At 74.6% G+C, this 44,622-nt stretch carries 41 protein-coding genes (1 of these 41 running past the window's edge); 24 read left to right on the forward strand and 17 right to left on the reverse strand.

All coding sequences use genetic code 11. From position 1 onward, the window contains the following. Nucleotides 1-193, reverse strand: the start of a protein-coding gene (locus A6V29_RS11110) for a MarR family winged helix-turn-helix transcriptional regulator (protein ID WP_137160338.1). 269 nt of this gene lie to the left of the window's left edge; 193 of the gene's 462 nt are visible here — the first part of the coding sequence; its start codon is at nucleotides 191-193; its stop codon lies beyond the left edge, outside the window. A gap of 78 nt (nucleotides 194-271) precedes the next feature. Here A6V29_RS11110 and A6V29_RS11115 point away from each other — a divergent pair, with 78 nt between their 5' ends. Continuing rightward, nucleotides 272-2,401 (forward strand): MMPL family transporter, encoded by a 2,130-nt coding sequence (locus tag A6V29_RS11115; RefSeq protein WP_137160339.1) that lies wholly within the window; start codon nucleotides 272-274, stop codon nucleotides 2,399-2,401. A 121-nt stretch (nucleotides 2,402-2,522) separates the two neighbouring features. Here the strand turns inward: A6V29_RS11115 and A6V29_RS11120 are convergent, their stop codons facing one another. From A6V29_RS11120 to A6V29_RS21615, 3 genes are all read right to left on the reverse strand, one after another. After that, nucleotides 2,523-2,879, reverse strand: a complete 357-nt coding sequence (locus A6V29_RS11120) for a hypothetical protein (protein ID WP_137160340.1) — start codon at nucleotides 2,877-2,879, stop codon at nucleotides 2,523-2,525. Between the two features lie 20 nt (nucleotides 2,880-2,899). Further along, nucleotides 2,900-3,847 carry a prephenate dehydratase gene (pheA, locus tag A6V29_RS11125; protein ID WP_137160341.1) on the reverse strand — a complete coding sequence of 316 codons (948 nt, stop codon included), beginning with the start codon at nucleotides 3,845-3,847 and terminating at the stop codon, nucleotides 2,900-2,902. 126 nt (nucleotides 3,848-3,973) lie between these two features. Continuing rightward, a complete protein-coding gene (locus A6V29_RS21615) occupies nucleotides 3,974-4,576 on the reverse strand; it encodes a hypothetical protein (RefSeq protein ID WP_249933169.1) in 603 nt (200 codons plus the stop codon). Nucleotides 4,577-4,692: 116 nt separating this feature from the next. Here A6V29_RS21615 and A6V29_RS21620 point away from each other — a divergent pair, with 116 nt between their 5' ends. The 3 genes from A6V29_RS21620 to yczE are packed head-to-tail and all read left to right on the forward strand — an operon-like array spanning nucleotide 4,693 to nucleotide 9,019. Continuing rightward, nucleotides 4,693-5,667, forward strand: coding sequence for a GGDEF domain-containing protein (locus A6V29_RS21620; protein ID WP_249933170.1), 975 nt, complete (start codon nucleotides 4,693-4,695; stop codon nucleotides 5,665-5,667). Next, nucleotides 5,664-8,363: a diguanylate cyclase domain-containing protein gene (locus A6V29_RS11135; protein ID WP_137160342.1), complete on the forward strand. Its 2,700-nt coding sequence runs from the start codon at nucleotides 5,664-5,666 to the stop codon at nucleotides 8,361-8,363. The genes A6V29_RS21620 and A6V29_RS11135 overlap by 4 nt, the downstream gene beginning before the upstream one ends. Nucleotides 8,364-8,380: 17 nt before the next feature. Further along, entirely contained in the window at nucleotides 8,381-9,019 is a 639-nt protein-coding gene (yczE, locus tag A6V29_RS11140; protein ID WP_137160343.1) for a membrane protein YczE, read from the forward strand. Here yczE and A6V29_RS11145 read toward each other — a convergent pair. Continuing rightward, the gene (locus A6V29_RS11145; RefSeq protein WP_137160344.1) at nucleotides 8,964-9,437 is read right to left on the reverse strand and encodes a VOC family protein; all 474 of its coding nucleotides are present in this window, start codon (nucleotides 9,435-9,437) and stop codon (nucleotides 8,964-8,966) included. The two genes, yczE and A6V29_RS11145, sit on opposite strands and share 56 nt — an antisense overlap. A 26-nt stretch (nucleotides 9,438-9,463) precedes the next feature. On the opposite strand from A6V29_RS11145, the gene A6V29_RS11150 reads away from it, so the two are divergent. Beyond that, nucleotides 9,464-10,342, forward strand: a complete 879-nt coding sequence (locus tag A6V29_RS11150) for a helix-turn-helix domain-containing protein (protein WP_137160345.1) — start codon at nucleotides 9,464-9,466, stop codon at nucleotides 10,340-10,342. On the opposite strand, the gene A6V29_RS11155 is transcribed toward A6V29_RS11150, so the two are convergent. Next, on the reverse strand, nucleotides 10,281-11,423 hold the full coding sequence (locus tag A6V29_RS11155; RefSeq protein ID WP_137160346.1) for an MFS transporter: 1,143 nt from the start codon (nucleotides 11,421-11,423) through the stop codon (nucleotides 10,281-10,283). The genes A6V29_RS11150 and A6V29_RS11155 overlap by 62 nt on opposite strands. Nucleotides 11,424-11,738: 315 nt before the next feature. Between A6V29_RS11155 and A6V29_RS11160 the strand changes: the two genes are divergently transcribed. From A6V29_RS11160 to A6V29_RS11170, 3 genes are all read left to right on the forward strand, one after another. After that, nucleotides 11,739-12,335, forward strand: a complete 597-nt coding sequence (locus A6V29_RS11160) for a TMEM165/GDT1 family protein (RefSeq protein WP_137160347.1) — start codon at nucleotides 11,739-11,741, stop codon at nucleotides 12,333-12,335. A gap of 77 nt (nucleotides 12,336-12,412) precedes the next feature. After that, nucleotides 12,413-13,162, forward strand: a complete 750-nt coding sequence (locus tag A6V29_RS11165; RefSeq protein ID WP_137160348.1) for a MerR family transcriptional regulator — start codon at nucleotides 12,413-12,415, stop codon at nucleotides 13,160-13,162. 60 nt (nucleotides 13,163-13,222) lie between these two features. Then, nucleotides 13,223-14,314: an FUSC family protein gene (locus A6V29_RS11170; RefSeq protein WP_137160349.1), complete on the forward strand. Its 1,092-nt coding sequence runs from the start codon at nucleotides 13,223-13,225 to the stop codon at nucleotides 14,312-14,314. 5 nt (nucleotides 14,315-14,319) lie between these two features. On the opposite strand, the gene A6V29_RS11175 is transcribed toward A6V29_RS11170, so the two are convergent. Next, on the reverse strand, nucleotides 14,320-15,822 hold the full coding sequence (locus tag A6V29_RS11175; protein ID WP_137160350.1) for a glycerol-3-phosphate dehydrogenase/oxidase: 1,503 nt from the start codon (nucleotides 15,820-15,822) through the stop codon (nucleotides 14,320-14,322). A gap of 38 nt (nucleotides 15,823-15,860) precedes the next feature. Here A6V29_RS11175 and A6V29_RS11180 point away from each other — a divergent pair, with 38 nt between their 5' ends. Beyond that, the gene (locus tag A6V29_RS11180; protein WP_137160351.1) at nucleotides 15,861-17,534 is read left to right on the forward strand and encodes an FAD-binding oxidoreductase; all 1,674 of its coding nucleotides are present in this window, start codon (nucleotides 15,861-15,863) and stop codon (nucleotides 17,532-17,534) included. A gap of 115 nt (nucleotides 17,535-17,649) precedes the next feature. Here A6V29_RS11180 and A6V29_RS11185 read toward each other — a convergent pair whose 3' ends face one another. After that, nucleotides 17,650-18,414: an SDR family oxidoreductase gene (locus A6V29_RS11185; protein ID WP_137160352.1), complete on the reverse strand. Its 765-nt coding sequence runs from the start codon at nucleotides 18,412-18,414 to the stop codon at nucleotides 17,650-17,652. Between the two features lie 116 nt (nucleotides 18,415-18,530). On the opposite strand from A6V29_RS11185, the gene A6V29_RS11190 reads away from it, so the two are divergent. Beyond that, nucleotides 18,531-19,754 (forward strand): arginine deiminase, encoded by a 1,224-nt coding sequence (locus A6V29_RS11190; protein WP_249933171.1) that lies wholly within the window; start codon nucleotides 18,531-18,533, stop codon nucleotides 19,752-19,754. Between the two features lie 14 nt (nucleotides 19,755-19,768). Continuing rightward, nucleotides 19,769-21,211: a M20/M25/M40 family metallo-hydrolase gene (locus A6V29_RS11195; RefSeq protein WP_137160353.1), complete on the forward strand. Its 1,443-nt coding sequence runs from the start codon at nucleotides 19,769-19,771 to the stop codon at nucleotides 21,209-21,211. A gap of 136 nt (nucleotides 21,212-21,347) precedes the next feature. On the opposite strand, the gene A6V29_RS11200 is transcribed toward A6V29_RS11195, so the two are convergent. Continuing rightward, the gene (locus A6V29_RS11200) at nucleotides 21,348-22,280 is read right to left on the reverse strand and encodes a DUF5926 family protein (protein WP_137160354.1); all 933 of its coding nucleotides are present in this window, start codon (nucleotides 22,278-22,280) and stop codon (nucleotides 21,348-21,350) included. 69 nt (nucleotides 22,281-22,349) lie between these two features. Between A6V29_RS11200 and A6V29_RS11205 the strand changes: the two genes are divergently transcribed. The 4 genes from A6V29_RS11205 to A6V29_RS11220 all read left to right on the forward strand — a co-directional run bounded on the left by A6V29_RS11205 (nucleotide 22,350) and on the right by A6V29_RS11220 (nucleotide 25,703). Further along, nucleotides 22,350-23,966, forward strand: a complete 1,617-nt coding sequence (locus A6V29_RS11205; protein WP_137160355.1) for a long-chain fatty acid--CoA ligase — start codon at nucleotides 22,350-22,352, stop codon at nucleotides 23,964-23,966. Between the two features lie 119 nt (nucleotides 23,967-24,085). Further along, complete coding sequence (locus A6V29_RS11210) at nucleotides 24,086-24,592, forward strand: SigE family RNA polymerase sigma factor (protein ID WP_137160356.1); 507 nt, start codon at nucleotides 24,086-24,088, stop codon at nucleotides 24,590-24,592. Then, nucleotides 24,589-25,308 (forward strand): hypothetical protein, encoded by a 720-nt coding sequence (locus A6V29_RS11215; RefSeq protein ID WP_137160357.1) that lies wholly within the window; start codon nucleotides 24,589-24,591, stop codon nucleotides 25,306-25,308. Before A6V29_RS11210 ends, A6V29_RS11215 begins: the two co-directional genes overlap by 4 nt. Nucleotides 25,309-25,364: 56 nt before the next feature. Then, nucleotides 25,365-25,703, forward strand: a complete 339-nt coding sequence (locus A6V29_RS11220) for a TFIIB-type zinc ribbon-containing protein (RefSeq protein ID WP_137160358.1) — start codon at nucleotides 25,365-25,367, stop codon at nucleotides 25,701-25,703. Between the two features lie 71 nt (nucleotides 25,704-25,774). On the opposite strand, the gene A6V29_RS11225 is transcribed toward A6V29_RS11220, so the two are convergent. Next, entirely contained in the window at nucleotides 25,775-26,104 is a 330-nt protein-coding gene (locus A6V29_RS11225) for a rhodanese-like domain-containing protein (RefSeq protein WP_137160359.1), read from the reverse strand. Between the two features lie 57 nt (nucleotides 26,105-26,161). On the opposite strand from A6V29_RS11225, the gene A6V29_RS11230 reads away from it, so the two are divergent. After that, complete coding sequence (locus tag A6V29_RS11230) at nucleotides 26,162-26,674, forward strand: PH domain-containing protein (RefSeq protein WP_137160360.1); 513 nt, start codon at nucleotides 26,162-26,164, stop codon at nucleotides 26,672-26,674. Further along, the gene (locus tag A6V29_RS11235) at nucleotides 26,671-28,143 is read left to right on the forward strand and encodes a PH domain-containing protein (protein ID WP_137160361.1); all 1,473 of its coding nucleotides are present in this window, start codon (nucleotides 26,671-26,673) and stop codon (nucleotides 28,141-28,143) included. Before A6V29_RS11230 ends, A6V29_RS11235 begins: the two co-directional genes overlap by 4 nt. A gap of 144 nt (nucleotides 28,144-28,287) precedes the next feature. Here A6V29_RS11235 and A6V29_RS11240 read toward each other — a convergent pair whose 3' ends face one another. The 7 genes from A6V29_RS11240 to A6V29_RS21930 all read right to left on the reverse strand — a co-directional run bounded on the left by A6V29_RS11240 (nucleotide 28,288) and on the right by A6V29_RS21930 (nucleotide 34,580). Further along, on the reverse strand, nucleotides 28,288-29,922 hold the full coding sequence (locus A6V29_RS11240) for a monocarboxylic acid transporter (RefSeq protein WP_137160362.1): 1,635 nt from the start codon (nucleotides 29,920-29,922) through the stop codon (nucleotides 28,288-28,290). After that, nucleotides 29,915-30,298, reverse strand: coding sequence for a DUF485 domain-containing protein (locus A6V29_RS11245; protein ID WP_137160363.1), 384 nt, complete (start codon nucleotides 30,296-30,298; stop codon nucleotides 29,915-29,917). Before A6V29_RS11245 ends, A6V29_RS11240 begins: the two co-directional genes overlap by 8 nt. A gap of 202 nt (nucleotides 30,299-30,500) precedes the next feature. After that, nucleotides 30,501-32,027, reverse strand: coding sequence for a sodium/solute symporter (locus tag A6V29_RS11250; RefSeq protein WP_137160364.1), 1,527 nt, complete (start codon nucleotides 32,025-32,027; stop codon nucleotides 30,501-30,503). Nucleotides 32,028-32,046: 19 nt separating this feature from the next. Next, nucleotides 32,047-32,427, reverse strand: a complete 381-nt coding sequence (locus A6V29_RS11255) for a hypothetical protein (protein ID WP_137160365.1) — start codon at nucleotides 32,425-32,427, stop codon at nucleotides 32,047-32,049. Then, nucleotides 32,424-33,188 (reverse strand): LytR/AlgR family response regulator transcription factor, encoded by a 765-nt coding sequence (locus A6V29_RS11260; RefSeq protein ID WP_137160366.1) that lies wholly within the window; start codon nucleotides 33,186-33,188, stop codon nucleotides 32,424-32,426. Before A6V29_RS11260 ends, A6V29_RS11255 begins: the two co-directional genes overlap by 4 nt. Next, complete coding sequence (locus A6V29_RS11265) at nucleotides 33,185-34,309, reverse strand: sensor histidine kinase (RefSeq protein WP_137160367.1); 1,125 nt, start codon at nucleotides 34,307-34,309, stop codon at nucleotides 33,185-33,187. The genes A6V29_RS11260 and A6V29_RS11265 overlap by 4 nt, the downstream gene beginning before the upstream one ends. Nucleotides 34,310-34,445: 136 nt before the next feature. Beyond that, nucleotides 34,446-34,580: a hypothetical protein gene (locus tag A6V29_RS21930; RefSeq protein WP_283956355.1), complete on the reverse strand. Its 135-nt coding sequence runs from the start codon at nucleotides 34,578-34,580 to the stop codon at nucleotides 34,446-34,448. A 93-nt stretch (nucleotides 34,581-34,673) separates the two neighbouring features. Between A6V29_RS21930 and A6V29_RS11270 the strand changes: the two genes are divergently transcribed. The 7 genes from A6V29_RS11270 (at nucleotide 34,674) to A6V29_RS11300 (ending at nucleotide 44,394) form a co-directional block, all read left to right on the forward strand. Continuing rightward, nucleotides 34,674-35,867, forward strand: a complete 1,194-nt coding sequence (locus A6V29_RS11270) for a sensor histidine kinase (protein WP_137160368.1) — start codon at nucleotides 34,674-34,676, stop codon at nucleotides 35,865-35,867. Beyond that, nucleotides 35,864-36,562 (forward strand): response regulator, encoded by a 699-nt coding sequence (locus A6V29_RS11275; protein ID WP_137160369.1) that lies wholly within the window; start codon nucleotides 35,864-35,866, stop codon nucleotides 36,560-36,562. Before A6V29_RS11270 ends, A6V29_RS11275 begins: the two co-directional genes overlap by 4 nt. A gap of 195 nt (nucleotides 36,563-36,757) precedes the next feature. Then, a complete protein-coding gene (locus A6V29_RS11280) occupies nucleotides 36,758-37,531 on the forward strand; it encodes an ABC transporter ATP-binding protein (RefSeq protein ID WP_212719256.1) in 774 nt (257 codons plus the stop codon). A gap of 3 nt (nucleotides 37,532-37,534) precedes the next feature. Then, on the forward strand, nucleotides 37,535-40,003 hold the full coding sequence (locus A6V29_RS11285) for an FtsX-like permease family protein (RefSeq protein ID WP_137160370.1): 2,469 nt from the start codon (nucleotides 37,535-37,537) through the stop codon (nucleotides 40,001-40,003). 311 nt (nucleotides 40,004-40,314) lie between these two features. Next, complete coding sequence (locus A6V29_RS11290) at nucleotides 40,315-41,364, forward strand: transposase (RefSeq protein ID WP_249933173.1); 1,050 nt, start codon at nucleotides 40,315-40,317, stop codon at nucleotides 41,362-41,364. Between the two features lie 97 nt (nucleotides 41,365-41,461). Beyond that, nucleotides 41,462-42,670, forward strand: a complete 1,209-nt coding sequence (locus A6V29_RS11295; protein ID WP_137160372.1) for an MBL fold metallo-hydrolase — start codon at nucleotides 41,462-41,464, stop codon at nucleotides 42,668-42,670. A gap of 173 nt (nucleotides 42,671-42,843) precedes the next feature. Next, nucleotides 42,844-44,394 (forward strand): GAF domain-containing protein, encoded by a 1,551-nt coding sequence (locus A6V29_RS11300; RefSeq protein ID WP_137160373.1) that lies wholly within the window; start codon nucleotides 42,844-42,846, stop codon nucleotides 44,392-44,394. The last annotated feature ends 228 nt before the right edge of the window (nucleotides 44,395-44,622 follow it).

A 44,622-nucleotide genomic window follows, 5' to 3' on the forward strand; every position in this document is an offset into this window, starting at 1 on the left:
CCGCCTCGCCGAGCCGGCCCGGCGTCATCGGCTCCCCCCGCCGCGTGGCGTCCATGATCGCGACCAGCGCCCGCACGTCGGTGCGGTTGAGCCCGTGCAGATGGGCGAATCTCTGCCCGACTGCATCCAGTTCGACGTTCAACCGCCGAAGGAGCAGTGCCACCTCCCGGCGGACGTCGTCCTGCGGTGCCATCGGTCACCTCCGTTCGCGCGTCGTCGGGATCCACCCTAATCTCTCGATGATCGAGATTATCGACCGACGAAGGACATCATGCGCAGCCGAACCTCGCTCCTCCGCTGGCTGATACCGGCGCTCGTCGCGATCGCCTGGCTGGCGCTCGCCGGACCGCTGGGCTCGTTCAGCGGCAAGCTCGGCGAGGTCTCGGAGAACGACTCCGCCGCCTTCCTCCCCGACAGCGCCGAGTCCACCCAGGTCACCGAACTGAGCCGGGAGTTCCAGTCCGAGCGCACCCTGCCGGTCATCCTGTTCTGGGAGAGCGACGACGGCGCGCTGGACCCCGCCGCGCAGGGCGAGGCGCAGGAGCGGCTGGACGAGGCGATCGCCATCGCCGAGGACGCCGGCGCGCTCGAGGGCGACCCCTCCCCGGTCATCCCGTCGGAGGACGGTGAGGCGCTGCAGGCCGTGCTCCCGTTCAACCCCGACCTCGGTGACACGCTCAACGAGGTCATCGCCGAACTGCGCGGCCTGGACGGGATCGACGGGACGACGGCGTACGTCACCGGCCCCGGCGCGATCTTCTCCGACTTCTCCGAGGGCTTCTCCGGCATCGACGGCCTGCTGCTGGTCGCCGCGTTCGGCGTCGTCCTGCTGATCCTGCTCGTCGTCTACCGGAGCCCGCTGCTGCCGCTGCTGGTCATCGGCACCGCCGGCCTGGCGCTGACCGTCTCGCTCGCGGTCGCCTACTTCCTCGCGAAGCAGGGCTGGATCGACGTCAACGGCCAGAGCCAGGGCATCGCCTCGATCCTCGTCGTCGGCGCGGCCACCGACTACGGCCTGTTGCTGGTCGCCCGGTACCGCGAGGAGCTGCGCCGGGAGCAGTCGAAGTACGCCGCGATGCGGGTGGCCCTCCAGCGGTCCTGGGAGCCGATCCTGGCCTCCGGCGGCACCGTCATCCTCGGCGTCCTCTGCCTGGTCTTCTCCGACCTGGGCTCCAACCGCGGGCTGGGCCCGATCTCGGCGGTCTGCATCGCGTTCGCCATGCTCGCCGCGCTCACCTTCCTGCCCGCCGTCCTGGTCCTGCTCGGCCGGGCCGCCTTCTGGCCGTTCCGCCCGAAGTACGGCCAGGAGGTCGCGCACGGCAAGGGCTGGGAGCGGATCGCGACCTCGGTGGGACGGCGCCCTCGCCGCTACCTGCTGGCCAGCGGTGGCGCGCTCATCGCCCTGTCGCTGTTCGTGCCGCTGTTCGACTCCGACGGCATCCCGCTGTCCGAGGCGGTGCGCGGCGGCTCGGAGTCCGGTGCCGGCCAGGAGGCGATCGCCCGGCACTTCGAGGCGGGCGCCGCGAGCCCGGCGATCATCATCACGCCGGCCGACGGCTGGCAGGAGGTCGCCGAGGCGGCGGCCGCTACCGACGGCGTCGCCGAGGTGGAGCCGTTCACCGGCGAGCAGGCCGGCCCGCCCGGGGCGGCCGGTGGCGAGCCGGTGGAGGTCGACGGACTCGTGCGGCTCGAGGCGACCCTGGACGACGCTCCCGACAGCGAGGCGGCGCAGAGCACGGTCTCGGACCTGCGGACGACGGTGCGCGACGTCGACCCCGACGCCCTGGTCGGCGGCTCGAGCGCCCAGGATCTCGACACCCAGGAGACGGCGGCCCGCGACCTGCTGGTCATCGTCCCGCTGGTGCTGCTGGTGATCACCGTCGTGCTGGCGCTGCTGCTGCGGGCGATCGTGGCACCGGTCCTGCTCGTCGCGACGACGGCGCTTAGCACGCTCGCGACCGTCGGCGTCGGCGCGCTGGTCTTCGAGCACCTGTTCCAGTTCCCGGGCAGCGATCCGCAGGTGCTGCTCATCGGGTTCGTGTTCCTGGTGGCGCTGGGGATCGACTACAACATCTTCCTCATGACCCGGGCGCGCGAGGAGTCGATCCGGCACGGGGCACGGGACGGCGTGCTGCGCGCGCTGGCGGTGACCGGCGGGGTGATCACCAGCGCCGGGCTGGTGCTGGCGGCGACCTTCGGGGCGCTCACCGTGCTGCCGCTGGTCATCCTCATCCAGCTCGGGTTCCTGGTCGGGTTCGGCGTCCTGCTCGACACCTTCGTCGTCCGCACGCTGCTGGTGCCGGCCGCCGTCCACCTGATCGGCGACAAGGTCTGGTGGCCCAGCAAGCTGGCGGACGGCCCGACCGCACCGGCGCCCGAACGCGAGCTCGAGCGCGTCTGACGCCAGTTGATCATCGTCTCCGTGCTCCGCCGGACGGCGCGCCTTCCCGTGCCGCGCGCACGGAGACGATGATCAACTCGAGGGAGCGCGCATCACCGGCGCATCGCGGTCCCGACCCCGGTCAGCCGGCGAGCAGGATCCAGACGATCAGCCCGAGGCCGAGCAGCACCCACGGCGCCGGCGCGAGGTTGACCCACCGCGCGGCGGTCACCAGCCGGCCGGCGAACAGCGACCACGACACCGCGACCCCGGCCACGAACACCACCGGGTAGATCCACCAGGCCAGCAGGATCAGGACGGCGAGGTCCGACTCCCAGCTCGCCAGCCCCATCGTGCCGCCGACGCCGAGGACGAACCACGGCAGCAGGAACAGCAGGTAGACGCCCTGGGCGAGGCCGAGCTCCCAGGCCGCGCGCCGCCGCGACGGGGGCGGGCCGACGGGGCCGGGCGGCGGGGGGAACGGCGTGACGGGGAGCACGGCCGCGCAGCGTAGCGGCGCTACACCCCGCCGGACCGCAGCCGCGCGAGCCACCCCTCGGCCTCGGCGAAGGCGGCGTCCTCCGACTCCGGGGGCACCGGCACGTTCTGCCGCCCGTCGGCCCGCGGGTACGAGCCGAGGAAGCGGACGTCGTCGCAGACCCGGTGCAGGGCGGCCAGCGCCTCGCCGACCCGGGCGTCGGCGATGTGCCCCTCGCAGTCCAGCGAGAACGAGTAGACGCCCAGCCGCTCGCGCGTGGGCCGCGACTCGATCCGGGTGAGCGAGATGCCACGCGACGCGAACTCGCGCAGCAGGTCCAGCAGCGCCCCGGTCCGGTCGCCGACCACGACCACCATCGAGGTCTTGTCGTTGCCGGTCGGCTCCGGCAGCGGGCCGGGCGGGGCGACGAGCACGAACCTGGTGACGGCGCCGGCGTGGTCGGCGATGTCGTCGGCGAGGGGCTCCAGCCCGTAGCGGGCGGCGGCGATCGCGGCGCACACCGCGGCGTCGTGCTCCCCGGCGGCCACCGCCGCCGCGGCCGCCGCGGTCGAGGTCGCGGGCAGCGGGGTGATCTCCGGGAGGTTCGCCGCCAGCCAGCGGCCGGTCTGCGCGAGCGCGTGCGGATGGCTGGCCACCGAGCGCACGTCGGCCAGCGTCGTCCCCGGGCGGACGGCGAGGGTGAACGCGACCGGGAGGAACACCTCGCGGGTGATGAGCAGCGCGTCGCCGTCGGCCAGCCCGTCCATCGTCGCCGGGACCGAACCCTCCACCGAGTTCTCCAGCGGCACCAGGGCGGCGTCGGCGTCCCCCGAACGGACGGCGGCCAGCGCCGCCGGGACACTCGGGCGGGGGGTTCGCGTTCCCTCGCTGGTGGCAACGACGCTGCTCAGGGCGGCTTCGGCGAAGGTACCCTCGGGTCCGAGATAGACGAACCGCGTCGGGGGCGTGCTGGGTCGAGTCCCGGGCATCCGACGAGGGTAGTGCGGGCGGATCGGCCGAGACGTGATCCGGGGGAAGCTGCCTCGCTGTCCGTTCGATCCGACCGCACGACCGGACGACGACCCGCGACTGGAGGTGGCGTGTCCCGCGCCTCGTCACCCACCTCGTCGCCGCCGCCGTCCCCGGCCGACTCCTCGCCGGCCGCGCGGGCAGCGCTGCAGGCGGCCCTGTGGCACCTGCTGGACGCCGGCGACCGGGAGGTCGGCGCCTTCCGGGCGGTCCTCGACGAGGTCGACGACGCCCTGTCCGGGACCGACGAGCCGTACTGGCGCGCGTGGCGGTCCGCGGTGGCGGCGCGGAGCAGCCAGGTCGACGGCGACCTCGAGGCCGTCGGCGCGGCGGTCGGCGCCGCCCGCGAGACCCTGGCCGAGTGCCTGCCGTCGGTGTGGACGGCGCTGGCGCTGGCGTACCTGGCGCACGTCGAAGCGGGCGCCGACCACGTGGACGCCGCGATGCTCATGGCGGTCGACGCCAGCCTGCTCACCGACGAGCCGTCGGCCCAGGAGCCGTCCCGCGCTCTCCTGCAGGCACACCGCTGGCTGGCGCTGACCCTGTCCGCGCTGGACCTCGAGGAGCTCGCCGTCCTGCACGCCCGCCGCGCGCACCTCGTCGCCGCGCAGCTGCCCGGCCTGGCGGACCGGTGGCGGACCCTGCTGCTCAGCGCCGCCCAGCAGGTCGAGCTCGCCCAGACGCTGCACCGGCGCGGTGACGGGCCCCGGGCGCCGAGCTCGCCGCCGAGGCGACCGCGTGCGCCGTCGCCGCCCGGGAGCTGGACATCGACACCACCGCGGCCGAGGCACACGCCCTCGACCTGGTGCAGGCGTGGGCGCTGGCCTGCGCCGGCGACCTCGACGGCGCGCTGGGGCCGCTGCGCAGCGTGCAGCGGCGGGTCCAGGCCGACGGCGACGTCTGGCTGCGCGGCCACACCGACCTCGTCCTCGCCCGCCTGCTCGCCCGGATGTCCGCCCGCGACGGCGATCCGAACGCCGGCGAGGAGGCCGTGCAGCTGCTCGTCGACGCCTCCGGTGCGTTCGCCGCGACCGGCGACCGGCGCCGCTACCGCCAGTGCCTGCTCGAGCTGGGCCGCACCAGCGCCGACCTGGGCCGCTCCGCCGACGCGCTGCACTGGCTGGAGGCCTACCGCGCCGACACCGGCCGCGCGAACGCGCAGGGCCGGCAGCTGTGGGCCGAGATGTTCGTCCGTCGCAGCCGGCTCCGGGAGGCCGAGCGGCAGACCGCCGTCCTGCGCCGGCACGCGCTCGAGGACCCGCTCACCGGGCTGGGCAACCGGCGCAGCGCCGAGCGCCGGCTGGCCGGGCTGCGGCTGGGCGAGGAGCCGCTGTCGCTGGCGGTGGTCGACGTCGACAGGTTCAAGGAGGTCAACGACGGCGCCTCGCACACCGAGGGCGACGTCGTCCTGCGCCGGGTGGCCGACCTGCTGCGCGAGCACAGCCGCACCGGCGACGAGGTGTACCGCTGGGCCGGCGACGAGTTCCTGGTCCTGCTGCCGACGGCGACCGAGGCGCAGGCCGTCGCGGTGATGGAGCGGCTGCGTGCGGCCGTCGCGGCCGCGGACTGGTCGGACCTGCCGCTGCCCGAGCCGGTCACCGTGAGCATCGGCGTCGCCACCGCGCCCGAGGTGCCCGACGACGACCCGGAACCCGTCCTCGGCTGGCGCACGCTGTTCGAGAGCGCCGACCTGCTGCTGTTCTCCGCCAAGCGCAGCGGGCGGAACCGGGTGCGCGCCCCGGGCGGGAGCACGGGCGACGACGGCCGGCCGCGGGCATGACGACGGTCCGCGGCTGGGACGCGTGGGGCACGACGGGCAGGGCGCGGCGCGTTCCCGACGACCTGCTCGACACCGAGGGGGGCGGAGTGCACAGTGCGCTCGTGCCACCGGGAACCCTGCACCAACGGGTGACCGCTGCCCTCGCCAACTGGCGGCTGGACGACGCCGAGCAGCTGCTCTCCGGCGTCGACGGCGAGCCCTCGCCCTACGAGGCGTCCGAACCGGACCCCGCCGGCGGCGCCCCGGACCTCGGCCGCGCCTGGGCCGACACCCTGCGCGCCGAGCTGCTCGTCCGCCGGCTGCGGGTCGCCGGGTTCACCCTCGTCGGCGAGCCGGTCTCCACGTCCGGCGCCGAGGCCGAGCCGGCCCTGGACCTGCACGCCGGTGTCGCCGGCCTCATCGACGGCCACGGCTCGACCGAGCAGCCCGGCGCCGACCACCGCTCCGAGTCGGCCTCCCGCGCCGCGCTGGCCATCGCCCTGGTCCGGTCGGCCAAGGCCGCCTTCGACGCCACCGACGACGACCTGCAGCGAGCGGCCGGGCTGGCCCGGCACGCGCGGATCGAGCTGCTCTCCCGGCGGATCGACGCCGCCATGGACGAGGCCGTCGAGGCCGCCAGCCTGCTCGACCCCGCGCTGCCCCCGAGCCGGCTGCTGGTGGACACCCTCGGCACGCTGGCCGGGGTCCTGGCCGACCTGGAGCTCATGCCGCTCGCGCTGGACTTCCAGCGCCGCGCGCACGAGGCGGCGCGCGCCGCGGCCGCCGAGCCCGACGCCCTGCAGCCGGCCGACGGCGACCCGGACGTGCTGGTCGCCGGGGCGGCCACCCGGCTCGGCGAGCTGTGCGCCGAACTCGGCGAGGGGCTGCTCGACGACGGCTCCCCCGACGCCGCGGGCCCGCACTTCGCCGAGGCCCGCGCGCTCGCCGAGGAGGCGCTGCAGCTGCTGCCCCCGGACTCCCCGGGCCTGGTGGCGGCCCAGATCGTGCACGGCTGGGCGCTGGTCGGGCTGGGCGAGCACACCGCCGCGATCGGTCAGCTGCGCGCCGCGGTCCGGATCACCTCGGCCGTCGACGACCGCACGCAGCGCGCCGCCGCGCAGCTGGCCCTCGGCCGGGCGCTGCGCCGGCAGGGCGACTTCAGCGGCGCCGACGAGCACCTGGTCTCCACCCTCCACCTGGCCACCGAGCACGGCCTGCCCCGGCTGCGGCGGGCGGCCCTGCGGGAGCTGTGCACGCTGCACGCCGAGCTCGACGACGCCGGCCGGGCGCTGCCCTACCTGCAGACCTACCTGGCCGACGAGCTCGACCGGGTCGACGAGCGGCGCACCCGGTGGGTGGAGCTGTTCGGCCGGCGCAAGAGCCTGCTGGAGACCGAGCGGGCCGCCGGCCAGCTGCGCCGGCAGGCCTACGAGGACCCGCTGACCCACCTGCCCAACCGCCGGTACGCGGAGGCCCGACTCGACGGGCTGCTCGCCGGTGGCGGGGTGCCGGCGCTGGCCGTCGTCGACGTCGACAGGTTCAAGTCGATCAACGACGCCATCGGCCACCCGGGGGGCGACGCCGTGCTCCGGGCGGTGGCGGAGCTGCTCATCGCCGGCGTCCGCGACAGCGACGAGGTGTGCCGGTGGGCCGGTGACGAGTTCGTCGTCCTGCTGCCCGACACCACCGCCGAGCAGGCCGAACGGGCGCTCGAGCGCACCCGCAGCAAAGTGGCCGGCTACGACTGGGCCTCCCTCGGGCTGGACCAGCCGGTGACGATCAGCGTGGGGATCGCCTCGGCGGCCCGCGGGGACGACCGTCGCACGCTGTTCGCTGCCGCCGACGGAGTGCTCTACGACGCCAAGCGCAGCGGCCGCAACCGCGTGATCCGGCTGTCGGGGGTCACGCAGAAGCGGGCCGCACCCGAGGAGCGGGGCGACGGTACGAGCCGGGAGGACGACGGCTTCGCGCCGCTGCTCGCCACGGCACCGGCCGCCGCGCCGTCGTCGCCCGCCGAGCCGCCGCTCGGGGTCGACCGGCCGGACGAGCCGCTGCTCGGCCCGCTGCCGCCTGCGCCGGTACCCGCGGTCCGCGCGGCCGCCGTGGAGCCGGAGGTCGTCTGGGCCACCGGCCGCACGACCGAGCAGGTGCTCGCCCTGGTCCGGGCGGCCCGCAGCGCCCACCCCGAGCGTCCCGTCCTCGTGCTGCGGGCCGGCGCGGACACGCTGGTCGCCCTGGCCGGCGAGCACGAGGGGTGCACGACCGTCGACGCCGCCGCGAAGGCCGCCGCCGTCGGGCCGCTGCCCCAGCCCGTCGGGCAGGTGGACGTGCTGTGCGCGGCCGCGCCGGACGCCGGGGTCGCCGCGGAGACCGCCTTCGTCGTGCGGGTCACCGGCAGCCGCGCGGTACGGCACGACGACGTGGCCGGACCGGCGCTGCGCGCGTTGCTGGCCGACCCCGCCGTCCTCGGCGCGGCCGACTGCCTGGTCGTCGTCGCCGGGCTGGACGCGGGGGTGACCGCGGCGGTGGCCGAGGCGACCGACGTGCCGGTCGTCGCCGTCCCGACCTCGGCCGGCCAGCCGCAGTCGCTCGGCGGCCTCGGCGCGCTGATGACGGTCCTCAACTCGACGGTGCCGGGCGTGGCGGTCAGCACCATCGACAGCGGCTACTCCGCCGGCGTCCTCGCCGCCCGGATCGCCCGCCGCTCGGCCCGCTGACCCCCGCCCTCCCCGCGGTGAGGTCCGGACGGAGGCTGCCGCGGCGGCTCGTGCAGCTCTACCTGGGCCTGGTGCTCTACGGCGCCTCGATGGCGCTGCTGGTCCGCTCCGGCCTGGGCGTGATGCCGTGGGACGTGCTGCACCAGGGCCTGGCCCGCCAGATCGGCTGGTCGATGGGGGCGGTGACCATCGCCGTCGGCGCGTTGGTGCTGCTGGCCTGGATCCCGCTGCGCGAGCGCCCGGGCCTGGGCACGGTCAGCAACGTCCTCGTCATCGGGCTGGTCCTGGACGCGGTGCTGGCGGTGCTCGAGGCGCCGTCCTCCCTCGCCGCGCGGATCGCCTTCGCCGTCGCCGGCGTCGTCCTCAACGCCGTGGCGACGGCGGCGTACGTGGGGGTGCAGCTCGGCCCCGGACCGCGGGACGGGCTGATGACCGGGCTGGTCCGCCGCACCGGCCGCTCGGTCCGGCTGGTCCGAACCTCCATCGAGGTCGCCGTCGTCGCGACCGGGTGGCTGCTCGGCGGCACCCTGGGCGTGGCCACCGTCGTCTACGCGCTGGCCATCGGCCCGCTGGTGCAGGTGCTGCTCCCTCCGCTCACCGTCAGCCCTGCTGCCCGGCCCACTCCGCCAGCCGGCGGTCCTGCTCCTCGGGGCTGACGTCCTCGACCTTGGTCATGACCGCCCACCGGTGGCCGAACGGGTCGTAGAGGGAGGCGAACCTGTCGCCGGTGACGAAGGTGTCGGGCTCCTCGCGCACCGTCGCGCCGCGCTCGACCGCCCTCGCGAAGACGGCGTCGACGTCGGCGACGTAGATGCAGGTCGAGGAGCTGACCGCGTCCCGCGAGCGATCCGGGACGACGAGGCCGTACTCGTCGTTCGGGTCGCCGAGCTGCAGCCGCCCGTCGCCGAAGTCCAGCTCCGCGTGCGGCACCGTGCCGTCCGGCGCATCCATGCGGCTGACCAGCGTCGCGCCGAACACGTCCTCGTAGAAGCGGATCGCCTCGGCCGCCGGGGAGCAGACGAGGAACGGGGTCAGGGTCGTGTAGCCCTCGGGCTTCCCATGCGTGATCGTCATGTCCCGATGCTCGCTAGCCTGCCGCCGTGGCGTCTTGGAAGAACGCGACAGCCGTCGACCGGGCGGCGACCCTGCGCGGTGTCCTGCGGCCGGACGAGACCGCCGAGCACGCCGGCCTGCGCCGCGACGCCCCGGTCAGCGAGGCGCTCCGGCCGTTCGTCGAGCGGTACTGGTCGGTGCGCTGGGACCGCACCGGCCGGCCACCGTTCCGGTCGGAGGTGCTCAGCCACCCCAGCGTGAACCTGTCGGTGGAGACCGGCACCGAGCCCCGGTTCGGCTTCACCCTGCCCGCCGTCCTCCTGCACGGCGTCGTCACCCGGCGGTTCACCGTCGACCTGACCGGCGCCGGGCGGGTGACCGCGGTGAAGTTCCGCCCGGGCGGCTTCACCGCCCTCACCGGCACCCTGCCGGGGCGGGACACCGTCGAGCCGCTGGGCGACCGGCTGGGGATCTCCGCGGCCCGACTGCTGGCCGACGTCCTGGCACCCGAGGACGACGAGGACCGCGCGGCGGCCCTGGACGCCGCCCTCGCGCCGCTCGCCGTCGCACCGCCGGACGCCTACCTCGACCTGCTGGGCCTCGTCGGCGCGATGATCTCCGACCGGGAGCTGGTGCGCGTCGACCAGGTGGCCGCGCTGGGTGGGCTGAGCGTCCGCTCCCTGCAGCGACTGTTCGCCGGCTACGTCGGGGTGAGCCCGAAGGCGGTGCTGGCCCGGTACCGCCTGCAGGACGCCGCCGCGGCGATCGACGCCGGGGAGGTCGACGACCTGGCCGGGCTGGCGGCGTCGCTGGGCTGGTTCGACCAGGCGCACTTCAGCCGCGACTTCCGGACTGTCGTCGGGGTCACTCCCTCGGCCTATCTCCAGCGGGCGCGTCGGGCTCCCGGGTCCGCAGACCCGCCCTGACCACGGGGACGACGGCGAGCACCAGCAGCGCCACCGCCAGCGGCCCGCCCAGCCCCCAGACGGCGAAGACGAGCAGCGAGGCGAGCTCGATGCCCAGGCCCGCGACGGAGGTGATCGTCGCGCGGTGCCGGCCGGCGATCCCGGCCTGCAGCCTGGCCTCGGCGACGACGAGCACCGCCAGGTAGAGCGCGTAGGCGATCGCGACCGCGCCGAGCGCCGCCGGCCGGGCCCAGAGCGCCGCCACCGCGAGGAGACCGGCCGCGGCGACCAGCATCCCCAGCAGCGCGGTGCCGGGGAGCCGGTCGGCCCGCCCACCGAGGGCGGCGCCGGCCGCCCCGGCCAGCGAGATGACCAGGACGGCGAACGGCACGGCGGCGGTGGGCACGCCCCAGTCGCCGGCCAGCACCGGGAAGTACTCCTCGATCGCGTCCAGACCACCGACCAGCGCGACGGCGAGCACCAGGACCCGCAGCGCCGGCGAGCGCAGCGCCTCCACCACTCCCTGCCGCAACGGCTCCTCGTCGCCGTCCTCGTCGTCGTCCTCGTCGGCCGCGCGCGGAGCCTCGGGGAAGCGGAGCGCCAGCGCCGCGGCGGACAGGCAGACGGCGACGCTCACCCAGCCGACCAGCGGATAGCCACCGAGCGCGAACAGCGCGGCGGACGCGAACGCCGTCGGCACCTGCACGAGGAGCTCGGCGGCGGTCATCCAGCCGTTGACGCGGGCGTAGCTCTCCCCCGCTCCCACAGCGGCCAGCCCGTCGTACACCAGCGCCTCGGCGGCCCCCGAGACCAACGCCCCGGCGACGCCCCAGAGCACGAAGCCGACCACGAACGCCCACGCCGCCGGCGCCGCCGTCCACACCGCGAAGCCGGCCGCCTGCAGGATCCCGCCCAGGACGACGACCCCGCGCCGGGACCACCTGTCGGCCAGCACCCCGGCCGGCACCTCGGTGACGAAGGAGGTGATCGACCAGACGGCGAACAGCAGCGACACCTGGGCGGCGGACAGGCCGGTGTCGAGGAAGAGCAGCGCGTACAGCGGGTACAGCGGCACCAGCTCGGAGAGCGCGGCCCAGCCCACCGCCAGCCGGGCGAGCGGCCGGGCGGGCGGCGGCAGTGCTGTCGAGGCGGCGGATCAATGTCGGCGCATGAGCGGCACGGTAGCGCCGGCGGGCGGGGAGCGCAGCCGCTTTCCCCAGCGGGGGCTACGCTGCCCGCGAAGGGGAGTAGCCCCCCGTCCGCTGGTCGACATGCTGGCGCGCCCGCTCGCGGGCCGCCCGGTCAGCGGGTCCGCGCCCGCGCGGATGGGCGAGACCTTCGATCGCAGCGTCCCGCGCTGCCGGTCGGAGGCTGCCCGCACCCGCCCGGTGGTGCCCGAGCGGAAGTAGGAATTCTCGTGGTCCTGTCGGTCGTCGTGGCCGCGTTCGTCCTGGTGCTCCCGGTGGAGCTCCCGGACAAGACGCTGTTCGCCAGCCTGGTGCTGGCCACCCGATTCCCGCACTGGCCGGTCTTCGTCGGCGTCGGGACGGCGTTCGGGCTGCAGGTCGCCATCGCGGTGACCGCCGGCTCGCTGCTGTCGCTGCTGCCGGAGGCGCTGGTGAGCGGCGTCGTCGCGGTGCTGTTCCTGGTAGGCGCGGTGATCCTGTGGCGCAGCGCGGACAGCGGGCCCGAGGACGCCGACGACACCGCCGAGGGGCGCGAGGGCCACTCCTTCTTCCGCGTGGCGGCCATCTCCTTCGGCGTCCTGTTCGCCGCCGAGTGGGGCGACCTCTCGCAGCTGGCAACCGCCGGCCTCGCGGCGCGCTACGACGAGCCGCTGTCGGTGTTCGTCGGCGCCTGGGCCGCGCTGCTCGTGGTCTCGGGGCTCGCCGTCTTCCTCGGCAAGAACCTCGCCGACCGGCTCCCCATCGCGCTCATCCGGCGGGTGGCCGCCGGACTGTTCCTCGTCTTCGCGGCGGTCGCCGTCGTCGAGACCGTCCGCGCCCTGGTCTGAGCGGATCACCGGGAACGCTTGACCCTGACGCGACGTCAGGCTGTTGCCTGGACCGCGTCAGAGGAAGGGAGGACCCGGTGAAGGTGGGAGAGGTCGCCGCGCTGGCCGGCGTCACGGTGCGCACTCTGCACCACTACGACCGGATCGGCCTGCTGTCGCCGTCCGGGCGGACGGCGGCCGGCTACCGGCAGTACGCGCCGGCCGATCTGGACCGGCTGCACGCGGTGCTGCTCTACCGCGAACTGGGCTTCCCCCTGGAGGAGGTCGCGACGTTGCTGTCCGGCGACGTTGATCCCGCCGAGCACCTGCGCCGGCAGCACCGGCTGCTGCGGGACCGGCTGGAGCGGACGCAGGCGATGGTCGCGGCCGTCGAGAAGGAGATGGAGGCACGGAACATGGGGATCTCGCTGACCCCGGAGGAGCGGTTCGAGGTGTTCGGGGACTGGTTGCCGGAGGAGTACGCGGCCGAGGCCGAGCAGAAGTGGGGCCAGACCGACGCGTGGGCGCAGTCCCAGCAGCGGACCCGCGCCATGACCAAGGAGGACTGGCTTCGGGTCAAGGCCGAGTCCGACGACGTCGAGGCGCGGTTCGCCGCGGCGCTGCGCTCCGGTGTCCCGGCGGACTCGGAGCAGGCGATGGACCTCGCCGAGGAGCACCGGCAGCAGATCAGCCGGAACTTCTACGACTGCTCGGTCGAGATCCACGCGGGTCTCGGGCGGATGTACGTCGAGGACCAGCGCTTCACCGCGTACTACGAGCGGATCGCTCCAGGTCTGGCGCAGTACGTGAGCACCGCCGTCCAGGCCAACGCCGCCCGCCAGAGCTGACCGCGAGGGGCCGGACCCCACCGGGATCGTGAGCGGCGCCACCCGTCATGCTCGCGCGGGATGAACCGCATCCCGGTGCACCTGCGCCATCCCGCCGTCCAGCGCGGCGTCCGGGCAGCTGTCGCCGCCGGGCTGGCCTGGCAGGTGGCGGTGCTGCTGCCGCCGTGGCTGTCCGACTACGCCTACTACGCCCCGCTCGGCGCGGTCATCGCCGTCCTGCCGACCATCGCGGACTCCGTCAGCGCCGCCTGGCGCAGCGTGCTGGCGATCCTCACCGGGTTCACCCTCGCCGTGGTGGTCTACGAGCTCACCCGGACGGTGCCCAACGCGCTCACCGTCGCGGCGATCGTGGCGCTGGCGGTGCTCATCGAGCAGTGGCGGCTGTGGCGGGAGCACGCCAGCTGGGTGAGCTTCGCCGCCGTCCTCATGCTCACCGTCGGGCTGGACGACCCCGACACCTACGTGCTCCGGTACGCCGGGCTGACCCTGCTCGGCGCGGTCATCGGCGTGCTGGTCACCACCGTGCTGTTCCCGCCGCTGCAGCTCACCCGAGCCGTGGAGGAGATCACCACCACCCGCGGCCTGCTGGCGCAGCACCTGCGCGACATCGCGGCCACGCTGCGGGACGGCCGGGTGCCCGACGTGTCGGAGTGGACCGACCGCAACCGCCGCCTCGACCGTGCGTTGGACCGCATGCGGCTGGCCGCCACCCGCGTCGAGCGGGCCCGCCGCGCCAATCCCCGCGCGCGCCGGTGGCAGGGCCGGGCGGCGGAGATCCGCGAGGAGGCGCGCGCCGTGGACCGCGTCGCCGTCCTGGTCGACGACCTCACCTCGCTGGTCGTGGAGTTCCACCCGCACCGGCGCGGCATCGACCAGGTCGACGCGGGCACCGGCTGGGTGCTCGCCGACACCCTGGACAGCCTCGCCGGCGTCGTCTCCACGCCGTACCACACCAGCGACGGGTCGACCCCGGACGAGCGCGACGAGCAGATCGCCCGAGCCGGGGTGGCGCTGGGCCGGCTGGTCGCCCTGCTGCGCGACTCCTCGGCGGACGACGACGAGGGGTTCTTCGCCCTCGGCGCGGTGGCCGTCGGGGTGCGGCGCAGCCTGACGGCGCTGCAGGCCGGCGAGCCGCGGCCCGTCGTCGCCTGATCCGCTCAGCTCTCCTCGGCGAGCACCCGCTCGGCCACGGGGACGGCGCGGGCCCGGTCCTCGGGCACCAGCCCGATCCGGGTCCGCCGGTCCAGCAGGTCGTCGACGGTGCGCGCCCCCTCGTGGCGCACGCCGAAGCGCAGCTCACCGACGGTCTCCGGCCGGCCCGGGACGACGAGGTCGGCCCCGAGCGCCTCGACCTCCGGTGCCTCCGTGCCGTAGCGGGCGACCAGCCGCGGCGAGGCCAGGATGCGCTCGAGCGCCGGCCGCGGCGCGGCCCCGATCAGCGCGAGTCGCCCGGTGGTCGCGCGGGCGGCCCGGCCCAGCCGCGCGACGACGGCGTCGACGGTCTCCTCCGCCATGGCCCGGTACGTGGTCAGCTTCCCGCCGACGACGGTGAGGACCGGTCCGTCCCAGCTCAGCAGGTGCTTGCGGGACAGGTCGGCGGTCGCGTCTCCCGGGCCGGTCCCCGCCGACTCCGGCAGCACGAGCGGCCGGTAGCCCGCGTACCGCCCGACGACGTCGTCCCTGGTCAGCGGCTGCTCCAGCACCTGGTTGACGGTGTCCAGCAGCTGCTGCACCTCGGCGTCGGAGGGCTGCGGGTCCTCGTCCGGCACGGGCCCCTCGACCGGCTCGTCGGTGATGCCCAGGTAGACCAGCCCGTCGGCCTGGGGCAGGGCGAAGACGTACCGCGAGCGGGACCCGGGCAGCGGCACGGTGAGCGCGGCCGACGGCGAGCCGAGCCGCTCGCCGCGCAGGACCAGGTGCGAGCCCCGGGAGGGCACCAGCCGGATGCCGGGCGCGAGCCGCTGCGACCAGACCCCGGCCGCGTTCACCACGACCCGCGCGCGCAGCGTGACCGCCTCGCCGTCGACGTCGGCGTGCACGTCGGCGCCGCCGACCGCGGTGACCGTCGCGCCGGTGAGCACGCGCGCGCCGTAGGCGGCGGCGGTGCGGGCCAGCGCGATGACCAGGCGGGCGTCGTCGCTGAGCTGCCCGTCCCAGAAGACGACGCCGCCGCGGCCGGGTCGGACGGCCGGCACGAGGCGGGCCACGTCGTCGGCCGAGACCCTGCGGGTGCCCGGCAGCGACCCGCGGCCGCCCATCACCGAGACCCGGACCAGGTCCCCGAGCCGGCCGCCGACCTCGCCCAGCGCGGAGACGTCGCGCCCGGCGGCATCGGGGATGAGGAACGGCAGGCGCCGCACCAGGTGCGGTGCCGTCGTCCCCATGAGGACGGCGCGCTCCCGGGCGCTCTCCCGGGCCAGCCCGATCTCGCCGTGGGCCAAGTAGCGCAGGCCGCCGTGGACGAGCTTGGACGACCAGCGGCTGGTGCCCGCGGCCAGGTCGGTGCGCTCCAGCAGCACGACCGAGAGCCCGCGCGCCGCCGCGTCCAGGGCGACGCCCGCGCCGGTCACCCCGCCGCCCACCACGACGACGTCGACCAGTGCACCGGCTGCCTCGGCCAGGTCGCGCGCACGCTGCCCGGCCGACAGGGAACCGATCACCGTGATCCATCTCGCATCGGCACCGGCAGACTGTATCCGTGCCCGAACAGCCGGAACTCACGATCCAGGGCTGGGGTCCCCACCCCGCCGACGCCTCCGCCGATGCCTCGGGTGAGCGCGCGCCCGCGCTCGAGGCCACCCTGCCCAAGGCCGCGCGCCGTCACCTGGCCCGCGAACTGGGCTGGACGCCGCGGTCCACGCCGCCGGTCGGCATCGACGAGATCCGCCTGCCGGCCTCCCGGCTGCCGGACGACGCGCGGGCCGCGCTGGCCGGGGTGGTCGGCGAGGAGAACGTGCGCACCGACCGCGAGTCGCGGCTGCGCCGGGCGGGCGGCAAGAGCTACCTGGACCTGCTGCGGCGCCGGTCCGGGGACGCCTCCGACGCTCCTGACGCCGTCGTCCTCCCCGGCACCACCGACGAGACCGCGGCCGTGCTCGCGCTGTGCAGCGAGCGTGACGTCGTCGTCGTCCCGTTCGGCGGGGGCACCAGCGTGGTGGGCGGGCTGGCCGGCATCGACCCCGACGACCGGCCGACGATCGCCCTGGACATGGGCCGGATGGCCTCGGTGCAGGAGCTGGACGTGCCGTCGTCGATGGTGCGGGTCGGCCCGGGCATGCGCGGGCCGGCGCTCGAGGAGGCGCTGGACCGCTCGGGGCTCATGTTCGGGCACCTGCCGCAGAGCTGGGAGTTCGCGACGATCGGCGGGTACGCGGCCACCCGCAGCGCGGGACAGGCGTCCACCGGGGTGGGCAGGTTCGACGACCTCGTCGCCGGGCTGACCCTGGCCACGCCGTCCGGCGTGCTGGAGCTGGGGCACGCGCCGGCGTCGGCCGCCGGGCCCGACCTGCTCGGGCTGGCGGTGGGCTCGGAGGGGACGCTCGGCGTGATCACCGAGGTCGCGCTGCGGGTGCGGCCGAAGCCGGCGACGACCGCCTACGAGGGCTGGTCGTTCCGCACGTGGGCCGGCGGGCTGGCGGCGCTGCAGCGGCTCGCGCGGCACGACCTGCTGCCCGACGTCGTCCGGCTCTCCGACGCCGACGAGACGCGGGCCAACCTGCTCAACTCGGGCAGCGCCGGCGCGCGGGTGCTCCGGGGCATGCTGCGCGCCCGCGGGCACGCCGAGGGCTGCATGCTCGTCGTCGGCTGGGAGGGGCTGCCCGACATCGTGCGGGCGCGCACCCGGGCCGCCTCGGCGCTGCTGCGCGAGGGCGGGGCGATCCGGCTGGGACGGCCCGTCGGCGAGGCGTGGCGCAAGCACCGGTTCGGGGCGCCCTACGTGCGGGACACGCTGCTGGACTCCGGCCTGCTGGTCGAGACGCTGGAGACCGCGGCCACCTGGGCGGCGCTGCCCACCGTGTACGACGCCGTCCGCCGCGCGCTGCGCGACTCGCTGACCAGGGGGAGCCGCCGTCCGCTGATCATGACGCACGTCTCGCACGGCTACCCGACCGGCGGCTCGCTGTACTTCACCGTGCTGGCCGACCGCGACGAGGAACTGCCCATCCAGCAGTGGCTCGCGGCGAAGCGGGCGGCCACCGACGCGATGCTGACCGCGGGCGGGACTGTCACCCACCACCACGCCGTCGGCGCGGACCACCGGCCGTGGATGGACCGGGAGATCGGCCCGCTGGGCGTGGAGGTGCTGCGCGCGGTCAAGGCGCGGCTGGACCCGAAGAACATCTGCAACCCGGGCGTCCTGCTCCCCGACTGAGACCTTCCGGCTGGGATCAGGTGACCTGATCGTGCGGCGTCCTCCCTCACGGTGGGCGCTGAGGGAGGACGCCGGAGGATCAGGTCACCTGATCATCGACGGGCGCGGCCGGGGGTCAGGTGGCGATGCCGCCGTCCACCGGGATGATCGTCCCGGTCAGGTAGGAGCCGGCCCGCGAGCTCAGGAAGACCGCGATGCCGGCCATGTCGTCGGGGCGTCCGATCCGCCCGAGCGGCACGCGCTTGTTCATCTCGTCCCCGGCCGCGGCGAGCGTGGCGGCCATCATCTTCGACTCGAACGGCCCCGGGGCGACGGCGTTCACCGTGATCCGGCGCGGCGCGAGCTCCTTGGACAGGTTGCGGGTCAGCTGGTGCACCGCGGCCTTGGACGTCGAGTACGAGTAGGTGCGCGCCGCGCTGGGCTGCAGTCCGGCGATGCTGCCGATGTTGATGATCCGCGCCGGGTCCTCGTGCGAGGCGGCCTTCTCCAGCAGCGGCAGGAAGGCGCGGGTGACGAAGAACGGCGCCTTGAGGTTGAGGTTCAGCACCTTGTCCCACGCCGACTCGGGGAACTTCTCGAAGTCCTCGCCCCAGGTCGCGCCGGCGTTGTTGACCAGGATGTGCACCTGCTCCTCGCGCTTGCCGACCTCCTCGGCCAGCCGGATGCACTCGGCCTCGGTGGAGACGTCGGCGGGGATGGAGACGGCCTCGCCGAACTCGGCCAGCTCGGCGACGGCGGCGTCGCCCGCCTCGGCCTTGCGGGAGCTGATGTAGACGCGGGCCGCTCCGGCCTGGAGGAAACCGCGGGCGATCATCAGGCCGATGCCCCGGGTACCCCCGGTCACCACGGCCACCTTGCCGGTCAGGTCGAACAGGTCCACGCGGTACCTCCGGGTGCACGGTGCCGGCTGCGTCGCCGGGCCTCCCCGCACACTAACCAGCGGGTCGGAGCCGCCCCGCGGGCGTCCGGCGCGACGGCTGTGCCAGCCTTCCGATCATGACCACGTCCCCGGACATGGGCGCCACCAGCGAGGTCGGCACGCTGCGCACGGTGCTGCTGCACCGGCCCGGCGACGAGCTGCGCCGGCTGACCCCGCGCAACAACGACGGGCTGCTCTTCGACGGCATCCCGTGGGTGGCCCGGGCGCAGGAGGAGCACGACGCGTTCGCCGCGGCGCTCACCGACCGCGGCGTCGAGGTGCTCTACCTGGACCGGCTGCTGGTCGAGATCCTCTCCTTCCCGTCGGCGCGTGCGGAGCTCATCGGCGCGGCGGTCGACGACCCCCGGCTCGGCGCCACCCTGCAGCGCGCGGCCACCCGCCACCTCGCCTGGCTCGACCCCGAGGAGCTGGCCGCCACCCTCATCGGCGGCCTGGCGCACGACGAGCTGCGCGGCGGCCGGGGGCTGGCCTACGAGGTGATGGACCGCTCGGACTTCGTCGTCCCCCCGCTGCCCAACCTGCTGTTCACCCGCGACTCCTCCACCTGGATCGGCGACCAGGTCGCGGTCACCTCGCTGGCCCTTCCGGCGCGGCACCGCGAGAGCACGATCACCGCGGCCGTCTACACCCACCACCCGCGGTTCGCCGGAGTGGAGCAGCTCTACGCGTCGAACCTCGAGCACCTCGAGGGCGGCGACGTCCTGCTGCTGGCCCCGGGCGTGCTCGCCGTCGGCGTCGGCGAGCGGACGACGCCGGGCGGCGCGGAGCGGCTGGCGCGGCGGGTGTTCGCCCGCGGGCTGGGGCACACGGTGCTCGTCGTCCCCATCGCCCAGCGGCGGGCCACCATGCACCTGGACACCATCGCCACGATGGTCGACGTCGACGCGCTGGTCATCTACCCGCCCATGGCCGAGTCGCTGCGCGCCTGGACCGTCACCGCCCCCGAGGGAGTGGCCGACGACGCCGACCCGGTGGAGCTGACCGTCACCGGCCCGCAGCCCTTCCTCGAGGCGGCCGCGGCGGCGATGGGCATCGCCAGGCTGCGGGTGATCGACACCGGCCTGGACCCGGTCACCGCCGAGCGCGAGCAGTGGGACGACGGCAACAACACCCTGGCGCTGGCCCCCCGGCTCACCGTCGCCTACGAGCGGAACACCGTCACCAACGCGGCCCTCGAGGCCGCCGGCATCGAGGTCATCAGGGTCGCCGGCTCCGAGCTGGGCAGCGGCCGCGGCGGGCCGCGGTGCATGTCCTGCCCGATCACCCGCGATCCGCTGTGAGCAGAGGAGCTGGCATGCGACGTCCCCTCGCCCTCGCCGGGGCGGCGGCCCTGGCCGCCGCAGCGGGCGCCACAGCACGGCGGGTGGCCGGCTTCCGGCCGGCGCGCGGCACCGTCGACCCGGTCGACCTCACCGGTCTGGACGCCGACGCCGCGGCGGCCCGCCTCGCCGACCTCATCCGCATCCCGACGGTCTCCTACCGGGACAGGTCGCAGATCGACCAGGCGGCGTTCGCCGAGTACCGCGCCCGGCTGGCCGAGCTGTACCCGGCGACGCACGCCGCGCTGGAGCGCGAGCAGCTCGGCGACGGCGCCCTGCTGTACCGCTGGCGCGGCAGCACCGACGAGCCGCCGCTGGTGCTCATGGCGCACTACGACGTCGTCCCGGTGGAGGGGCAGGACTGGAGCCGCGACCCGTTCTCCGGCCTGATCGAGGACGGCGTCGTGCACGGCCGCGGCGCCATCGACGACAAGGGCTCGATGGTCGCGATCCTCGAGGCGGTGGAGGCGCTGGTCACCGAGGGCTTCACCCCGCGACGCGACGTCTACCTGTCGTTCGGCAACGACGAGGAGGTCACCGGCGTCGGCGCCCAGCTCGCCGTCGCGGCGTTCACCGAGCGCGGCATCCGGCCGTGGGCGGTGGTCGACGAGGGCGGCGCGGTGGTGACCGGCATGTTCCCCGGCGTCCCCGGGCAGATCGCCGTCGTCGGGCTGGCCGAGAAGGGCAGCCTCAACGTCGAGCTGGTCACCACCGACCCGGGCGGGCACGCGGCGTCGCCCGTGCCCGGCGGCGCGCCGGCGCGGCTGGCGAAGGCGATCCTCGCCGTCGACGCGCAGCCGTTCCCGGCCCGGCTCAACGACGTCGTCCTCGGCATGGTCGACGCCGCCGGCCGGCACGCGCCCGGCCCGCTGCGGGCCGTGTTCGCGAACGCACGGGCGCTGGGCCCGGTGCTGGCCGCCGTCCTCTCCCGCGCCGGCCGGGAGGCCAACGCCCTGGTGCGGACGACGGTGGCGGTGACCCGGCTGGAGGGCAGCAAGGCCTCGAACGTGCTGGCGACGACGGCGACGGCGCACCTGAACATCCGGATCGCGCTGGGCGAGACCGTGGACTCGACGGTTGCCCGGCTGCGACGGGTCATCGCCGACGAGTCGGTGGAGCTGCGGGTGCTCACCGGCAACGACCCCTCGCCGGTCTCCCGGACCGACAACGAGGCGTACGCGCTGGTCGCCGCCGCGGCGCAGGCGGCCTACCCCGACGCGGTGGTGGCGCCGTACCTGATGGTGCAGGCCAGCGACTCCCGGCACTTCAGCCAGATCTGCGACAGCGTCTACCGGTTCATGCCGTTCGACGTGACCCGTGAGGAGCTGGCCGCGCTGCACGCCGCCGACGAGCGGATCACCGTCGCGGCGCTGCACCGCGGAGCCGGCTTCATGCGGCACCTGATCCGCAGCGTCTGAGCGTCTGGACCCCGAGCGCGGCAGGACTTCTTCCCGCACAGTCGGACTCTGCTTCCATCGGTAAGCAGAGTCCGACTGTCCGCGGAAAAGGTTGTCGGGCGGCGGCTCCGCCCGACCCGAAGGGTGTCCGCGAGGGTCAGCGGATGGTGATCTGCCGGGAGAGCAGCCCGGCGCGGGCGCGGCGCTCGTCGGCATCCAGCGGCTCGGTCACCGCGAGCGCGTCGGTCAGCCGGGCCTGCCACTGGGTGGCCGGCTCGATCCAGTCCTCGGCGGGCACGTCCGCGGGCAGGTCCCACACCGGGACGACGAGGCCGTGCGCCCGGAAGGCGCCGGCGTACCGGGTGCCCTCGCCGAGCAGGATCGGCTCGCCGGCCGCGCGCAGCCGGGCCAGCGCGTCGAGCAGCGGCTCCTCCCGCTCACCGCGCACCCAGCGCAGGTGGGCGCGCTCGGAGCCGGGCCGCACCCAGTACGCGGCATCGAGCCCGGGCAGCCGGACGGTCGGCAGGATCGCCTCGTTGGCCTGCTGCAGGCCGGCCTGCGCGGCGGGGCCGGCGTCGGTGCCCTCCAGCCAGAAGCCGAAGTCCTCGTGCACGGTCACCTCGAAGGGCGCCGAGAGGTCCAGCAGCTCCTGCAGCCGGGGGCCGGCCGAGCCCGCGCCGCCGATCGGGCCCGGGTCGACCGGCGCGCCGGCCGGGGCCTCGAGCGCGGCGGCCAGCGCGGTGCCGATGTCGCGGCTGACGTCGTCGGAGGTGGCGTGCAGCTGGACGCCGATCATGATCTCGCCGTCGCTGCGCACCAGCGCGGGCGTCCCGCCGGGCAGCACGCTGGCGAGGGTGACGTCGCGGCCGTCCGTCGTCCGCAGCTTCGCCGTCGCGGCCGGCACGAGCTCGCGCAGCGCGACCCAGTCGGCCTCGCCGGGCAGCCCCTCGAAGGAGCGGATCACCGGGGGCGCGTAGCCGGACCCGTGGCAGTGCTTGTAGCGGCGGCCGGATCCGCATGGGCACGGCGCCTTGGGGTTGACCCCCTCCGGCGCGGCGGCGGGTGCGGAGGAGCGCTTGCGGGAAGCCATGCCCGTCAGCGTATGCGGGGAAGGAACCGGCACTGGAAGGTGAGGCGGGTCACTGGCAGGATCCGGATCATGCGCGGCCTGATGCAGGACATCCCCCTCACCATCGACACGATCTTCCGGCACGCCGAGAAGCACTACGGCGACGTGCCGATCGTGACCAACAGCCCCCAGGGCGTCTCCCGGACCACCTACGGCGAGTGGGCCCAGCGCACCCGCCGGCTGGGCGGCGTGCTGGACACCCTCGGCATCAGCGCCGACGGGCGGGTGGGCACGTTCGGCTGGAACAGCCAGCGCCACCTGGAGCTGTACTTCGCCGCCCCGTGCACCGGCCGCGTGCTGCACACGCTCAACATCCGGCTCTTCCCCGAGCAGCTCACCTACATCGCCAACCACGCCGAGGACGAGGTCGTCTTCGTCGACCGCTCGGTCTTCCCGCTGTTCTGGCCGCTGGTCGACACGATGAAGACGGTCAAGCACGTCGTCGTCATGGAGGACGGCGGGGACGCGGAGCTGCCCGACGACCCGCGGATCAGCGACTACGAGACGCTGCTGGCCGCCGCGGAGCCGGTCGACTTCGACGTCCGCGACGAGTACCTGGCCGCCTCCATGTGCTACACGAGCGGCACCACCGGCAACCCCAAGGGCGTCGTCTACTCGCACCGCTCGACGGTGCTGCACACGATGGCCGCGCTCTCCCCGAACGCGTTCGGGCTCAGCGTCCGCGACGTCGCGATGCCGGTCGTCCCGATGTTCCACGCCAACGCCTGGGGCATCGCCCAGGCCGCACCCGCCGCGGGCGCCGCGCTGGTCTTCCCCGGGCCGATGATGCAGCCCGAGGCGCTGGCGAAGCTGATCGTCGACGAGGGCGTCACCTTCACCGCCGGCGTCCCCACCATCTGGCAGGGCGTACTCCCGCACCTGGCCGGCCAGCCGCACAAGCTGCGCGAGATCGGCTGCGGCGGCTCCGCGGTGCCCAAGGCATTGAGCGAGGCCTACCGCGAGCAGGTCGGCCTGCCGATCCTCCAGGCGTGGGGCATGACCGAGACCTCGCCGGTCGCCTCGTCGGGGATCCTCCCCAAGCGGTACGAGGACGCCGACGACGAGACCAAGGCGAACGTCCGCGCCCGGGCCGGCGTCCCGCTGTTCGGCGTCGAGGCGCGGATCGTCGACGCCGACACCCTCGAGGCGCAGCCCTGGGACGACACCGCGACCGGTGAGCTGCAGGTGCGCGGCAACTGGTGCGCCGCCGACTACTACAACCCCGACGCCGGCGTGCAGCTCACCACCGACGACGGCTGGATGAAGACCGGCGACGTCGCCGCGATGGACGAGTTCGGCTCGATCCGCATCGCCGACCGCACCAAGGACCTCATCAAGTCCGGTGGCGAGTGGATCAGCTCGGTGGACCTGGAGAACGCGATCATGAGCCACCCGAAGGTGGCCGAGGCCGCGGTGGTCGGGGTGCCGCACCCGAAGTGGGACGAGCGCCCGCTGGCCTGCGTCGTCGTCAAGCAGGGCGAGACGGTGACCGAGGAGGAGATCCTCGAGCACCTCAAGCCGCTGGTGGCGAAGTGGTGGCTGCCCGACGCGGTGGAGTTCATCGACGAGGTGCCCAAGACCAGCGTCGGCAAGTTCTCGAAGAAGGACCTGCGCGCCAAGTTCGCCGAGTACGAGCTGAAGTCCTGACTTCTCTGCTTTACCGCGGAAAAGCCGTCGGCTTCTCCGCGGAGAAGCAGATCGGGAGGGAACCTCGGCCGGGCGTCGAGCCGTCGTCGTAGGTGACGGGGACGGCGAGCGGGGGTCGGGTGGAGCGGGACGAGGCGTTCACGCGGTACGTGGACGAGCGCTGGCCGGTGCTCGTCCGCTCCGCCGTCCTGCTCGGCTGCACGGCGTCCGAGGCCGAGGACGTCGTGCAGACCGCGCTCGTGCGCTGCTACGTGGCGTGGGAGAAGGTCAGCCGGGCCGGCAACCGCGACGCCTACGTCTACCGGGTGCTGGTCAACTGCCACCACGACACCTACCGGCGGCGCCGCTGGCGGGAGCACCCGTCGGCCGAGGTGCCCGATGCGGTCACCGACGACGTCACCGGGCACGTCGACGACGCCGACGCGATGCTGCGCGCGCTGCGCCGGCTGGGGACGGCGCACCGCGAGGTCGTCGTCCTGCGCTACTACGCCAACCTCGGCGAGCAGCAGATCGCCGAGGCGCTGAAGATCGCGCCCGGCACGGTCAAGAGCCGGCTCTCCCGGGCGCTCGCGGCGCTGTCGACCGACGTCGACGTCACCGAACTGCACGGCGGGAGGGCATCGTGAACGAACCGCGCACCTCGGACCTGCTCGAGCAGGCGGCCAGCGTCGTGCCCGTCGGGCCCGCACCGGTGGAGGATCTGCTGCGCGCCGGCCGACGTGCCCGGCGACGCCGGCAGGCCGGGGCGCACCTGGCCGTGGCCGCCGGCGTGGTGCTGGTGGTGGGCGGCTCCCTCACGGTTCTCGAGCTGGTCCAGCCGGACGACAGGTCAGCGGAGGTGGTGGCCGACGCGGGCGAAGCGGGGACGCCGTACGCCGCGACGGAGGACGGCGCGGCGGAGCAGAGCGCGGCGGGCCAGGAGGCGGCGGACCGGCCGGAGACAGCAGCCGGATCGGCGGCGCAGGGCGGGCCGTTGATCACCGGCGGCAGCGAGAACTGCGCCGTCGTCTACAGCCCGGAGGCGGTCCGCGACCAGGACTTCGCGTTCGACGGCGTCGTCGTCGGGCTGGGGCCTCCGGTGAGCGAGCCCCCGACGCCGCTGGACGAGACCGGCGTGACCTTCGCCGTCCAGGAGTGGTTCCACGGCGGCTCGGGCGCGACGGTGACCGTCGACATCCCGGCGCGACCCACCCCCGAGCAGCCACTGGACGGCGTGCGCAGCTACGACGTCGGCACCCGCCTGCTGGTGAGCGGCGTGGACCGGGCCGCCGACGGGCCGCTCGCCTCGACCTGCGGCTTCACCCGCTACTACGACGAGCAGACGGCCGCCTCCTGGCGCTGACCCGGACGGGTGGCGACCGGCACCGGCACCGCCGCGCACGCGGTTAACCTGGGCGCATGCAGCTGCTGTGCCCCAAGTGCCACAACGTGATGGCGCAGTACGAGCGCAACCGCGTCCTGGTCGACCAGTGCACCGAGTGCAAGGGCCTGTTCCTCGACCGTGGCGAGCTGGAGAACCTCATCGCCGCCGAGCGGGCCTACCTGGACGCCGAGGAGGGCCGCCCGGTCGCGCCGCCGCAGGCCCCGCCGCCGCCGGTGCGCGACCCGTACGAGCGGGACCCCCGTTACTACGGCGAGCACCGCTACGACGAGCGCTACTACGGCCGCGGCTACGACGAGAAGTACGCGAAGAAGAAGCGGCGCAAGAGCATCCTCGAAGAGCTCCTCGACTTCTGAAAGGACCCCACTGCCCCCATCCCTCGCAGGCTCGGGACGGGCCCTTGCAGCGGGGCCGTTCCAACACCTCGCTAGCGGACGAAGGGCTCCTGGCCGGTCTCGCTGACCATGGGCTTGCCGGCCGCCTCCCACTCGCCCATGCCGCCGCCGACGTTCACGGCGTCGAAGCCGTTGGCGTTCAGCCACGCGACGACCCGCGCCGAGCGGCCGCCCCCGCGGCAGGTGACGTAGAGCGGATCCCCCTCGGGCAGGTCGTCGAGCCGGGCCGGGACGTCGCCCATCGGGATGTGGGTCGCGCCCTCGATGTGGCCATGCACCCATTCGTCGTCCTCGCGGACGTCCAGGACGACGGCGTCGTCGGGGAGCTCGGACGCGGGGACGGTGGGAACCTGCTGCGGCATCACCGCTCCATCGTGGCACGCGCCGCGCGGGCGGGGGCACTGCGAGGATGGGCGGCGATGACCACCACGCCCGCGCCCGTCCGCGAGCCCGCCTGGTCCCTGCCACGCGCGGCGATCGGCCTGTGGGTGACCGAGAGCGTGATCAGCGCGCTGTTCCTCGGCGTGGGGCTCGGCATCCTCCTGATCTGGCTGCCGGCCGACGCGGAGGGCCCGGTCGCCTGGCTCCGCTGGCTCGCCCCGCTCGCCTACGGCGTCTACGCGGTCGTCGCCATCGGGATCCGGCCGCTGGTCAAGCACCGCACGTACCGGTGGGAGGTGACCGACGAGATCGCGTACACCCGCACCGGGTGGCTCAGCCGCACCTGGACGCTGGTCCCCATCGCGCGCATCCAGACCGTGGACGTGACCCGCGGCGTCCTGCAGCAGCTCTTCGGCCTGTCCACCGTCGCCGTGCTGACCGCCTCCAGCCAGGGCACGGTGCGCATCTGGCACCTGGAGCACGGCGTCGCCCAGCGCGTCGCCGAGGACCTCGCGGCGCGCGCCGAGCGGGTCCGGGACCAGGCGACGTGACGGAGCCGCGGCGCACGTCTCCCCGGATCGTCGCGGTGCACACGGCCACCTTCCGGCAGGCCCGCAGTCTCGTCCCCGCGCTGATCCCCCTCGCCGCGGCCACCGGCCTCGGCGGCGGCCCGTGGACGATCGCCGCCGCCGTCGTCATCGTCACGCTGGTGTCGCTCGGCACGGCCGTGCTCGCCTGGCGGCGGTTCACCTACCTCGACGGCCCGACGGCGGTGGTGGTGAGCCGCGGCCTGCTCGCCCGCTCCGAGCGCACGGTGCCCAACGACCGCATCCGTGGCATCGAGATCGAGGCGCCGCTGCTCCACCGGGTGTTCGGCCTCGTCCGGCTGCGCATCGACGCGGCCGCCGGCTCCGCCCCCGGTGGGGACGAGGAGCTCCTCATCGACGGCGTCCCCCGAGCGGAGGGCGAACGGCTGCGGACGGCGGTGTTCGCCCGGCGCGGCACGGCCGTACCCGGCGCGGAGACCGACGGACCGGAACCCACGGAGTCGGAGGCCGTCGACGAGGAGGAGTACGCCCGCTTCGACCACCGCTGGCTGCTCTACGCGCCGCTGGTCGGCGGCTACCTGGCCCTGCCGCTGGCCGGCATCGGCGCGCTGTTCCGGCTCGCCGACGAGCTCCCCGAGGACTTCCTCCCCGAGGTCATCGGCGTGGACGCCGGGGATCCGGCGCTCGTCGTCGCGGTGCTGCTCGGCGCCCTGGTCCTGCTGGTGGCCGCCGCCGTGATCGGCGCAGCGCTGGTGAACTGGCGGTTCCGGCTGGTGCGCCGCGGTGGCTCGCTGATCGCCTCCCGCGGGCTGCTGACCCGGCTGCACACCGAGCTCGAGATCGACCGCATCCGCGGCGTCGCGATCGCGGAGGGCGCCGGCATGCGGCTGGTCGGCGCGGCACGGGCGACCGCGCTGGTCACCGGCCTCGGCGACGCCGCCCGGCGCGGACAGCTCCTCCCGCTGGGGCCGAAGGGCCGCTGCCGGGACGTCGCGCTGCGCCTCGTCGACGACCCCGGCCCGCTGAGCGCCCATCCGCCGGCCGCCCGCCGCCGGCGGATCACCCGCGCCGTCGCCGGCGGGCTGCTGGTCACCGCGGTCGGGGCGGTGCTCACCGCCACCGAGGGGTGGTGGCCGGTGCTCGCCGTCGGCGTCGTCCTCTCGTTGCTCGGCGTCCCGCTGGGCCTGGGCCGCTACGCCGCCCTCGGCCACGCCGCCGGCGAGCGGACGTTCAGCGTGCGCGGCGGCTGGCTGGTGCGCGAGGAGGCGATCCTCCAGCGGCGCGCGGTGGTCGGCTGGGAGGTCCGGCAGTCCTGGTTCCAGCGGCGGAACGGCCTGGCGTCCGCGGTCGCCTGCGTCGGCGCGGGCCGCGGCGGCTACCTCGTCCTCGACATGGCCGCCGACGACGTCGCCGGCTTCGCGGTCGCCGCGTCCGAGCCGTGGGCCGGAGCGCTCGTCCCCGAACCGAGGTGAAGCTGCCGTCACCTGATCTACCGGCCGCGCGACGATCAGGTGACCTGATCGCGCAGCGTCCTCCCTCACGGTGGACGGTGAGGGAGGACGCCCGATGATCAGGTCACCTGATCATCGACGGGGAGGCGGGGGTGCGGGCGCGGATCAGTGCTGGACGGCCTTCTCCGCCCCGATGCCGGTGAACGCGCGCACCTCGAGCTCCGCGGTCTTGAGCCGGTCCGGCCCCTCCTTGGACAGCTTCGTGCCGAGCCAGCCCAGGAAGAACGACAGCGGGATGGACACCAGCCCCGGGTTGCGGAGCGGGAACCAGTCGAAGTCCGCGTTCGGGAACAGCGAGGCGCTCGCCCCCGCGCTCGAGGGCACCCCGGAGACCACCGGCGAGAAGATGATCAGCGTGATGCAGGTGATCAGCCCGCCGTAGATCGACCACAGCGCGCCCTGGGTGGTGAAGTTCTTCCAGAACAGCGAGTAGAGGATCGTCGGCAGGTTCGCCGAGGCGGCGACGGCGAAGGCCAGCGCCACCAGGAAGGCGATGTTGATGCCGGCCTGCAGCGCCAGGATGCCCAGCCCGATCGAGAGCGCGCCGATCACGACCGCGGTGATGCGGGCGACCCGCACCTCCCCGTTCGGCGGCACGTTCCCCTTCTTGATCACCGACGCGTAGACGTCGTGGGCGAAGGACGCCGATGCGGTGATGGTCAGCCCGGCCACGACCGCGAGGATCGTGGCGAACGCGACGCCGGCGATGATGCCCAGCAGCACCGTGCCGCCCAGCTCGAAGGCCAGCAGCGGGGCCGCCGAGTTGACCGCGCCCGGGGAGCCGAGGATCTCCGTCGGCCCGACCAGCGCACCGGCGCCGTAGCCGATCACCAGGCTGAACAGGTAGAAGATGCCGATCAGCCAGATGGCCCAGACCACCGAGCGGCGGGCGTCCTTGGCCGTGGGAACCGTGTAGAAGCGCATGAGCACGTGCGGCAGGCCCGCCGTCCCCAGCACGAGAGCCAGCCCGAGGGAGACGAAGTCCAGCTTGGAGGTGTTCGTCGCGCCGTACTGCGCGCCGGGGCCGAGGACGTCGCGGCCCTCGACGGCGGCCGACTGCGCGCCGCCCAGCAGCGAGGACAGGTTGAAGCCGTACTCGCCGAGCACCCACACGGTCATCACGAACGCGCCGAGGATGAGCAGCGAGGCCTTGATGATCTGCACGTACGTCGTGCCGCGCATGCCGCCGACCAGGACGTAGAAGATCATCAGCCCGCCGACCAGCGTCACCACCAGGGCCTCGGCCGCGTCGCCGCTGACGCCGAGCAGCAGGGCGACCAGGCCGCCGGCGCCGGACATCTGGGCCAGCAGGTAGAACAGCGAGACGGCCAGGGTCGAGATGGCCGCGGCCATGCGCACCGGCCGCTGCCGCATCCGGAAGGCCAGGACGTCGGCCATCGTGAACCGGGCGGTGTTGCGCATCAGCTCGGCGACCAGCAGCAGGGCGACCAGCCACGCGACCAGGAAGCCGATCGAGTACAGGAAACCGTCGTAGCCGTAGACGGCGATCGCGCCGGCGATGCCGAGGAACGAGGCGGCCGACAGGTAGTCACCGGCGATGGCCAGGCCGTTCTGCTGGCCGGTGATCGTGCGCCCGGCCGCGTAGTAGTCCGCCGCGCTCTTGTTGTTCCGGCTGGCCCGGAAGGTGATGTACAGCGTGACCAGGACGAAGGCGCCGAAGATCGAGATGTTGACGGCGGGGCTGCCGATCGTGTCCTCGGCGGCGAGCAGCTCAGGCACGGGTGGCCCCCTCGGTGGTGTCCCGACCCGGCGTGGCGAACTCGTGCGCCTCGAGCCGGGTGCGCATCTCGTCGGCGATCGGGTCGGTGCGCTTGTCCGCGTGCGCGACGTAGAGGTGGGTGATCGCGAAGGTCGTCACGAACTGGGCCAGACCGAAGAGCAGGCCGAGGTTGACGTTGCCGAACACCTCGGTGGACATGAAGTCGGGCGCGTACGTCGAGAGCAGGACGAACAGCAGGTACCAGGACAGGAACGCCACCGTCATCGGGAACGCGAACCGCCGGAAGCGGCGCTTCAGCTCCACGAACTCCGGGGAGTTCTGCGCCTCCAGGTACTCCTCGGGCGTCAGCAGACGCCGTTCCTCGTGTTCGGACACCGGGCGACCTCCTGGGTCGGGGCAGACGTGCGCGACATGTGATCGGTGTCACGGTAGGAAGCCGGTGCGAGCGTCCGCAGGAGAGCGCGGCGAGGCCTGCGCCGAGTGGTCACCGGCTTTCGCCGACCGGCAGGTCCGGCGGGACGAGCGGTCACGACGCCGGACGACGCCCGACGCCGGACGACGACGGGCGGCGGCGCACTCAGCCCAGCGGGTTGCCGCGGTCGAGCTGCACCGACTCGGGGGTGTGCAGCCGGACCATGGTGCGGGCGGCGTGGCGCGGCAGCCGCCGGGGCGTGGCCAGCGACACGACCACCATGGTGAGGAACGCCAGCGGGACGGTCCACGCCCCGGGCTGGCCGAGCAGCGCGCCCGGCCACCCGCCGGGGCCCACCCCGAGCAGGGTGAGCAGCACCGCGCCCCCGGCGCAGCCGCCGCCGACGACCATCCCGGCGATCGCGCCGACGTCGGTCAGCCGGCGCCACCAGATGCCGAGCACCAGCAGCGGGCAGAACGTGGATGCGGCGAAGGCGAACGCCAGCCCGACGGCCTGGGCGACGCCGACGCCCTCGGTCAGCAGCGCCAGACCCAGCGGCGCGAGGACGGCGACGACGGCGCCGGCCTGGAAGGCGCGCACCCCGCCGAAGCGGCGGCCCAGCACGTCCTGGCTGATCACGCCGGCCACGGCGACGGTCAGCCCGGAGGACGTGGACAGGAACGCCGCGAACGCGCCGGCCGCCGTCAGCGCGGACAGCAGCTCGCCGAGCACGCCGTCCACCATCCGGGCCGGCAGCTCCAGCACCACCGACTCGGTCCGCCCCTCGGCCACGAGGTCGGGGGCGTAGAGCCGGCCCAGCCCGCCGTACACCGGCGGCAGGAGGTAGAAGACGCCGAGCAGGGCCAGCACCAGCAGCGTGGTGCGGCGGGCCGCGGCGCCGTCGGGGTTGGTGTAGAAGCGCACGACGACGTGCGGCAGGCCCATCGTGCCGAGGAACGTCGCGACGATGATCGAGTACGTCGTGTACAGCTCGTGGTCGGTGCCGGCCAGCGGGGAGGTCCACGAGTCCCCCGCCGGACCGCTCGCGACGTCGACCGCGGCCGGGGAGACCGCGCCGTCGCCGAGCCAGATCGCGGCCATGAACAGCAGCGGGAACAGCAGCGCGGTGAGCTTGAGCCAGTACTGGAACGCCTGGACGAAGGTGATGCTGCGCATGCCGCCGAACAGCACGTTGACGACCACCACCAGCGCCACCAGCACGCCGCCCACCCACGTGCCGGTCCCGGTGGTGGCGGCCAGCGCCACCCCGGCGCCCTGGAACTGCGGCATCAGGTAGAGCCACCCGATCGCCACCACCAGCAGCGCCGACAGCCGCCGCACGCCGCGCGACTCCAGCCGGCTCTCGGCGAAGTCCGGCAGCGTGTACGCACCCGACCGGCGCAGCGGCGCGGCGACCAGGACCAGCAGCACGAGGTAGCCCGCCGTCCAGCCGACGGGGTACCAGAGCATCTCGGTGCCGAAGGCCAGCACCAGCCCGGCGACGCCGAGGAAGGACGCCGCCGACAGGTACTCCCCGCCGATGGCCGAGGCGTTCAGCCCGGGCCGCACGGTGCGGGAGGCGACGAAGAAGTCGCTGGTGGTGCGGGAGAACCGCCAGCCGTACGCGCCGATCGCGAGGGTGGCCACGAAGACCGCGGTGACCGCGAGGCCGCTGTAGCCGGTGGGGGTCACCGGCGGTCCTGGAGCGGCGTCACGAGCGGTCCAGCACGTCGGTGAAGTCCCGCTCGTTGCGCTCGGCCGCCCGCACGTAGAGCCAGCCGATGCCGAACAGCACCGGGTAGACGGCGAAGGCGAGCAGGAACCACGGCAGCGGGACGGCGAGCACCTGGACCGCGGAGAGCTCGGGGAACAGCCAGAACAGCAGCGGGATCCCCCCGACGACGAGCCCCAGCACCGCCAGGGCGAGCAGCGCCGGGCGGAGCTGGGAGCGCAGCAGCGAGGACATGTACACCTCGCCCAGCGGCGTCTGCGCGTCGATCTCCCGGGCCGCCGGGATCCGCTGCGCCCGGGCCGCACCGGTGCGCGGGCTGGTGACCCGCACCCGGCGGGGTGTGCCCTCGGACACCGTCATCCCCTCCCGGGCGTGCCCGGCCGGGCGCGGCGCACGAGGAGGTCCCGCAGCTCCCGGGTGTGCCGCCGGCTCACGCCGAGCTGGGTGCCGCCGACGACCACCGTGCAGCGGCCGCCGTCCATCCGGACCTCCTCGACGTGCTGCAGGGCGACGAGCAGCGAGCGGTGGATCCGCACGAAACCGGCGTCCTTCCAGTCCTCCTCGAGCGTGGTCAGCGGCACCCGCACGAGGTGGCTGCCGGTCGGCGTGTGCAGCCGGGCGTAGTCGCCCTGCGCCTCGACGTACCTGACGCTGGACCGGGGCACGAACCGGGTCACCCCGCCGAGCTCGACGGCGATCCCGTCGCCCACCGGCCCGGGACCACCCGTCACCGGGGCGCCACCGCCCGCGCGCGCCGCGACGACCCGGCGCACGGCCTCGGCCAGCCGGTCGTCCCGCACCGGCTTGAGCACGTAGTCCACGGCGCCCAGGTCGAAGGCGTCGACGGCGGAGTCGTCGTAGGCGGTCACGAACACCACCGGGGGCGGCGTCCGGAACCGCGACAGCACCCGGGCGAGGTCCACCCCGCTCAGCCCGGGCATGCGGATGTCGAGGAAGACCGCGTCTACGCTGCGCTCCTGGAGGATCCGCAGCGCCTCGGTGGCCGAGTCGCAGGTGAGCACCGCCTCGATCCGCTCGTCCCGGCCGAGGAGCCAGCGCAGCTCCTCCAGGGCCGGGCGCTCGTCGTCGACGACGAGGATGGTCAGCCGGCCGCCGCTCACGGGTGCACCCCCGGGGCGAACTTCGGCACCCGCACGACGACCTTGGTCCCCGCGCCGGGCGCGGTCTCCACGACCAGGCCGTAGTCGTCGCCGAAGGCGGTGCGCAGCCGGGCGTCGACGTTGCCCAGCCCGACCGAGTCCACCGAGACGTCGCCGGCCAGCGCCCGCCGCACCTTCGCCGGGTCCTCCCCCACGCCGTCGTCCTCGACCGTGATCAGGCACTCGCCGCCCTGGTCGGCGGCGATGATCGTCACGGTGCCGGTCCCCGGCTTGCTCTCCAGCCCGTGCCGCACCGCGTTCTCGACCAGCGGCTGCAGGCTGAGGAAGGGGACGGTGACCGGCAGGACCTCCTGCGCCACCCGGAGCGTGACCTGCAGCCGGTCGCCGAACCGCGCCTTCTCCAGCACCAGGTACCGCTCGATGGAGCGCAGCTCCTCGGCCAGCGTCGTGTACTCGCCGTGCCGGCTGAACGAGTAGCGGGTGAAGTCGGCGAACTCCAGCAGCAGCTCGCGGGCCCGGGTCGGATCGGTGCGCACGAAGGAGGCGATCGCGGTCAGCGAGTTGTAGATGAAGTGCGGGCTGATCTGCGCCCGCAGCGCGCGGACCTCGGCCTCCATGAGGCGGGTGCGCGACGCATCGAGCTCGGCGAGCTCCAGGTTGCCCGACACCCAGCGGGCGACCTCGGCCACCGCCCGCACCAGCCCGGCCGACGCCGAGGTCGTGCACGCCTGCAAGGTGCCCACCACCCGGTCCTCGACCACCAGCGGGCTGACCACGACCTGGCGCAGGTCGCAGCCGGGGTCGGCGCAGGCGACGTCGTCGCGGGAGCGGACCTCGGTGTTGCCGGACTCCAGGACGGCGGCCGCGAGCGCCGCGGCGTGCGGCTCGTGGTGGGCGTAGCGGCCGTCCCAGGCGAGGGTGGTGACGGTGTCGGTGAGCGCGACGGCCGGGACGCCGAGCAGGTCCCGCAGATGGCGGATCGCGCGCTGCGCGGAGTCGCTGGTCAGGCCCTGGCGCAGCTCCGGTGCGGTGAGCGAGGCGGAGTGGAGGGTGCGGAACGTGGCGTGCTCCGCCTGCGTGCCCAGGTGACCCGGCCGCAGCCACCGCAGTCCGTTGCGCATCGGCAGTCGGGGCGGCGCCCCACCCTCCCTCCGCGCGATCGGCGCCCGGCGTCCTCGGACACCGGTCGAGCGCACGGTAGATCGCCGGTGGCGGCCCGCACCAGCCGCCGCGGCGACGGGTCCCTCCGCCGCGGGATCAGTCCCCGGGCAGCAGCGCTCCGCACTCCGCGCACCTCGTCGGCGGATCCTGGTCGGCCATCCGGCCGCACTCCGGGCACACCCGGTGCAGCCAGCAGGCCGGGTCGCCGCCCTCGTCGTCGGGTTCGGTCATGGGACCAGTCTGGCCCGATCAGACCTGGGGTGGAGCCGCGTTTCCCTCCTGGGGACGACGAGATCGGCGCCGGTGCTGCCTAGTGTCGCTGGGGTGGACCGCCCTCTCGACCGCTCGACCGATCGGCTGCACCGGCACCCGTTCGCCGTCGACATCGCCCTCGCGGCCGGGGTGTGGTTCTTCACCGTCCTCCTCACGATCGACACGTACTGGCAGTCGCAGGGCAGCGCGTTCCTCGTCGGCACGCTGCTGGTGGTGCCGCTGGCCTGGCGGCGCCGGGCGCCGGTCCCGGCCGCCGCCGCGGTCGTGGCCGCCGGGTTGCTCGAGCTGGTCGTCCTCGACGACTTCCTCGTCGCCAACGTCTCGGCGCTGTTCATGGTCTACGCGCTGGCCGCGTACGGCCCCCGCTGGGCCGCGCAGGCCGGGCTGGCGCTGGGGCTCGTGGGTGCCGCGCTGGCCGCGCTGCGCTACTTCTCGGACTACTCCGACGTCATCGTCCTCGCCGCCAACGCGATGGCCATCGGGGTCTCCGTCGTGGCCGCCTGGGCGCTGGGCAACCTGCGCCGGGCACGGGTGCAGCGGTTGACCGATCTGGAGGAGCGGGCGCGGCTGCTGGAGCTGGAGCGGGACCAGGAGATGCGGCTGGCCGCGTCCACCGAGCGGGCCCGGATCGCCCGCGAGCTGCACGACGTCGTCGCCCACTCGTTGTCGGTGGTCATCGCCCAGGCCGACGGCGGCCGGTACGCCGGGAAGGCCGATCCGGCCGCGGCCACCGACGCGCTCGAGGCGATCGCCGCCACCGGCCGGCAGGCGCTCACCGACATGCGTTCGCTGCTGGGCGTGCTGCGCGAGGGCGGCGGTGAGGAGTACGCCCCGCAGCCCGACGTCGACGCGATCCCGGCGCTGGTGGAGGACGTGCGGGCCAGCGGGCTGGACGTCGACCTGATCGTCGAGGGCGAGCCGCAGCCGCTGCCCGCCGGCCCGCAGCTCGCGGCCTACCGCATCGTGCAGGAGTCCCTCACCAACGTGCTGAAGCACGCGGGTCCGGCCTCGCGGGCGTGGGTGCGGCTGCAGTGGCGCACCGACGCGCTGGAGCTGTCGGTGCTCGACGACGGCCGGGGCGCCTCAGCAGCCCTGTCCTCCGGGACCGCCTCCGACGGCCAGGGGCAGGGGCTGCGCGGGATGCGGGAGCGCGCGCAGCTGCACCGCGGGCGGCTCGAGGCCGGGCCGCGGCACGGCGGCGGCTTCGGAGTGCACGCGGCGCTGCCCTACGGTTCCCGGCGATGAGCGAACCGATCCGGGTGGTGCTGGTCGACGACCAGCAGATGGTGCGGGCCGGCTTCCGCATGGTGATCGACTCCCAGCCCGACCTGCGCGTGGTGGGCGAGGCCGGCGACGGCGCCTCGGCGGTCGAGCTGCTGCGCGGCACCGCGGCCGACGTCGTCCTCATGGACATCCGCATGCCCGACACCGATGGGATCGAGGCGACCCGGCAGGTCACCGCGCTGCCCGAGGCGCCGCGGGTCGTCGTCCTGACCACCTTCGACCTGGACGAGTACGTGGTCGCCGCCATCGGCGCCGGCGCCAGCGGCTTCCTGCTCAAGGACGCCCCGCCCGAGGAGATGCTCGCGGCGGTGCGCACCGTGCACGCGGGCGACTCGGTGATCGCGGCGTCGTCGACCCGGCGGCTGCTGCAGCACGTCGCGCCGATGCTGCGGGGCGCCCCCACGTCGGCTCCCGGCGGTGGGGACGACGCCGCGCTGGCCGAGCTCACCCCGCGCGAGCGGGAGGTGCTGGTGCAGATGGCGCTGGGTGCGTCGAACACCGAGATCGCGCAGGCGTTCGTGGTGAGCGAGGCGACGGTGAAGACCCACGTCGGGCGGGTGCTGGCCAAGACCGGGTCGCGGGACCGGGTGCAGGCCGTCGTCCTCGCCTACCGGACCGGCCTCGTGCAGCCGGCCGACCTCCTCCGCCACGCTTGACTCCTGCTTTTCCGCGGAAAAGCAGTCTGCTTTACCGCGGAAAAGCAGAGGCGTCAGACCACGGGGGGACGGCGGGGTCCGTCCCCGGGAGCACGTGGGACGGCGGCAAGATCACCGCCCGCTCCGACGCGGGGGGACGGCTCCGGGCGGGAGCGTGATCACCGTTGCCGCATCCCCCTGCACCGGAGGTCCGCAGTGTCCGTCCCCGTCATGACCGTCCCCGGCGAGCCGCCCGCCGCCCCGGCGACCGCCGCCGTCCGCGCCACCGGCCTGCGCAAGACCTACGGCAGCGGGGAGACCGCGGTGCACGCGCTCTCCGGTGTCGACGTCGCCTTCGCCGCCGGTGAGTTCACCGCGATCATGGGCCCCTCCGGCTCCGGGAAGTCGACCCTCATGCACTGCCTGGCCGGGCTCGACACCGCCACGGCCGGCGAGGTGTGGCTGGGCGACACCCCGCTCACCAGCCTGCGCGACGACCAGCTCACCACCCTGCGCCGCAAGCGGATCGGTTTCGTCTTCCAGGCGTTCAACCTGCTGCCGGTGCTCGACGCCCGCGAGAACATCGTGCTGCCGATGCGGCTCGGCGGGCTGCGGCCGGACCCGGCGTGGTTCGACGCCGTCGTCGCCCGGTTGGGCCTGCGCGAGCGGCTGGGCCACCGCCCGCACGAGCTCTCCGGCGGCCAGCAGCAGCGCGTCGCCATCGCCCGCGCCCTCCTGCCGCGGCCCGACGTCGTCTTCGCCGACGAGCCCACCGGCAACCTGGACTCCCGCTCGGGCGCCGAGGTGCTGGGCCTGCTGCGCTCCAGCGTGAAGGAGACCGGCCAGACGGTCGTCATGGTGACCCACGACCCGGGCGCCGCCGCCTACGCCGACCGCGTCGTGCTGCTGGCCGACGGTCGCCTGGCCGGCGAGCTCACCGACCCCACCGCCGAGTCGGTGCTCGACGCGCTGCGCGGGCTGGGGGCCTGAGGCATGCGCAGCGTCGTCCTCGCCCAGCTCCGCACCCACGCGGCGCGGCTGGTTGCCTCCACCCTCGCCGTCGTCATCGCCGTCGGCTTCGTCGTCGCCACCCTGGTGCTCAACGAGACCTCGCGCAGCACCGTCCTCGACACCGTCGGCGCGCGGTACGTCGACACCGCCGCCGTCGTCAGCACCACCTACGCCCGACCCTTCACCGACGACGACGTCGCCACCCTGGCCGCGGTGGAGTCCGTCGGGGCGCTGGCCGCCTCCTACGAGGCGAGCGCGCAGGCGTCGGTGCCCGGCCGGCCCGGCTCGCAGTACCTGGCCGTCGAGTCGGTGGCCGCGGACCCGCAGCTGCGCTGGCACCGGCTCTCCGCCGGCCGGCTGCCCGGCGGCCCGGGTGAGATCGCCGTCAGCGACCGGGCCCGCGCCGAGGTCGGTGACGTGCTCACCGTGACCGTGTTCGACCCCGACGGCGAGGAGACCGAGAGCCGGGCGACGGTCACCGGGATCGTCGACCTGCGCGGCGACCCCGAGGCCGGGCTCTACGGCCGCGGCTACGTCACCGAGGAGCAGGCTCGGGCCTGGTACGCCGAGGACCCCCTCGAGCTGCGGATCACCGCCGCCGCCGGCTTCTCCGACGCGGAGGTCCGCGCCGACGTCGCCGCCGCGGCCCCCGGCGACGCCGTCGTGCGCAGCGGCGAGCAGCAGGCCGAGCGGGCGGCCGCCGCGCTGATGGGCGACTCGACCGCCCTGGCCACCGTGCTCTTGGTCTTCGGCACCGTCGCGGTCGTCGTCGCCGGGCTGGTCATCGCGAACACCTTCGCCGTCCTGCTCGCCCAGCGGACCCGCGAGCTCGCGCTGCTCCGCTGCGTGGGGGCCACCGCCCGGCAGGTCCGCCGCAGCGTGCTCGGCGAGGCACTGGCCACGGGGCTGGTCTCCTCGGCCGTCGGCGTCGCCCTGGGCATCGGGCTGGCCGCCGGCGTCTCGGCGCTGGTCGGTACCAACTCGCCGGTCCCGCTCTCCGGCGTGGCCGTCCCGCTGTACGCGGTGCTCGCCGGGCTGGCGGTCGGCACCGTCGTCACCGTGCTCGCGGCGCTCGCGCCGGCCCGCGCCGCCACGAAGGTGGCGCCGCTGGCCGCGCTGCGTCCGGTCGACGCCGCTCCGCTGCGCTCCCGCCCGGGTCTGCTGCGGCTGGTGTCCGGGCTGCTGCTGCTCGTTCCCGGCGTGCTGCTGCTGGTGGCCGGGGTGCTGATGGCCGACATGCTGGTGGCGCTGCCCGGCGGGGTGCTCAGCTTCCTCGGCGTGGTGCTGCTCGCCCAGCGGGCGGTGCCCCCCGTCGTGGCGGCGGCGGGGCGGCTGGCCGGCCGGTTCGGCGGCGTGCCCGCGCGACTGGCCGCCGGCAACGCCACCCGCAACCCGCGGCGGACGGCCGCCACGGCGACCGCGCTGCTCATCGGCGTCACCCTGACCAGCGCGTTCGTCGTCGGCGCGGCCTCGACCAAGGCCACCGCGCAGGAGGCGCTGGAGGCGGAGTTCCCCACCGACGTGCTCGTGCGCAGCTACGACGCCGCCCTGCCTGCCACGCTGGCCGGCGCCCTCGGGGAGGTCGACGGCGTGCAGCGCAGCGCGGGTGTGATCGGCGGGGACGTGACGGGTCCGGACGGCGAACCGGTGTTCGTGCAGGGCCTCGACGTCGCGGAGGCCGCCACCGTGCTCCGGTCCACCGACCAGATCGACCTGCCCGGCACCGGCGTGGCCGTGCTGCCGGAGTGGGCGGCCGACGCGTGGGCGGTCCAGGACGGCGGACCGGTGACGCTGACCGCCGACGGCGGCCGGTCGGTCACCCTGCAGGCGCAGGTGACCGCGGTCGACCAGCCGCTGCTGATGGAGGCCGACGCGCTGCGCGCGCTGGTCCCCGACGCCGGCCTCGCGGAGCTGTGGCTGCTGCTCGACGACGCCGCCCCGGAGGCCCAGGTGGGGGTCGTCGACGAGATCACCGACGTGGTGGCCGAACGCGATCCCGAGGCCCAGGTCACCGGTGTGGTCACGCTGCGCGACCAGCTCGACGAGGTGCTCGACGTCCTGCTGCTGGTCGTGACCGGGCTGCTGGGCGTGGCGGTGGTCATCGCGCTCATCGGTGTGGGCAACACCCTGGCGCTCTCGGTGGTGGAACGGCGCCAGGAGAACGGGCTGCTGCGGGCGCTGGGGCTCACCCGACGCCAGCTGCGCGGGCTGCTGGCCTGGGAGGCGGTGCTCGTGGCCGGGGTCGCCGCGGTGCTCGGAGTGCTGATCGGCGGTGCCTACGGGGTGGTCGGCGTGGCGTCGGTGCTCGGCGAGCAGGGGGAGCTGGTGCTCGACGTCCCGTGGCTGCAGGTGGGCGCGATCGTCGTCGTCGCCACCCTGGCCGGGCTGCTCGCCTCGGTACTGCCCGCCCGCCGGGCCGCCCGGACCTCGCCGGTGGCCGCCATCGCCTGACCTGTGGCGATGGTGATCAGCCTCCCTGATCGTTCCGGCTCCTCCCTCACTGTGAGAGTGGCCGGGCCAGTTCGTCAGTGATGGGCTGGCTGTCGGCGGCAGTAGGTGTGTCTCACTCCCTCACTGGCCTTCGTGCCTTGGAACCGACTTGACCACCTGCTGCTGCCGGCACCGGCCCGGCCGGAGACGGTGGCCTGATCAGGAGCTTGACCGCCAGTAGCCCCTGGCGTGTCCCATCACAGTTCTGCCCATCTCCGAACCGGACCGGACCTGCAGCGTCCGTTCTCGGATTAGGAGTGAACGCAGTGACCATGCTCGCAGAGCAAGTCGATGTCGTCATCGGCGTCGACACTCACAAGCACACCCACACCGCCGCGGCCATCGCATCGAGCACCGGGGCCGCGCTGGCCCACACCACGGTGACCGCCGATGCGGCCGGCTACGCCGAGTTGATCGCCTTCGCCGACCAGCACGCCAGCTCCCGCGGCTGGGCGATCGAGGGTGCCGGCGGCTACGGCGCCGGCCTGACCCGCCATCTCACCGACTGCCAGGAGATCGTCCTGGAGATCGACCGCCCCAAGCGCCCCAAGCGGCGCGCCGGAGCCAAGACCGACCTGATCGACGCCGAACGCGCCGCCCGTGAGGCCTTGGCCCGTGACCACCTCGCTCAACCCAAGACCGGTGCCGTGCGGGCGGCGCTGCAGATGCGGCTGGCCGCTCGCCGGGCCGCGGTCACCGCCAGCGCCGACGCCCAGAAGCAGCTGCTGGCCCTGGTGGTCACCGCCCCGCAGCGGCTGCGCGACCGGTTCGCCGGACAACGCACTCCGGCCGTCATCGCCACCGCCGCCAAACTGCGCGCCACGACAACCGGCGACGTCGAGTACGACACCGCCGTCGCCGTCCTGCGCGCGCTGGCCCGACGCATCCAGGATCTGCAGACCGAAGCCGCCACGCATCAGACGGCGATCTGCGCCCTCGTCCGCTCCTGGCGGCCCGACCTGCTCGACCAACCCGGAATCGGACCGATCGTGGCCGCCACCGTGCTCACCGCCTGGTCCCACGCCGGCCGCTGCCGCAACGACGGGGCCTTCGCCATGCTCGCCGGCGCCGCCCCCATCCCGGCCTCCTCGGGCATGACCGTCCGCTACCGGCTCAACCGCGCCGGCGACCGCCACCTCAACCAGGCGCTGCACACCATCACCCTCACCCGACTCAAGCACGACCCAGCCACCCGCGCCTACGCCGAACGGCGACGCAAGGAAGGCAAGAGCGACCGCGACATCCGCCGCTGCCTCAAGCGCTACATCTGTCGAGACCTCTACCGGCGCCTCGAACACCAATCACCACTTGACGCGTCATAGGAGCGTCGGTCGACCACGAGGGAGGACGCCGGATGACCAGGGAGGCTGATCATTCCGGGACGGCGGTTCTCCGCTCCCGGCTGGAACACTGGACGACGTGTCGTCCGCCCTCCGCCGTGCCGCCCTCACCGCCGCCGTCCTCGCCGGGCCGGTCGGCTGGGTGACGGTCGCCGCCTGGGGCCTGCCGACGGCGCTCGGCGCGCACCGCCGGAGGCTGCGGCCGGTCGTCTCCGGGTCGCCGCACTTCTCCGACGGCGCCTTCCACAACACGCTGCCCACCCCGGCGCTCGCCCCCGCCAACACCCGCGACGGCCTGCTGCGGCAGTGGCACGAGGAGCGGCACGTCGGCCTGCCCGGCGGACCGATCCCGCTCGAGCGCCCGGAACTGCCCGACGACGCCGCCGAGCTCGCCGTCACCTGGTTCGGGCACGCCAGCGCGCTGCTGGAGATCGACGGCCGGCGGGTGCTCGTCGACCCGGTGTGGAGCCACCGGGTGTCGCCATCCCCGGTCTTCGGGCCGACGCGGCTGCACGAGCCGCCGCTCCCGATCGAGGAGCTGCCGCCGGTCGACGCCGTCCTGATCTCCCACGACCACTACGACCACCTCGACCTGCCCACCATCCGCTCGCTGCTCGCCACGCAGACCGCGCCGTTCGTCGTCCCGCTGGGCATCGGCGAGCACCTGCGCACGTGGGGCGTCCCCGAGGATCGCGTCGTCGAACTGGACTGGGACGGCGCCCACGACGTGGCCGGGCTGACCCTCACCTGCACCGAGGCGCGGCACTTCTCCGGCCGCTACCTGCACCGCAACACCACGCTGTGGGCCTCGTGGGCGATCGCCGGCCCACGACACCGGGTGTTCTTCGGCGGCGACACCGGCTACACCCCCGCCTTCTCCGGCATCGGCGCGCGGCTGGGCCCCTTCGACCTGACCCTGCTCCCGATCGGCGCCTACAACGACGCCTGGCACGCCATCCACATGGACCCGGAGGAGGCCGTCCGCGCCCACGGCGACCTCGGCGGCGGCGTGCTGCTGCCCATCCACTGGGCCACGTTCAACCTGGCGTTCCACCCGTGGGCCGAGCCGGTGCAGCGGCTGCTGGCGGCCGCCCGGCGGCGCGACCGCACCGTGGTCGTGCCGCTGCCCGGCCAACGGATCGACGTCCTCGACCTGCCGCCGCAGCGGGACTGGTGGACGGCGGTCGGCTCGACGGCGGGCGAGCACCCGGCGTCCTCGTCCGGCGTGGGGAGCTCGGTCGTGGCCCGCGCGCTGACCCGGCTGATCGCCCTCCTCCCGGGGGCCTGACCACCGCGATCGCGTGACGCAGTTCACCCGGATCGAGGTTTGGCACGCGATATCTCGTCCACGACTGCGTGGCGCACGACCAATACGGGTGTAGTCACCCCACGCTCCTCTCGTTCGGCCTGGTCAGCGCGCCGATGGCAGCTGCGACCCCACCATTCCCCGAGGAGCGCACGATGCTGCAATTCGGCCGCCGTACCCCCGTCCCGGAGCCCGTCGACGCCGCCGCCGAGGCGCGGGCCAACGCCGCCGCGGTCACCGCCGTCGTCACCGTGCTGGCCGAGGCGGCCACCTCGACGGAGGCCATCACCGGCGTGCTCGACCTGGTCCGCGAGCGGTTCGGTTGGGCCTACGGGTCGTACTGGCGGGTGGAGGACGACCGCGCGCTGCACTTCGTCCAGGAGTCCGGCGACGCCGGACCGGCGTTCCGGGAGGTCACGCGCACCGCGTCCTTCCGCGAGGGCGTGGGGCTGTCCGGCCGGGCCTGGCGCTCCCGCGACCTCGTCTTCGTCCCCGACATCGGCCGGGTCACCGACTGCGTGCGGGCCCCGGTGGCCCAGCGGGTGGGCGTGCGCAGCGGCGTCTGCTTCCCGCTGCTCGAGGACGGCCAGGTCACCGGCACCATGGACTTCTTCACCACCGAGACGCTGCACCCCTCCGCCCAGCGGCTGGAGACCCTCCGCGCGATCGGGCGGCTGGTCTCGCAGGCCCTGGAGCGGGTGCTCGTGGCCGAGCGCCAGGCCGAGGCGGCCCAGGACATGGCGGCGGTCAACCAGGTCCTGCGCCTGGTGTCGACGGCGCCCTCCCGCGAGGCTGCGCTGAGCGGCGCGCTGGACACCATCCGCGAGGGCTTCGGCTGGGCGTACGGCTCGTACTGGGCGGTCTCCGACGAGGACCGGACGCTGCGCTTCGTGCAGGAGTCCGGCACCGCCGGGCAGGAGTTCCGCGAGGTGACGCTGGCGGCCAGCTTCGCCGAGGGCGTGGGGCTGTCCGGGCGCGCCTGGCGCCGCCGCGACCTCGTCTTCGTCGAGGACCTGGCGCAGGTCACCGACTGCGTGCGCGCACCCGCCGCCCGGCGGGCGGGGGTCAAGTCCGGGGTCTGCCTGCCGATCGTCGTCGGCGGCGAGGTCGTGGGCACGATGGACTTCTTCGCGACGACGACGCTCACCCTGTCCCCGGGCCGGGAGGACGCGCTGCGCAACACCGCGTTCCTGCTCGGCCAGGCGATGGAGCGGTTCGCCGCGGCGGACCGGCTGGAGCGCGCCGGACGCGAACTGCTCGAGTCGATCACCGAGGTCGAGCGGAACGTGCTGGCGGCGACGTCGGTGGCCGGCGACGGCGAGCGGCTGACCCGGGAGGCCAACGACGAGGTGGCCGGGCTCGGCGAGTCCAGCGCCGACATCGGCAAGGTGGTCAAGACCATCCGCGGCATCGCCGACCAGACCAACCTGCTGGCCCTCAACGCCACCATCGAGGCCGCCCGGGCCGGGGAGGCCGGCCGCGGCTTCGCCGTCGTCGCCAACGAGGTCAAGGAGCTGGCCGCTGAGACCGCGCGGGCCACCACGGACGTGGACGCCAAGGTCTCGGCCATCCAGGCGCAGGTCGAGCGGGTCGTCGCCGCGCTGGGCGCGATCAGCGAGGTGGTGGCCGGCATCAACACGACCCAGACGACGATCAGCGGGGTCCTCACCGAACAGGTCGCGGTGACCCGGGCGATCCTCGACTAATGGGGCTTACCGAGCCCGCTGGTGTCTGGCAGGTTCGGCGCCGGTAGCGGCCGGTGGGTCAGCACTCTCGACGACTGGAGCGCTTGGATTCCTAGGGTCAGATCGTGCGCCCACCGGTCGTGAGGGGACCTGACCGCTGATGGGATGACGTGCCCCGGGCCTGCTCCGGTGAGCACTTGACCATTAGTCCGCCGGCTGTCTCCTCCGCGCTGCCGACCGCAGAGGCCG

The organism is Blastococcus sp. CCUG 61487 (assembly GCF_005222955.1).
Lineage (GTDB): Bacteria > Actinomycetota > Actinomycetes > Mycobacteriales > Geodermatophilaceae > Blastococcus.

What these genes read in the sequence shown, in the direction of transcription:
- A6V29_RS11200 (WP_137160354.1), bottom strand. Translation starts at nt 22,280, where the DNA reads ATGGCTTCCCGCAAGCGCTCCTCCGCACCCGCCGCCGCGCCGGAGGGG.
- A6V29_RS21930 (WP_283956355.1), bottom strand. Translation starts at nt 34,580, where the DNA reads ATGACCGAACCCGACGACGAGGGCGGCGACCCGGCCTGCTGGCTGCAC.
- A6V29_RS11195 (WP_137160353.1), top strand. Translation starts at nt 19,769, where the DNA reads ATGCGACGTCCCCTCGCCCTCGCCGGGGCGGCGGCCCTGGCCGCCGCA.
- A6V29_RS11135 (WP_137160342.1), top strand. Translation starts at nt 5,664, where the DNA reads ATGACGACGGTCCGCGGCTGGGACGCGTGGGGCACGACGGGCAGGGCG.
- A6V29_RS11300 (WP_137160373.1), top strand. Translation starts at nt 42,844, where the DNA reads ATGCTGCAATTCGGCCGCCGTACCCCCGTCCCGGAGCCCGTCGACGCC.
- pheA (WP_137160341.1), bottom strand. Translation starts at nt 3,847, where the DNA reads ATGCCCGGGACTCGACCCAGCACGCCCCCGACGCGGTTCGTCTATCTC.
- A6V29_RS11170 (WP_137160349.1), top strand. Translation starts at nt 13,223, where the DNA reads ATGAACCGCATCCCGGTGCACCTGCGCCATCCCGCCGTCCAGCGCGGC.
- A6V29_RS11220 (WP_137160358.1), top strand. Translation starts at nt 25,365, where the DNA reads ATGCAGCTGCTGTGCCCCAAGTGCCACAACGTGATGGCGCAGTACGAG.
- A6V29_RS11145 (WP_137160344.1), bottom strand. Translation starts at nt 9,437, where the DNA reads ATGACGATCACGCATGGGAAGCCCGAGGGCTACACGACCCTGACCCCG.
- A6V29_RS11230 (WP_137160360.1), top strand. Translation starts at nt 26,162, where the DNA reads ATGACCACCACGCCCGCGCCCGTCCGCGAGCCCGCCTGGTCCCTGCCA.
- A6V29_RS11225 (WP_137160359.1), bottom strand. Translation starts at nt 26,104, where the DNA reads ATGCCGCAGCAGGTTCCCACCGTCCCCGCGTCCGAGCTCCCCGACGAC.
- A6V29_RS11265 (WP_137160367.1), bottom strand. Translation starts at nt 34,309, where the DNA reads ATGCGCAACGGACTGCGGTGGCTGCGGCCGGGTCACCTGGGCACGCAG.
- A6V29_RS11275 (WP_137160369.1), top strand. Translation starts at nt 35,864, where the DNA reads ATGAGCGAACCGATCCGGGTGGTGCTGGTCGACGACCAGCAGATGGTG.
- A6V29_RS11115 (WP_137160339.1), top strand. Translation starts at nt 272, where the DNA reads ATGCGCAGCCGAACCTCGCTCCTCCGCTGGCTGATACCGGCGCTCGTC.
- A6V29_RS11205 (WP_137160355.1), top strand. Translation starts at nt 22,350, where the DNA reads ATGCGCGGCCTGATGCAGGACATCCCCCTCACCATCGACACGATCTTC.
- A6V29_RS11285 (WP_137160370.1), top strand. Translation starts at nt 37,535, where the DNA reads ATGCGCAGCGTCGTCCTCGCCCAGCTCCGCACCCACGCGGCGCGGCTG.
- A6V29_RS11190 (WP_249933171.1), top strand. Translation starts at nt 18,531, where the DNA reads ATGACCACGTCCCCGGACATGGGCGCCACCAGCGAGGTCGGCACGCTG.
- A6V29_RS11290 (WP_249933173.1), top strand. Translation starts at nt 40,315, where the DNA reads ATGCTCGCAGAGCAAGTCGATGTCGTCATCGGCGTCGACACTCACAAG.
- A6V29_RS11255 (WP_137160365.1), bottom strand. Translation starts at nt 32,427, where the DNA reads ATGACGGTGTCCGAGGGCACACCCCGCCGGGTGCGGGTCACCAGCCCG.